The sequence below is a fragment of the Variovorax atrisoli 110B genome, assembly GCF_000382045.1.
In the GTDB taxonomy this organism is placed as follows: Bacteria; Pseudomonadota; Gammaproteobacteria; order Burkholderiales; family Burkholderiaceae_C; genus Variovorax; species Variovorax atrisoli.
Window position 1 is genome coordinate 1 of the sequence record NZ_KB907465.1, and the last position, 56,899, is coordinate 56,899.

50 protein-coding genes (1 of these 50 cut by a window edge) are annotated in these 56,899 nt (G+C 68.1%); 17 read left to right on the forward strand and 33 right to left on the reverse strand.

All coding sequences use genetic code 11. From position 1 onward, the window contains the following. The first annotated feature begins 122 nt into the window (after nt 1-122). Complete coding sequence (locus G369_RS0130240) at nt 123-1,253, forward strand: IS110 family RNA-guided transposase (RefSeq protein ID WP_020723097.1); 1,131 nt, start codon at nt 123-125, stop codon at nt 1,251-1,253. A 620-nt stretch (nt 1,254-1,873) separates the two neighbouring features. On the opposite strand, the gene G369_RS0130245 is transcribed toward G369_RS0130240, so the two are convergent. The 14 genes from G369_RS0130245 to G369_RS0130310 all read right to left on the reverse strand — a co-directional run bounded on the left by G369_RS0130245 (nt 1,874) and on the right by G369_RS0130310 (nt 20,907). Continuing rightward, complete coding sequence (locus G369_RS0130245; RefSeq protein ID WP_019657818.1) at nt 1,874-2,515, reverse strand: response regulator; 642 nt, start codon at nt 2,513-2,515, stop codon at nt 1,874-1,876. Continuing rightward, nucleotides 2,512-3,933 carry a cache domain-containing protein gene (locus G369_RS0130250; protein ID WP_019657819.1) on the reverse strand — a complete coding sequence of 474 codons (1,422 nt, stop codon included), beginning with the start codon at nt 3,931-3,933 and terminating at the stop codon, nt 2,512-2,514. Before G369_RS0130250 ends, G369_RS0130245 begins: the two co-directional genes overlap by 4 nt. A 37-nt stretch (nt 3,934-3,970) precedes the next feature. Then, a complete protein-coding gene (locus tag G369_RS0130255) occupies nt 3,971-5,218 on the reverse strand; it encodes an MFS transporter (RefSeq protein ID WP_019657820.1) in 1,248 nt (415 codons plus the stop codon). Nucleotides 5,219-5,360: 142 nt separating this feature from the next. Next, complete coding sequence (locus G369_RS36560; protein WP_080647939.1) at nt 5,361-6,734, reverse strand: HipA domain-containing protein; 1,374 nt, start codon at nt 6,732-6,734, stop codon at nt 5,361-5,363. 39 nt (nt 6,735-6,773) lie between these two features. Then, nucleotides 6,774-7,064, reverse strand: coding sequence for a hypothetical protein (locus G369_RS38795; protein WP_157773821.1), 291 nt, complete (start codon nt 7,062-7,064; stop codon nt 6,774-6,776). Between the two features lie 33 nt (nt 7,065-7,097). Further along, nucleotides 7,098-8,036 (reverse strand): DedA family protein/thiosulfate sulfurtransferase GlpE, encoded by a 939-nt coding sequence (locus G369_RS0130270; protein ID WP_019657822.1) that lies wholly within the window; start codon nt 8,034-8,036, stop codon nt 7,098-7,100. 132 nt (nt 8,037-8,168) lie between these two features. After that, nucleotides 8,169-9,566, reverse strand: coding sequence for a heavy metal sensor histidine kinase (locus tag G369_RS0130275; RefSeq protein ID WP_019657823.1), 1,398 nt, complete (start codon nt 9,564-9,566; stop codon nt 8,169-8,171). Then, a complete protein-coding gene (locus G369_RS0130280; protein ID WP_019657824.1) occupies nt 9,563-10,258 on the reverse strand; it encodes a heavy metal response regulator transcription factor in 696 nt (231 codons plus the stop codon). Before G369_RS0130280 ends, G369_RS0130275 begins: the two co-directional genes overlap by 4 nt. Before the next feature lie 53 nt (nt 10,259-10,311). Next, the gene (locus G369_RS0130285) at nt 10,312-13,485 is read right to left on the reverse strand and encodes an efflux RND transporter permease subunit (protein WP_019657825.1); all 3,174 of its coding nucleotides are present in this window, start codon (nt 13,483-13,485) and stop codon (nt 10,312-10,314) included. Further along, complete coding sequence (locus G369_RS0130290; RefSeq protein WP_019657826.1) at nt 13,482-14,720, reverse strand: efflux RND transporter periplasmic adaptor subunit; 1,239 nt, start codon at nt 14,718-14,720, stop codon at nt 13,482-13,484. The genes G369_RS0130285 and G369_RS0130290 overlap by 4 nt, the downstream gene beginning before the upstream one ends. A 4-nt stretch (nt 14,721-14,724) precedes the next feature. Continuing rightward, nucleotides 14,725-16,233, reverse strand: a complete 1,509-nt coding sequence (locus G369_RS0130295; RefSeq protein ID WP_019657827.1) for an efflux transporter outer membrane subunit — start codon at nt 16,231-16,233, stop codon at nt 14,725-14,727. 644 nt (nt 16,234-16,877) lie between these two features. Continuing rightward, nucleotides 16,878-17,888: an aldo/keto reductase gene (locus G369_RS0130300; RefSeq protein WP_019657828.1), complete on the reverse strand. Its 1,011-nt coding sequence runs from the start codon at nt 17,886-17,888 to the stop codon at nt 16,878-16,880. A 99-nt stretch (nt 17,889-17,987) separates the two neighbouring features. Next, nucleotides 17,988-19,571, reverse strand: a complete 1,584-nt coding sequence (locus tag G369_RS0130305; RefSeq protein ID WP_019657829.1) for an alkaline phosphatase D family protein — start codon at nt 19,569-19,571, stop codon at nt 17,988-17,990. 70 nt (nt 19,572-19,641) lie between these two features. After that, the gene (locus tag G369_RS0130310) at nt 19,642-20,907 is read right to left on the reverse strand and encodes a YVTN family beta-propeller repeat protein (protein ID WP_020723366.1); all 1,266 of its coding nucleotides are present in this window, start codon (nt 20,905-20,907) and stop codon (nt 19,642-19,644) included. 162 nt (nt 20,908-21,069) lie between these two features. On the opposite strand from G369_RS0130310, the gene G369_RS0130315 reads away from it, so the two are divergent. Together G369_RS0130315 and G369_RS0130320 are read left to right on the forward strand one after the other, a co-directional pair. Continuing rightward, the gene (locus tag G369_RS0130315) at nt 21,070-21,648 is read left to right on the forward strand and encodes a sigma-70 family RNA polymerase sigma factor (RefSeq protein WP_019657831.1); all 579 of its coding nucleotides are present in this window, start codon (nt 21,070-21,072) and stop codon (nt 21,646-21,648) included. Continuing rightward, nucleotides 21,635-22,327, forward strand: coding sequence for an anti-sigma factor family protein (locus tag G369_RS0130320; RefSeq protein WP_019657832.1), 693 nt, complete (start codon nt 21,635-21,637; stop codon nt 22,325-22,327). The genes G369_RS0130315 and G369_RS0130320 overlap by 14 nt, the downstream gene beginning before the upstream one ends. Nucleotides 22,328-22,336: 9 nt before the next feature. Here G369_RS0130320 and G369_RS0130325 read toward each other — a convergent pair whose 3' ends face one another. The 10 genes from G369_RS0130325 to G369_RS0130370 all read right to left on the reverse strand — a co-directional run bounded on the left by G369_RS0130325 (nt 22,337) and on the right by G369_RS0130370 (nt 32,754). Further along, nucleotides 22,337-23,587, reverse strand: a complete 1,251-nt coding sequence (locus G369_RS0130325; protein WP_019657833.1) for an MFS transporter — start codon at nt 23,585-23,587, stop codon at nt 22,337-22,339. 132 nt (nt 23,588-23,719) lie between these two features. Beyond that, nucleotides 23,720-24,412, reverse strand: a complete 693-nt coding sequence (urtE, locus tag G369_RS0130330) for an urea ABC transporter ATP-binding subunit UrtE (RefSeq protein WP_019657834.1) — start codon at nt 24,410-24,412, stop codon at nt 23,720-23,722. A gap of 13 nt (nt 24,413-24,425) precedes the next feature. Further along, the gene (urtD, locus tag G369_RS0130335) at nt 24,426-25,304 is read right to left on the reverse strand and encodes an urea ABC transporter ATP-binding protein UrtD (RefSeq protein ID WP_019657835.1); all 879 of its coding nucleotides are present in this window, start codon (nt 25,302-25,304) and stop codon (nt 24,426-24,428) included. Continuing rightward, a complete protein-coding gene (gene urtC / locus G369_RS0130340; protein ID WP_019657836.1) occupies nt 25,301-26,527 on the reverse strand; it encodes an urea ABC transporter permease subunit UrtC in 1,227 nt (408 codons plus the stop codon). The genes urtD and urtC overlap by 4 nt, the downstream gene beginning before the upstream one ends. Beyond that, a complete protein-coding gene (gene urtB / locus G369_RS0130345; RefSeq protein ID WP_019657837.1) occupies nt 26,524-28,071 on the reverse strand; it encodes an urea ABC transporter permease subunit UrtB in 1,548 nt (515 codons plus the stop codon). The genes urtC and urtB overlap by 4 nt, the downstream gene beginning before the upstream one ends. Nucleotides 28,072-28,264: 193 nt before the next feature. Then, entirely contained in the window at nt 28,265-29,533 is a 1,269-nt protein-coding gene (gene urtA, locus G369_RS0130350; RefSeq protein WP_019657838.1) for an urea ABC transporter substrate-binding protein, read from the reverse strand. Nucleotides 29,534-29,649: 116 nt separating this feature from the next. Next, nucleotides 29,650-30,330 carry a hypothetical protein gene (locus G369_RS0130355; RefSeq protein ID WP_038116322.1) on the reverse strand — a complete coding sequence of 227 codons (681 nt, stop codon included), beginning with the start codon at nt 30,328-30,330 and terminating at the stop codon, nt 29,650-29,652. Between the two features lie 121 nt (nt 30,331-30,451). Then, nucleotides 30,452-30,769, reverse strand: coding sequence for a nucleotide pyrophosphohydrolase (locus G369_RS0130360; RefSeq protein ID WP_019657840.1), 318 nt, complete (start codon nt 30,767-30,769; stop codon nt 30,452-30,454). A gap of 64 nt (nt 30,770-30,833) precedes the next feature. After that, entirely contained in the window at nt 30,834-32,294 is a 1,461-nt protein-coding gene (locus G369_RS0130365; protein ID WP_019657841.1) for an MFS transporter, read from the reverse strand. Between the two features lie 64 nt (nt 32,295-32,358). After that, nucleotides 32,359-32,754: a nuclear transport factor 2 family protein gene (locus tag G369_RS0130370; RefSeq protein WP_019657842.1), complete on the reverse strand. Its 396-nt coding sequence runs from the start codon at nt 32,752-32,754 to the stop codon at nt 32,359-32,361. Between the two features lie 126 nt (nt 32,755-32,880). On the opposite strand from G369_RS0130370, the gene G369_RS0130375 reads away from it, so the two are divergent. Further along, nucleotides 32,881-33,810 carry an AraC family transcriptional regulator gene (locus tag G369_RS0130375; protein ID WP_019657843.1) on the forward strand — a complete coding sequence of 310 codons (930 nt, stop codon included), beginning with the start codon at nt 32,881-32,883 and terminating at the stop codon, nt 33,808-33,810. A 21-nt stretch (nt 33,811-33,831) separates the two neighbouring features. Here G369_RS0130375 and G369_RS0130380 read toward each other — a convergent pair whose 3' ends face one another. Both G369_RS0130380 and ppk2 read right to left on the reverse strand, forming a co-directional pair. Then, nucleotides 33,832-34,884: an extracellular catalytic domain type 1 short-chain-length polyhydroxyalkanoate depolymerase gene (locus G369_RS0130380; RefSeq protein WP_019657844.1), complete on the reverse strand. Its 1,053-nt coding sequence runs from the start codon at nt 34,882-34,884 to the stop codon at nt 33,832-33,834. A 67-nt stretch (nt 34,885-34,951) separates the two neighbouring features. Continuing rightward, a complete protein-coding gene (gene ppk2, locus G369_RS0130385; RefSeq protein WP_019657845.1) occupies nt 34,952-35,881 on the reverse strand; it encodes a polyphosphate kinase 2 in 930 nt (309 codons plus the stop codon). A gap of 157 nt (nt 35,882-36,038) precedes the next feature. On the opposite strand from ppk2, the gene G369_RS0130390 reads away from it, so the two are divergent. The 8 genes from G369_RS0130390 to G369_RS0130425 all read left to right on the forward strand — a co-directional run bounded on the left by G369_RS0130390 (nt 36,039) and on the right by G369_RS0130425 (nt 44,105). After that, the gene (locus tag G369_RS0130390) at nt 36,039-37,670 is read left to right on the forward strand and encodes an inorganic phosphate transporter (protein WP_026346760.1); all 1,632 of its coding nucleotides are present in this window, start codon (nt 36,039-36,041) and stop codon (nt 37,668-37,670) included. 18 nt (nt 37,671-37,688) lie between these two features. Beyond that, nucleotides 37,689-38,765, forward strand: a complete 1,077-nt coding sequence (locus G369_RS0130395; protein ID WP_019657847.1) for a transporter — start codon at nt 37,689-37,691, stop codon at nt 38,763-38,765. Between the two features lie 97 nt (nt 38,766-38,862). Further along, complete coding sequence (locus G369_RS0130400; protein ID WP_019657848.1) at nt 38,863-39,720, forward strand: 3',5'-nucleoside bisphosphate phosphatase; 858 nt, start codon at nt 38,863-38,865, stop codon at nt 39,718-39,720. Further along, nucleotides 39,717-40,694 (forward strand): DMT family transporter, encoded by a 978-nt coding sequence (locus tag G369_RS0130405; protein WP_019657849.1) that lies wholly within the window; start codon nt 39,717-39,719, stop codon nt 40,692-40,694. The genes G369_RS0130400 and G369_RS0130405 overlap by 4 nt, the downstream gene beginning before the upstream one ends. Before the next feature lie 17 nt (nt 40,695-40,711). Further along, entirely contained in the window at nt 40,712-41,347 is a 636-nt protein-coding gene (locus tag G369_RS0130410; RefSeq protein WP_019657850.1) for an L-threonylcarbamoyladenylate synthase, read from the forward strand. Nucleotides 41,348-41,388: 41 nt separating this feature from the next. Next, the gene (locus G369_RS0130415) at nt 41,389-42,060 is read left to right on the forward strand and encodes a site-2 protease family protein (RefSeq protein ID WP_019657851.1); all 672 of its coding nucleotides are present in this window, start codon (nt 41,389-41,391) and stop codon (nt 42,058-42,060) included. A gap of 33 nt (nt 42,061-42,093) precedes the next feature. Then, on the forward strand, nt 42,094-43,428 hold the full coding sequence (locus G369_RS0130420) for a tryptophan--tRNA ligase (RefSeq protein WP_019657852.1): 1,335 nt from the start codon (nt 42,094-42,096) through the stop codon (nt 43,426-43,428). 74 nt (nt 43,429-43,502) lie between these two features. Next, nucleotides 43,503-44,105, forward strand: coding sequence for a LuxR C-terminal-related transcriptional regulator (locus tag G369_RS0130425; protein WP_019657853.1), 603 nt, complete (start codon nt 43,503-43,505; stop codon nt 44,103-44,105). A 160-nt stretch (nt 44,106-44,265) separates the two neighbouring features. Here G369_RS0130425 and shkS read toward each other — a convergent pair whose 3' ends face one another. Then, nucleotides 44,266-45,681 carry a surface-behavior sensor histidine kinase ShkS gene (gene shkS / locus G369_RS0130430; protein ID WP_019657854.1) on the reverse strand — a complete coding sequence of 472 codons (1,416 nt, stop codon included), beginning with the start codon at nt 45,679-45,681 and terminating at the stop codon, nt 44,266-44,268. Between the two features lie 98 nt (nt 45,682-45,779). Between shkS and G369_RS0130435 the strand changes: the two genes are divergently transcribed. Together G369_RS0130435 and G369_RS0130440 are read left to right on the forward strand one after the other, a co-directional pair. Beyond that, nucleotides 45,780-46,181: a VOC family protein gene (locus G369_RS0130435; RefSeq protein WP_019657855.1), complete on the forward strand. Its 402-nt coding sequence runs from the start codon at nt 45,780-45,782 to the stop codon at nt 46,179-46,181. Next, nucleotides 46,175-46,576, forward strand: coding sequence for a phage holin family protein (locus G369_RS0130440; protein WP_019657856.1), 402 nt, complete (start codon nt 46,175-46,177; stop codon nt 46,574-46,576). The genes G369_RS0130435 and G369_RS0130440 overlap by 7 nt, the downstream gene beginning before the upstream one ends. Before the next feature lie 24 nt (nt 46,577-46,600). Here G369_RS0130440 and G369_RS0130445 read toward each other — a convergent pair whose 3' ends face one another. After that, the gene (locus G369_RS0130445) at nt 46,601-47,917 is read right to left on the reverse strand and encodes an FAD-dependent oxidoreductase (protein ID WP_019657857.1); all 1,317 of its coding nucleotides are present in this window, start codon (nt 47,915-47,917) and stop codon (nt 46,601-46,603) included. Nucleotide 47,918: 1 nt separating this feature from the next. Further along, a complete protein-coding gene (locus G369_RS0130450) occupies nt 47,919-48,929 on the reverse strand; it encodes a Bug family tripartite tricarboxylate transporter substrate binding protein (protein ID WP_019657858.1) in 1,011 nt (336 codons plus the stop codon). A 139-nt stretch (nt 48,930-49,068) separates the two neighbouring features. Between G369_RS0130450 and G369_RS36565 the strand changes: the two genes are divergently transcribed. Both G369_RS36565 and G369_RS0130460 read left to right on the forward strand, forming a co-directional pair. After that, complete coding sequence (locus tag G369_RS36565) at nt 49,069-49,968, forward strand: LysR family transcriptional regulator (RefSeq protein ID WP_167333981.1); 900 nt, start codon at nt 49,069-49,071, stop codon at nt 49,966-49,968. Nucleotides 49,969-50,068: 100 nt separating this feature from the next. Continuing rightward, on the forward strand, nt 50,069-51,013 hold the full coding sequence (locus tag G369_RS0130460) for an alkaline phosphatase D family protein (protein WP_020723370.1): 945 nt from the start codon (nt 50,069-50,071) through the stop codon (nt 51,011-51,013). Nucleotides 51,014-51,044: 31 nt separating this feature from the next. Here G369_RS0130460 and G369_RS0130465 read toward each other — a convergent pair whose 3' ends face one another. The 4 genes from G369_RS0130465 to G369_RS0130480 are packed head-to-tail and all read right to left on the reverse strand — an operon-like array spanning nt 51,045 to nt 55,717. Further along, the gene (locus G369_RS0130465; protein WP_019657861.1) at nt 51,045-52,160 is read right to left on the reverse strand and encodes an ABC transporter substrate-binding protein; all 1,116 of its coding nucleotides are present in this window, start codon (nt 52,158-52,160) and stop codon (nt 51,045-51,047) included. A 28-nt stretch (nt 52,161-52,188) separates the two neighbouring features. Further along, a complete protein-coding gene (locus tag G369_RS0130470) occupies nt 52,189-53,277 on the reverse strand; it encodes an ABC transporter permease (RefSeq protein WP_019657862.1) in 1,089 nt (362 codons plus the stop codon). Then, nucleotides 53,274-54,788: a sugar ABC transporter ATP-binding protein gene (locus tag G369_RS0130475; protein ID WP_019657863.1), complete on the reverse strand. Its 1,515-nt coding sequence runs from the start codon at nt 54,786-54,788 to the stop codon at nt 53,274-53,276. The genes G369_RS0130470 and G369_RS0130475 overlap by 4 nt, the downstream gene beginning before the upstream one ends. After that, complete coding sequence (locus G369_RS0130480; protein WP_026346762.1) at nt 54,785-55,717, reverse strand: SMP-30/gluconolactonase/LRE family protein; 933 nt, start codon at nt 55,715-55,717, stop codon at nt 54,785-54,787. Before G369_RS0130480 ends, G369_RS0130475 begins: the two co-directional genes overlap by 4 nt. A gap of 292 nt (nt 55,718-56,009) precedes the next feature. Here G369_RS0130480 and G369_RS0130485 point away from each other — a divergent pair, with 292 nt between their 5' ends. Then, nucleotides 56,010-56,899, forward strand: partial view of a substrate-binding domain-containing protein gene (locus tag G369_RS0130485; RefSeq protein WP_019657865.1) — the 5' portion only. 121 nt of this gene lie beyond the right edge of the window; only the first 890 of its 1,011 coding nucleotides appear in the window; it begins with the start codon at nt 56,010-56,012; its stop codon lies beyond the right edge, outside the window.

The following is a 56,899-nucleotide window of genomic DNA, read 5'->3' on the forward strand; positions in this document are numbered from 1 at the left end:
TTAGACATCATGGTCGCGCTGCTTGCGAAGCGGCCGGTCTCCGCTGACGTAGGTTGCAAGCGAGCTTGCCGAGCTACATGCTGGAGACCGTGGTCACTACCAGCAAGGAAAGGAGACCGGCCATGCAAGAGATTAGCAAGATCCACGTGGGTTTGGACGTTCACAAGGACAGCATTGCCGTTGCAGTGGCTGAGCCCGGGCGAGCGGCAGCCAAGGTGATCGGCACGATCAGGCACGACGTTCCCAAGCTGCTGAAGTTGCTCGTCAAACTAGGCAACACCGAAGCCGTGCATGTGGTCTATGAGGCAGGTCCCACTGGTTGGGGCCTGCAGCGTGCCTTGACGGCCAAGGGTTACAGCTGCGAGGTCATTGCGCCGTCGAAGATGCCTCGACGTCCCGGAGACCGCATCAAGACCGACCGGCGCGACTGCGCGCAATTGGCCGAGTGCTCGCGTGCGGGACAACTGCGCGCGGTGTGGGTGCCTCGACCTGAGGACGAAGCCATTCGAGACCTGGCACGCGCCCGCGAAGATGCGCTGAACGACCGGCGCCAATTGCGCCAACAGCTCAAGGCCCTGCTGTTGCGCCACGACGTGCGCTTCCCGGGCAAGACCTCCTGGACGCAGGCGCACCATGCATGGCTCGGGAAGCTGAACTTCTCCGAGGTGGCAACGCAGGCAGCATTTATGGACTACTGGATGGCTGTGCAGGCTAGCGATGAACGCCTCAAGCGCCTGAGCTCAGCACTGCTCGAGTACGTCAAGAATTGGCGCTTTGCGCCACAGGTATCGGCGCTGCAGGCGCTGCGAGGCATCGACGTGACCTGCGCCATCGCACTGGTGGCCGAGATCGGGGACTTCAGCCGCTTCGATCATCCGCGCAAGCTCATGGGTTACCTGGGTCTGGTGCCCTCGGAACGCTCCAGCGGTGAGCGCACTGCACGAGGCAGTATCACCAAGACTGGCAACGCGCATGCGAGAAGGATGCTGAGCGAGGCGGCGTGGAGCTACCGCTTCAAGCCACGATTGGGTGAGCGTGCACGTCGGCGCCAGGAAGGCTTGAGCCAGCAGCTGTGCGCTATTGGCTGGACGGCGCAGCTACGCCTGACGCAGCGCTTCGCAAAGCTCGACGCCCGTGGAGTGCACAGGAACAAGGTGTGTGTGGCCGTGGCGCGTGAACTCACCGGCTTCGTGTGGGCAGTTGCTCAGGCGGCGGACACCCCATTGCAGGCAACACAAGGAGGCACGACATGAGCGAGATCGATTCGGTGATGCGACCCACGCACCCGGCAGGGCAACCCTCGTAATGGCTGCATAGGCTCCGAAAGGATGATCCACGACTTTTAGAGCGAGGCAGGCCCGCGACGGATCGATGAAGTGCCGGTAGCCAATCCGCGGATATGAGCATGATTCATCGTCGCTTGCGCGCTCGGGTCGCATCACCCGATCGATCTCATATGAGAAAAACTTAAATCCTCTTCGTTGACGGCAGCGACCATATGAGCCATTTGGTGTGCCCTTTCTAAGGAGTTGCACGTCACTTGGTTAGACGGCTGAGGTGTTCGCGCACCTTGGCCGTCGCCTTTTGCGCCTCACGTTCGCGTCGATGCAGGTCGCACCAACAGCCCGCCGCAAGGCAATGCGGTTTCACTCAAGAGAAGTCTTCGTGTGCTCTGCCCTCCATGCCCACTAGGTGGGTCGTTCAACCACAGGGGCATTCACTGTATAGAAGACCAGGCTGCGCAGAAGTGACTTTCTGCCCAGAACCTGCCGATTCCTTCGCTTGATCGCGAGGCGGCGGCGTCAGTCCACAAAGCGCTGACAGTCGCGGGGTCGATCAGCGAAAAAGAGGCTGCAGAAGCGGCTGCGTCAACTCAGGAATCGCGCCCGAATTCGCGCGCATGTTCCACCGCGTACTTGATGAGCTCGGCCTGCCCCTCGATGCCCAGGCGGCGCTTGATGCTCTGCCGGTGCGCCTCCACCGTGCGCACGCTCAGGCCCAGGTCGCGCGCGATCTGCTTGCTCGATTCGCCTCGGCCCAGCGCCGAAAGAATCTCGCTCTCGCGCGGGGTGAGAAGCGGCCTGGGCTCCTGCGTGCGGAAGAGTTTTTTCGAAACGGCCGGGCTCAGGAATGTGCCGCCGGCCGACACGGCCTCGATGGCCGCGACGATCTCGGCCGCGGGCGCGTCTTTCAGCACGTAGCCGCGCGCGCCCACCTGCAGGGCCTTCTGCACGTACTCGGGGTTGTCGTACATGCTGAGCATCACGATGTGCGTCGCGCTATGGCGCTGCAGCAGCACTTGCGCAAGCTCGATGCCGTTCATGTCCTTCATGCCGACGTCCATCAGCATGAGGTCGGGCCGCACGCTGTCGACCAGTTCCAGCGCCTCGGCGGCGCTGCCGGCCTCGCCGACGATCTCCAGGTTGGGCATGGAGCCGAGCCGCGCGCGCAGGCCGTCGCGCACCAGCGGGTGGTCGTCGACAAGAAAGAGCCGGATGGTCTTGGCGGTGGTCATGCTTTGGCGCCTGCTGCGGGTGCATGGGCCTGCTGTTCGTGCTCGGCCGCTGCAGCCCTTGCGCTGCGGGCGGGCACTTCGGCTTCGATGGAGGTGCGCCCGGCGTTGCTGCACATGGTGAGCCTCCCGCCGATGGCTTCCATGCGCTCGCGCATGTTGCGCAGGCCGATGCCGCGCCTCGGGTCGAGCTGCACGGCCTGGATGTCGAAGCCGGTGCCGTCGTCGCTCACTTCAAGGCGCACGCCATCTTCTTCGTCGAAGTTCAGCGCAATGTGCACGTGCTGCGCGTTGGCGTGCTTGCGCACGTTGGTCAGCGCCTCCTGCGTGAGGCGGAAGAGCGCGGTCTTCACCTCGGGCTGCAGCTCGAAGGATTCGCCGCCGATCATCATCGATGCATCGACGCCGCCGCCCTCTTCCCTGAACTCGTCGACCAGCCGCTCCAGCGCGGCGGGCAGGCCCAGGGTGTCGAGCAAGGCGGGGCGCAGCCGGTGCGAGATGCGGCGCACTTCTATCAGCGAATCGTTGAGCCGCTGCAGCGCCTTGACCAGCGCGGGGGGCGTGGGCTGCTGCTGGCGGTCGAGCGATTCGACGGCCGATTCGATCAGCAGCTTGGCCGACACCAGCGTCTGGCTGGTGCCGTCGTGCAGCTCGCGCGCGAGGTGGCCGCGCTCTTCTTCCTGCGACTGCACCACGCGGCGCGCGAGCAGCCGCAGCTTGGCTTCGGCCGTGCGGTGTTCGCTGAGGTTGAGCAGCAGGCCGGCGGCGCTGACAACGCCGAGGCACAGCGCGGCAATGCCCGCTATCCACAGCAGCGTGGCGGTGACGTTGGCGTTCACCTGCCGGTCGAGGGTGTCCATGGTCGACTGGATGTCGTCGAGGTACAGGCCGGTGCCGACCATCCAGTTCCATCGCGGCAGCGCGGTCACGTAGCCGAGCTTGGGCGCCAGTTGGGCGCTCGAGGGCTTGCGCCATTCGTACTCGACGTAGCCGCCGCCGTTCTCCTTCGCGCCCTTGATGAGTTCCTGGATGGTGTAGCGGCCGTGCGAGTCGCGCAGCTCCCAGAGGTTCTGTCCGACCAGCTCAGGCTGGCGCGAGTGCATGAGGGACTTGCCCTCCAGGTCGTACACGAAGAAGTAGCCGTCGTCGCCGTAGTTGAGCGCGGCCAGCCGGCGCAGGGCCTCGGCACGGGTGGCCTCGTCGTCCTGGCCCGACTCGTACAGCGGCAGCAGGTTGCTCACGGCCAGGTCCACGTAGCTGCGCAGCTCGCTGCGGCGCTGGGCCATGTAGCTGTTCTCGATGAGGGCACGTTCGCGCTGGGCGAGGTCGTTCTCCTGGTGGCGCACCGCAAGGGCCACCAGCACCAGCGCCACGAGCAGCGGTGCGACGGCAAGCGCAACGATCTTGGTGCGGAGGTTCATCGGGTGGCAAGGCTACCACCCTGGCCGCGCGCCCCGGCTAGCCGCCGACCGCTGCGGGGGCCGCGCTGCGCCTGAACTCCGTCGCGTAGTACAGCAGCGCCACCAGCACATAACCGCCACCCAGCAGGCACAGCCCGCTCCACCCGTGGAAGGCATACACCGCGGCCGCGATACCCGAGGCCACGGCCGCGCAGATGAAGATGAAGGTCATGAACAGGCCGTTGAGCCGGCCGCGCAACTCGGGCGCGAGCATGAAAAGGCTGCGGAAGTTGAGCACCTGGCACAGCTGCACCGCGCCGTCGAGCAGGATGCCAGCCGCGACCAGGCCGGCCAGCGAGTGGTAGTGCATGGCGACCGCGCCCAGCACGAAGGAGAACAGCGCCACCGCGATGGCGACGCCGGTGGCCGGGCGGGTCAGCCCGCGGTCGGCCAGCCGGCCGGCGATGGGCGCCATCAGCGCACCGGCGGCACCGGCCAGCGCAAAGGCCGCGATGCCGCCCTGGCCCATGCCGAATTCATGCGCCAGCGCCAGCGGCACGGCCGTCCAGAAGGCCTGGAAGCCCGAGAACATCATTCCCTGGTATAGCCCGCGCCGGCGCAGCACGGGCGTGGTCCACACGATGCCCGGCAGCGAGGCCATGGTGCGCGCATAGCCCATCGACGCATGCGGGTGGCGCTGCGGCAGCGCGCGCCACAGCACGGCGATGAGCGTGGCCATGAGCACGGCCGACACCCAGAACACCGCGCGCCAGCCCAGTGCCGAAGCCACCATGCTGGCGAAGGGCCGGGCCAGCATGATGCCGCCCAGCAGGCCGGCCATGATGTTGCCGACCACCTTGCCGCGCGTGGCCTCGGGCGCGAGGTGCGAGGCGAAGGGCAGCAGCACCTGGGCCGCGACCGCGCAGGTGCCGACCACGAAGGAAGCGGCCAGGAAGGTGACGGCCGAGTTCGACAGCGCGATGCCCACCAGCCCGATCACCGCGCCGAAGAGCGCACCGACGATGAGCCTGCGGTTCTCGACCACGTCGGCCAGCGGCACCAGCAGCAGCAGGCCCGCGCCGTAGCCGAGCTGGGTGAGCGTCATGATGAGCCCGGCCAGTCCGGCGTGCAGCTGCAGCGTGTCGGAGATGGGGCCGATGAGCGGCTGGGCGTAGTAGATGTTGGCTACGCACAGGCCGCAGGCGACGGCGAAGACCAGCGTGAGGGCCGGGCTGAGGCCCGAGGCTGCGGATTGGGCGGAATGGCCGGGGTGGGCGGCGCGTGGCGCGGAGGAAGGAGAGGACACGGAGGGATCCCGGTTGCGAGAGGTCTGCCCTCGGGTTAACCCGAGGGCCGGGCACCATAGCACGCGGGGCAGGTTTCTGCAGGCGTGGGCCTTGGGCCATGGACGCGCGTTGATCCCGTCTTGAAGCCCGGCCCTTGTGCGTTCAGCGCGGGTGGTCCATGGTGCGTGATGAATCCTCGTGCGTGAGGGGCTCGAGCGCAGGCAGCAGGGGCGTCACTATCTCAACAACCCGCCGGGCATTGCCGATGCCGATCTCGCGCATCGGGCCGGACAGCCGCGTGTCTGCGGCGGCCGACAACCAGAAGGCGTGCGAGGCACGGAACGCCTGCTCCCACACGTCGGACCTGGCTCCAAGGGATTGGAACGACGGGGTGACCAGCCTCAACTCCGGCTCGATGCCGCCGCCGACGGGCGCATACATCATCGGAAGCATGTCATAGGCCGGAGACACGTCACGGGGCTGGCCGTGCGCATCGGTCATGAGGGAAAGATTTTCGAAATGGCGATCGCCGTTGCCAATCAGCTCCGAGAAGGCTGTCAGGACGAGGACCTTGCGTACGGAGTCCGCCCCGAGAATCGCCGCCTCTTCGCATCGCTGAGCGAATGCTGGCCAGTTGTCCCGCATGCCGAACAACTCGTCGTCGATCGCGCCGGCGGAAATCATGCCCCGTCTTCCAAAGCGGCCCACTCGATCAAAACGCTCGACTTCGAGAAACCCATACCCGTCGCTTTCGAAATAGTGCGCTGACGCGGCCTCGATGCCGGCCTCTTGCAGCGCACACAAAGCCAGTTCCTCCAGGATGAGCAACTCCGACGATCTGGTCCCGACGCGGGCGAACTTCACGATGAGATGTCCGCGGGTTTCGGTTTCGCATGTGAACTTGGGTTGCTCGCCGCCCGCGCTGCTGCCAGCGCCCGTTTGGGTCGTGGAAGTCGCGAGTTCTGGATAGACCCGGGCAATGTCTGCGCTCGCGATCGGCGCGGCCTGTCGGGATGCCATGTGCGTGGCGAACGAATTGGCTCCCCACATGAGAGATCCCGGTACGTCCGAGCCCATGGAGCAAAGAAACTTCACGCGGTGATCGTCGGACCAGTCCCGCAAGGATGCAGGCACCCCCAGCTCCGCGGCAACCACCTTTGCGATCCGTGCGCCCAGGTACCCCGATGGTGCCGCGAACGCCATGGCCGGTGGCAGTCCTTCGTAAAGACGACTGTCCGGGCCATCCAGGTCAACCCAGGTACCGCCTCCACAAAGAAAACTGACCTTTCCCAATTCCGTCACCCGGCCCTCTTCGTCTACCCGAAATACCGGCTGGGGCGAAGGAACTGGGTCGCTGCGGAGAAGCGCGTAGCGTGGGGTTCGCACACCCGGTTCTCTGAAGCGGATGACTTCGCGTCCTAGTTCCTGAATAGTTCGGGAAAGGGTGGGCTGGCTCGTACCGAGAAGCGCCAGAAGATCGTTGGTTGGCCTCGGTCCCTGAGACAACGCCTGTCGAACAATGGCGATACGGTTCATCTCATTGCCTGCTTTCAGCGTGGTGTGGCGTTAAATGAATTATTGAATGAATAGTTCAGAGAATTGATGAAATTGTACCGAGATGCGCTTCTGTTCGCCCGGAAACGATGTGTCGTGTGCGTCATCGTCGGCGGGCGCCGAGGAGGCAAGCGCGCGGCAATCTCGTCTAGACGACGGTCCTTCGATCAGCGCAATGCGGTTGGCTGCCAGCGATGCGACAGCAAATCTCCGACGCGACCGGCCGACCGCAGGGCCTGGCGCCAACGTGAGCAAGACGAACTCGGCTTGCGGGTCGCCGGCCTTCGAGGTGATGCCGCTCACGTCGACCATGCGGCGCCACTTTGGGCCTTCCGCTGGAGCCGTTCAGTCGACCGTGGTCGGCCGGCCCGAGGCCACCCAGGCGTCGAGCCCGCCGGTCAGCGGCAGGGCCCGCCGCGCACCGCGCGCCAGCAGCACGCGCGCAGCCTGCGCGGCCGACACCTCGTTGGGGCAGTTGCAGTACAGCACCACGTCGCGCCCCGCCGCGTGCGACAGGTCGAGGCTGCGCTGCTGCAGCGCCTTGAGTGTGTACGACTGCGCGCCCGGAATGCGGCGCGGATCGACCTGTACGCCGGCCTTGCCGCGCACGTCGATCACCAGCGGGGGCTCTTCGCCGCTGAGCAGCTCGTGCAGCTCTTCCACCGAGATGCGGGGCATGCCCGTGAGCCGCATGAAGGCGCGGCGGCGCCAGTAGCGCACCGCCAGAATCACGAGCACCACCACACCCAGCGCGGCGGTGGCCACGCCGCCGGCCTGCGCCATGATGGCCAGAACCTCCTGGATCTGGTTGCGGAACACCCAGCCCAGCCCGAGGAAGAGCCCGGTCCACACCAGCGCCGCACCCACGTCGAAGCCGATGAAGCGCCGCACCGACATGCCCAGCGCCCCGGCCATCGGCGGAGCCACCACCGACACGCCCGGCACGAACTTGGCGGCCACCAGCGAGAGACCGCCCCAGTCGGAAATGAGCGATTCACCGCGCCGCACGCAGGAGTCGGGCGAAAGGGAGATGCGGCACAGCAGGCGCATGAAGCGGTAGCCGAAGCGCCGCCCGGCATAGAACCACGCCCCGTCGCCCAGCAGGTTGGCGATGACGGCCGCCACCACGACTCCGGCCACGGAGACATCGCCCGCCGCGAGCAGCGCGCCAGTGAGCACCAGCACCGCTGCGGCCGGCACCGGCAGGCCCAGCCGCGCGGCGAAGCTGGCGGCAAAAACCACCAGGATCGCGTTCTGCACGAGCAGGGACATCAGCTGTGCCATGGCTGCCCTTGTCTTGGCCCGGATGCGGGCGGAAATTGCGGTGGTTGCGTGCTGTTCATGCCGGCAGCGATTCTCCGGCATGGCCCAAGAACGTACCGGGCACAGGCCATTGCCTGGCGCCTTCAGCCATCGTCAGCCGGCCGTTTTCTCGGGGGAGCGCGATACGCTGAAGCCGAAGGTATTCCAACCTTCTTCGCTTGATGCACTCACCTGCCCGCCGTGCATGCTCGCCACGGCCTTCACGATGGCCAGCCCAAGCCCATGGCCGTGGTGCTCGCCGCCGTCGTTGCGGGCCTCGTCGACGCGATAGAACCGGTCGAACAGGTGCTGCAGGTGCTGCGCGTCGATGGGCTCGCCGGGGTTCGACACGGTGATCCAGGTGGCAGCGGCCTCCTCACGCAGCCTCACGGCGATCTGCGCGCCGGGCTGCGAATGCTCGATGGCGTTCTGCAGCAGGTTCGACATCGCGCGACGGAAGAGCGCGCTCTCCAGCCGGGCCTCGGCCTGCACGTCGCCCTCGATGACGACCTGGGCGCGCGTCTCGTCGAGCACGAACTCGAAGAACTCGATGGTCTTGCGCACCTCCAGCGCCACGGGCGTGAGCACCAGCCCGGTCGCCACCTCGCCGCGGTCGGCGCGCGCGAGGAAGAGCATGTCGTTGACGATGGAGCGCACCCGCTCCAGGTCTTCGAGGTTGGCCTGCAGCACCTCCTGGAACTCGACCGCGCTGCGCTGGCGCGACAGCGCCACCTGCGTGCTGCCGATGAGGTTGGCCAGCGGCGTGCGCAGCTCGTGCGCCACGTCGGCGTTGAAGGCTTCGAGCTGGCCGTAAGCCTCCTCCAGCCGGCTCAGCGCGCCGTTGAACGCTTCGGCCAGCGCCGAGAGTTCGACCGGCAGACGCTCCACCTGCAGCCGCTGCGACAGCGTCTTGGGCCGCAGCGCCTGTGCCTCCCTCGACAGCCGCTCAAGCGGCCGCAGCCCCAGCTGCGCGATCCAGTAGCCCGCCGCGGCCACCACCAGCACCGCGCACAACCCGAGCCCGACCAGCGCAGTCAAAAAGTTCTGGCGCGTGCGCGCATAGGGCTCGGTGTTGCGCCCGACGATGAGACGCACGGCCGGACGCTGCTCGAAGGGGTCGATGTGCACCGACAGGGTACGGAAGGGCCGCTCCTGCCCCGGCAGCTCGATCACGCTGGTGTGGCCGTTGGCCTGGCGCGTGAGCCCGTCGATCTCGGCCAGGCCCTTGCCGTACTGGAAGCGCGGGTCGTCGCTGAGAACCCAGAAGCGCACGCTGCCGTCCTCGGGCGTGAGCGCGTCCATGCGCGCCTGCACGCGCGGCCAGCGCTCGGGGCTGCCGATGGCCTTGATCCAGAACTGCAGGCTCTTGAGGGTGGTGTCGAGCTCCTCGTACTGATGCCGCTCCAGCTCGCGCGCCAGCACGCTGTGCAGCGCGAAGCCGGCCAGCGCGAAGGTTGCGAGCGCCACCGCCGCGAACATCAGCACCAGCCGCGCGGTGATGGAGCGCTTCACGGGGCCGCGCCCTCCCCTGCTCCCTCGCGCAGCTCCATCACGTAGCCCATGCCCCGGATGGTGTGCAGCAGCTTCGGACTGAAGGGCGCGTCGATCTTGTCGCGCAGCCGCTTGATGGCCACCTCGACCACGTTGGTGTTGCTGTCGAAGTTCATGTCCCACACCAGTTCGGCGATGGCGGTCTTCGAGAGGATCTCGCCCTGGCGGCGCGCCAGCACGGCCAGCAGCGCGAACTCCTTGGCGGTGAGGTCGATGCGGGTGCTGCCCCTGAAGGCTTTTCGCGCCAGCAGGTCGATCTGCAGGTCGGCGATGCGCAGCTGCATCGGCTCCTGCTTGCGGCCGCGGCGGTTGAGCGCCTGCAGCCGCGCCAGCAGCTCGAGAAAGGAGAAGGGCTTGACGAGGTAGTCGTCGGCCCCTTCGTGCAGGCCCTTGATGCGGTCTTCGACGCGGTCGCGCGCGGTGAGCATGATGACCGGCGTCTGCTTCACGGCACGCAGCGCGCGCAGCACCGAGAAGCCGTCCTGCCCCGGCAGCATCACGTCGAGCACGATCACGTCGTACTCGTGCGTGAGCGCGAGGTGCTGGCCGTCGATGCCGTTGTGTGCCATGTCGACGGTGCAGCCCTGCTCGGTCAGCCCCTTGGAGAGGTAGTCCGCGGTTCTCAGTTCGTCTTCGACTATCAGGATCTTCATGGCGCTTTCTGCCCTCTTGTCTTTGTCTCCACCCCCGCGATCTCAGCCGGTGTTCATCCGTGCACCTCGGCGGGCACGGGGGCCTTGCCTTGCTTCGCTGCCTTGCGGGCCTTGCGCGCTTCCTTGCGGCGCAGGTACCAGTAGTGGGCGCGGTCGAGGTACAGGTAGACCACCGGAGTCGTGAAGAGGGTGAGCGCCTGCGAGAGTATCAGCCCGCCGACCATCGCGTAGCCCAGCGGCCGGCGCAGCTCGGAGCCGGAGCCGTGGCCCAGCATCAGCGGCAGGCCCGAGAGCAGCGCGCACATGGTGGTCATCATGATCGGGCGGAAGCGCAGCAGGCAGGCCTGGTAGATGGCGTCGTGCGGCGTCATGCCCTGCTCGCGCTCGGCCTTGAGCGCGAAGTCGATCATCATGATGCCGTTCTTCTTCACGATGCCGATGAGCAGGATGATGCCGATGAGCGCGATCACGCTCAGGTCGTAGCCGCCCGCCATCAGGATGAGCAGCGCGCCCACACCGGCCGAGGGCAGCGTCGAGAGAATCGTCAGCGGGTGGATGTAGCTCTCATACAGCAGGCCCAGCACGATGTACACCGCCACCAGAGCCGCCGCGATCAGGTAGGGCTGGGTGGCCAGCGAATCCTGGAAGGCCTGCGCCGTGCCCTGGAACGAGCCGGTGAGCGACTGCGGCAGCCCCATGTCGGCCTGCGCCTTGTTGATGGCGTTCACCGCGTCGCCCAGCGCGTGGCCCGGCGCGAGGTTGAACGAGATGGTCACGGCCGGGAACTGGCCCTGGTGGCTGATCGAGAGGTAGGCAGTCTTGCTGGTGTCCACCTTCACGAAGGTCGACAGCGGCACCTGCTGGCCGGTGATGGGCGAGTTCAGGTACAGCTTGCTGAAGAGCGCCGGGTCCTGCTGCAGCGCGGGCGTGACCTCCAGCACCACGTGGTAGCTGTTGAGCTGGGTGAAGTACTGCGCCACCTGGCGCTGGCCGATGGCGTCGTACAGGGTCGCGTCGATGGTGGCCGGCGAGATGCCGAAGCTCGATGCGCGGTCGCGGTCGATGGTGAGCACGGCCGAAGCGGCGGCGTTCTGCTGGTCGGTGGCCAGGTCGGTGATCTCGGGCAGCTGCCTGAAGCGCTCCAGCAGCTTCGGCGCCCAGGTGTTGAGCTCGTCGAGGTTGGCGTCGGTCACCGTGTACTGGTACTGCGTGCGCGATGCGCGGCCGCCCACGCGGATGTCCTGCCCGGCCTGCAGGAACAGGTTCACGCCCTGCACCTTGGCCAGTTGCGGGCGCAGCCGCGCGATGATCTCGTCGGCGGTGGCGGTGCGGCCCTCGTCCTTGGGCTTCAGGCTGATGTAGAAGTTGCCGGTGTTGTAGGTGGAGGAGCTGCCGTTCATGCCGAAGCCGGTCACGTCCGGGTCCTTGCGCACCACGTCGGCCAGCTCGACCATGCGGGCGTTCATCGACGCGAAGGAAGCGTCCTGCGCCGATTCGGCGAAGCCCGAGATGAAGCCCGTGTCCTGCTGCGGGAAGAAGCCCTTGGGAATGAAAACGAACAGCACGCCCGTGGCCGCCACCGTGGCGATGAAGGTCATGAGCGTGATGAACTGGTGGTCGAGCACCACGTGCAGCCCGCGCTTGTAGGCGCCGAGCATGGCGTCGAAGCCGCGCTCGAAGAGCTGGTAGAGCCGCCCGTGCTTGCTGCCGTGCTCGTTCTTCAGGAAGCGCGAGCACAGCATGGGCGTGAGCGTGAGCGAGATCACCACGCTGACCACGATGGTGAGCGTGACCGTCACCGCGAACTCGCGGAACAGCCGCCCCACGATGCCGCCCATGAGCAGCAGCGGAATGAACACCGCCACCAGCGACACCGAGATGGAGATGATGGTGAAGCCGATCTCGCCCGCGCCCTTGTACGCGGCCTCGACCGCCGACATGCCCTCTTCCACGTAGCGGTAGATGTTCTCCAGCATCACGATGGCGTCGTCCACCACGAAGCCGACCGCGATGGTCAGCGCCATGAGCGAGAGGTTGTCGAGGCTGTAGCCCAGCAGGTACATCACCGCCACCGTGCCCAGCAGCGCGAGCGGCACCGTCACGCTGGGGATGAGCGTGGCCGGCACGTTGCGCAGGAACACGAAGATCACGGCCACCACCAGCGCGATGGTCAGCAGCAGCGTGAACTCCACATCCTTCACCGAGGCGCGGATGGTCTGGGTGCGGTCGATGATGGCGTTGACCTCCACCGTCGGCGGGATCGAGGCCTTCAGCCTGGGCAGCGCGGCATTGATGCGGTCCACCGTCTCGATGACGTTGGCGCCCGGCTGCTTGGTGATGGCCAGCACGATGGAGCGGCCGTTCTGCACGCTGCTGCCCTCAGGGGCGGCAGCGCCGGCATAAGCCCAGCCGGCGATCTTGGCGTTCTCGGGGCCGTCCACCGCCACGCCCAGGTCGCTCACGCGGATGGGCGCGCCGTTGCGGTAGGCCAGCACCACGTCGTTCCACGGCTTGGCCTTCAGCAGCTGGTCGTTCGTGTAGACGGTGAAGCTCTGGTTGGGCCCGTCGATGGTGCCCTTGGGCGCGTTGACGGTGGCCGATGCGAGCACGGTGCGCACGTCTTCCAGGCTCAGGCCCAGCGCCGCGAGCTTGGCCGGATCGACCTGCACCCGTACCGCCGGCTTCTGCACGCCGCCGATGTTGACCAGGCCCACGCCCGAGATCTGCGAGATCTGCTGCGCGAGGATGTTGTCGGCGTAGTCGTTCACCTCGGTCAGCGGCAGCGTCTTCGACTGCACCGAGAGGATGAGGATGGGCGAGTCGGCCGGGTTCACCTTGCGGAAGGTCGGCGGGCTCGGCAGGTTGGCCGGCAGCTGGCCGGTCGATGCATTGATGGCGGCCTGCACGTCGAGCGCGGCGGCGTCGATGTTGCGGTCGAGGTCGAACTGCAGCGTGATCTGCGTGGAGCCCAGGCCGCTGGTCGAGGTCATCTGCGACAGCCCCGCGATCAGCGAGAACTGCCGCTCCAGAGGCTGCGCCACGTTGGACGCCATGGTCTCCGGACTGGCGCCCGGCAGGTTGGCCGAGACCTGGATGGTCGGGAAGTCGACCTGCGGCAGCGGCGCCACCGGCAGCAGCGGAAACACCGCCGCGCCGACCAGCAGGATGGCCAGCGCCAGCAGCGTGGTGCCGATGGGGCGCTTGATGAATGCGGCGGAAATGCTCAATTGCTGCTCCCGCTGCTGCTGGCGACCTTGGCTGCGTCCTTCACCGCATCCTTCACCGCGCTCTTGGCGGCGGGTGGCGGCTCGACGATGGTGGCGCCGGGCTTGAGCTTGTACTGGCCGTCGATCACCACGCGCTGGCCGGCCTCCAGGCCCTTGTCGATCACGGCGGTGCCGTCGGCGATCTGCACCACGTGCACCGGCACGTTGGCGACCTTGTTCTCTGCATCGACGGCCCAGACGTAGGTGCTGTCCTGGCCGCGCTGCACCGCTGCAGCGGGCAGCGTGAGCGAGTCGGCCCGGCGGTCGAGCTGCAGCCGCACGTTGACGAACTGGCCCGGCCACAGCGTGTGCTGCGGGTTGGCGAAGCTGCCCTTGAGCTGCACGGTGCCGCTGGTGGTGTCGATCTGGTTGTTCAGCAATATCAGCTTGCCGGTGCCCAGCATCTGCGTGCCGCTGCGGTCGTAGGCCACCACCGAGAGCGGCTGGCTGCTCTGCTGCTGCACGCGGTTGATGTCCTGCACGGCCTCTTCGGGCAGAGTGAATTGCACGGCGATCGGGTCGATCTGGTTGATGACGACCAGGCCGTTGGCATCGGTGGCGTGCACGATGTTGCCCGGGTCCACCAGCCGCGCACCCACGCGGCCGTTCATGGGCGAGGTGATGCGCGTGAAGCTCAGCTGCACCTCGGCGTACTGAACCTGGGCCGCGTCGTTCTGCACGGCGGCTTCGAGCTGGTTGACCAGGGCTTTCTGCGTATCGACCTGCTGCTGCGTGGCGGCGTCCTGCGAGAGCAGCGTGGTGTAGCGCTTGAGGTCGGCGCGGGCGTTGGTCAGCGTGGCCTGGTCCTTCGCCCGCGTCGCCTGCGCCTGCGCGAGCTGGGCCTGCAGCGTGCGCGGGTCGAGCTGGGCGAGCAGCTGGCCGGCCTTCACGTCCTGCCCTTCGACGAAGCCGACCTTGTCGAGCTGGCCGTCGATGCGCGCCTTGACGGTCACGGTGGCCATCGAGGCGACGGTGCCGATGCCCGAGCGATAGACCTGCACGGTCTGCGGCGTGACGCGCGCGGTGGTCACCTGCACGGGCGGGCTCTTCGGCGCATCGGGCTTGGCTGCGTTGGCGGCGTGGTGGGTCAGCGCCCATGCGCCGCCGCCGAGCACGAGCACCAGGGTGGCGGTCGCGAGCCAGGTGGAGCGTCTCTGGAACAAGGAAGGCGTGGTGGTTTCTGCGTTCGTCGTCATGGCATCAATTCCCGGAAGTCTTAGGTGCGGCGTCTGCTGCGGTGGCGGCAGCGGCGGCGGCGGCATTCCAGCCGCCGCCCGTGGCCGCGATCAGCGAGACGCTGGCGGCCAACTGGCGGCCGAGCACCTGCGCGGCCGTGCGCTGGTTGGTGAGCGAGAGCGTCTGCGCAGTGACCACGCTGAGGTAGGTGGCGGTGCCTGCGCGGTACTGGCTCAGTGCCATGCGCTCGGCGAGCTGGGCGGCGCGCACGGCGTCGGCCTGCAGCGCGGATTCGTTGTCGAGCACGCGCAGGGTGGCGAGGTTGTCTTCCACCTGCTGGAAGCCCGCGAGCACGGTCTGCTTGTATTGCGCGACGGAGGCGTCGTAGGCGGCCACGGCCTGGTCGGTGTGGGCCTTGCGCAGGCCGCCGTCGAACACGGTCTGCGCCAGTGCCGCGCCCAGCGACCACACGCGGCTGGGCGTGTTGAACAGCGTGCCCAGCGTGGCCGCGCTGAAGCCGCCGCTGGCACTGAGCACGATCTGCGGGTAGTAGGCGGCCTTGGCGACGCCGATGTTGGCGTTGGCGGCCTGCACGCGGCGCTCTGCGCCGGCGATGTCGGGGCGGCGCTCCAGCAGTTCCGAAGGCAGGCCGGCGGGGGTCACCGGCAGTTGCAGGTGCAGCGCGGCGGCCGACGAAAGCGATTCGGCGGTCGGCGGGTTCGACGAGCTTTCGAGCGGCGCCAGCGAGAACGACGCAGGCGCCTGCCCGGTCAGCACCGCGATGGCGTGTTCGAGCTGGCTGCGCTGGGCTTCGAGGTCGACGGCCTGCGCCTGCGCGGTCTTGAGCTGGCTCTCGGCCAGCGCAACGTCTGAGCGCAGCACGGTGCCTGCGGCGTACTGGTGCTGCGTGAGCTCGAGCGCCTTGGCGTAGGCGGCGGTGGTGCTCGCGTAGAGGTTGCGCTGCAGGTCGATCACGCGGATCTGCAGGTAGTCCTGCGCCAGCGTGGTCTGGATGCTGAGCCGCGCGCCGGCCAGGTCGTCGGCGCTGGCCTGCACGCCGGCATTGCCGGCCTCCACCGAGCGGCGCACCGCGCCCCAGATGTCGGGCTCCCAGCTCGCGGCGAGGCCCAGGGTGTCGGTGGTGCCGAGCTTGACGGTGCCGGTGTTGTTGGTCTGCGAGCGCGTGGCGCCGGCGTTGAGGCCCACCGTGGGGAAGAAGCCAGCCCGCGCCGCGGCGGCCAGCGCCTGCGCCTGGCGGTACTGCGCCTCGGCCACGCGGATGTTCTGGTTGGCCGCGTTGGCCTGCACGATCAGCGCACTGAGCGTGCTGTCGCCGAAGGCGTCCCACCAGGGATGGTCGGCGTCGATGGTCTGCGGGGCGGCGGTCTTCCAGGGGCCGCCGGTTTCCTTGAAGGCGGCGGGTACGTCCAGCTGCGGGCGGACGTAGTCGGGGCCGACGGCGCAGCCCGCGAGGAGCAAGGCGGCCAGCGCGAGGGCCGCGCGCGGGAGGGGAGGTACGTCGGAGAAAACCATGATGAGGGCACTCTAGGTACCCCCGTCAAACCCCTCGCTGTCGACTAACTGACAGTTCTGAAAGAAATGGCCCTCCCCCCGGGGGAAATGGCTCTCCCCCAGGCTGCGCGCACTTCGTGTCGCTTTGCCAACCCCCTCCGGGGGCAACACCAGCGGCCCGGCAGAGCCGGTTCCGCGGTGTTCCTGGGCTTCCTCCCTCCCCCGCTGGGGGAGGGTTGGGGTGGGGGCACGACGGCGCTCATGGAACGCGGCGCCTGTTCAAGGGCCTGCCCCCATCCCGACCTTCCCCCAGAGGGGGAAGGAGGAAAACCTCTCACCGTGGCGCGTCGCCCTTGCACTACTCGGCGGTTATCTCTTCTCCCTCCCCCACTGGGGGGGGTTGGGGTGGGGGCACGACGGAGTTCAAGGAAGCGCGGAGCCTTTTCAAAGGCCTGCCCCCATCCCGGCCTTCCCCCAGAGGGGGAAGGGGGAAAACCTCTCTGCGTGGCGCGTCACCCTTGCACTACTCGGCGGTTATCTCTTCTCCCTCCCCCGCTGGGGGAGGGTCGGGGTGGGGGCACGACGGCGCTCAAGGAAGCGCGGAGCCTTTTCAAAGGCCTGCCCCCATCCCGGCCTTCCCCCGGAGGAGGAAGGAGACAAACCGCTCAGCGAGGGGCGTCGCCCTTGCGGTACTCGGCGGTCAGCTCGTCCAGCTTCTGCTTGAGCGCCGGGTCGAGCTTGTATTCCGCCGCCGCGATGGTCGCTTCGAGCTGGTCGGGGCGGCTTGCGCCGAGCAGCGGCGCGGTGATGAGCGGGTTCGCCATCACCCAGGCCACGGCCAGGGTGGCCAGCGGTACGCCGGCTTCGTCGGCGAGCTTGTGCAGCTGCGTGACGGTGTTGAAGCTGCGCTCGTTCCAGTAGCGGTCTTGATACATGCCGCCTGCGGTGCCGAGGGTGAAGCGGGTGTTCTCCTCGGGCTTGCTGCCGGGCTTGTACTTGCCGGTGAGCAGGCCGCCGGCCAGCGGGTTGTAGGGGATCACGCCCAGGCCCTCTTCCGCCGCGAGCGGCAGCAGCTCGCGTTCGATCTCGCGGAACAGCAGGCTGTAGCGCGGCTGAACCGACACATAGCGCGTGAGCCTCAGCAGGTCTGACTTGCCCAGCGCGCGGGCCAGACGGTAGGCCAGGAAGTTCGACACGCCGATGTAGCGCGCGCGGCCCGACTTCACGATGGTGTCGAGAGCCTCCAGGCTCTCTTCGAGCGGCGTCTCGCGGTCGTCCATGTGCAGCTGGTAGAGGTCGACGTGGTCGGTCTTCAGCCGCTTGAGCGAGGCGTCGATGGCGTCCAGCAGGTGCTTGCGCGACGCGCCCTGGTCCCAGCTGTTGGGGCCGACCTTGTTGACGGCCTTGGTCGCCAGAACGAAGCGGCGGCGGCCCGCGGGGCCCTGCTTCTCCAGCCAGTTGCCGATGATCTCCTCGGTGCGGCCTGCCGTCTCGATGGTGCCGCCGAGCGGGTAGACGTCGGCCGTGTCGAGGAAGTTGATGCCGCCTTCGGCCGCCTTGTCGAGGATCTGGTGCGATACGGCCTCGTCGGTCTGCAGGCCGAAGGTCATGGTGCCGAGGGCGAGGCGGGAGACGGTGAGGCCGGTGCGGCCGAGACGGGTGGAGGGAATGCTCATGGTGTTCGGTTCTCGCTCGGGAGGGAAGGAGATGAGATGGAAGGAAGGGAGCGGCGGCCATCATAGGCACGGCCGCGCAATCCTGCAGGCGGGCGAGGTTTAGCTGCCTTCGGCGTGCACGCCAGGCGCACCGCGCTCGACCGAGAAGCGGGCCATGGTGCCGACCGGCGAATCGGCCGTCTTCTCGTCCTCCACGGCGCGGAAATCGACCGTGGCGCCGCGCGCATCGAGCGTGGCGATCGCATAGCCGCGCCTGTCGGCCCGCCCGTAGCGCAGCTGCGGATTCTTCGAGAGCATGTTCGCCACGCTGGCAGCGCTCGGTCCTTCGGAGGTGATGGCGCCGCCGACGAACTCGGTCGCGACCAGCGGCCCCTGCTGCGCATCGCCGCGCCGCAGGTCGGCGGCCCAGAAGGCGTGCACGTCGCCGCTGGCGACCAGCGCATTGCCGCCGCGCGACTTGTGTTCGGCCAGCGCGTCGAGCAGGCGCGAGCGGGCTGCGGCATAGCCGTCCCAGCCGTCCATCCAGTAGCCGTGCTCTGGTCCGCGCTTGCGGTCGGCCTCGGCCAGCAGCGTGGGCTGGGCGAGCACGGTCCATCGCGCGGGCGGCGCGGCGAGTTCGCGGGCGAGCCAGGCCTCCTGCTGCGCGCCGAAGAGGCTGCGCTCGGGCGCGAGCCGGTCGGGGCAATCGGCCAGCGGCGAGGCACTGCGGCCGGAAAGGCAGACATGGTGCGAGCGGTACTGGCGCCCGTCGGTCAGCAGCATGTCGAGCATGCGGCCGAAGCGGTGCCGGCCGTAGATGAGCGCATCGGCCCCACGTGGACGCATGCTGGCGGGCACGGGCATGTGCTCGTACCACGCCTGATAGGCGGCTGCGCGGATCGCGAGGAACTGCGCAGGGTCGGCCGTGCGCGGCGACTCGTCGTTCGTGTAGTCGTTGGCCACCTCGTGGTCGTCCCAGGTCACGAGCCATGGGAAGGCCGCGTGAGCGGCCTGCAGCTGCGCATCGGCCTTGTAGAGCGCGTAGCGGTCGCGGAACCCGGCGAGCTGCGTCGGAATGCCGCCCTCGTGCCGGCGCACCTGGTGCGATTTGCGGGAGCTTTCGTAGATGTAGTCGCCCAGATGTACGACGAAGTCGAGCGGCTGCGCGGCCATGTCGCGGTAGGCGGCGTAGTAGCCCTGCTCGTAGTGCTGGCAGGAGGCGAAGGCGAAGCGCAGCTGTTGCAGGGCCTCGTCGTTGTCGCCTGGCGTGGTGCGCGTGCGGCCGGCGGGGCTGCGCGCGCCGCCGGCGGTGAAGCGGTACCAGTACCAGCGCGCCGGCGACAGGCCCTGCACCTCGACGTGCACCGAGTGCGCGAGCTCGGCTGTCGCGACGGCGCTGCCCTTCGCCACGATGCGCCTGAAACCCTCGTCGTCGGCCACCTCCCAGTTCACATCGACGGGCGCATCGCCCATGCCGCCGCCCTGCAGCGGATCGGGCGCGAGCCGCGTCCAGAGCACGAAGCCGTCGGCGCGCGGCACGCCAGAGGCCACGCCCAGCGTGAATGGATAGCGATCGCCCGATGTCGCGGCCGTGCCTGTCGTCGTCGCTGGCTGCGCCTTCAGCAGCAGGAACGGATGGCCCAGCGAAGCGGCCGCGAGCCCGCCGCACAGCAGGCGTCGGTGCGAGAGTCTTTCTTCCTTCATCCAGTGCAATGTCGTGCGCTTCGCTCGCTCCTGTCAATCGGGCGGCGCATGGGCGACGGCGTGAACCCGGCTACGGCCCCACCACGGTGACCCGCGCCGTCATGTACGGATGGACCGAGCAGACGTAGTCGTACACCCCCGGCTTGTCGAAGACGCGGGCGAAGGCCTTGCCGGGCAGCAGCAGGTCGATGCCGGCCGCGCCGTCCTTGAAGGCCAGGCCGTGCGGCGCGCCGTCGTCGTTCTGCCAGCTCACGCGCTGGCCGGTCTTGACGGTGATCTGCGCGGGCTCGAAGGCGAAGTTGCGGATGGTCACGTGCGCCGACCCGCCGGCGTGCGCGCCGTCCGCAGCCGCTGCAGGCGAAGCGGCAGCCGCCGTGCGCTGCAGCGCGATCTTGCGCGGCGCATTGCCCACCTGCACCGTGTGCATCGGCCCGCCCGCGAGGTCGACCACGCTGACGTCGTTGGAGCCCTCATTGCTCACCCAGAGCTTCCTGCCGTCGGCCGACAGGTCGAGCCAGTGCGGCTGCTTGCCCACGGGAATGCTGCGCACGGCCGTGTGCGCTGCGGGGTCGAACAGCATGACTTCGCCGGGCCCCTGCACCACCACCACGCCGCTGGCCATGCCCGCGAAGTGCTGCGCGATGTGCGGCGACACGCCCGTGGGAACCGGCGCGCCCCACTGGTTGTTGGCCGGATCGAGCACCTGCACGGCCGCAACGCCGGCCAGCGTGAGGTAGAGCGACTTGCCGTCATGGCTGAACTCGAGGTCGCGCGGCGGCTTGTCGAGCGGGATCTGCGTGACCACGGCGCGCGTCGCCATGTCGATGACCACCAGCGCGAAGTGCCCCGGCTCCTGCGATGCGACGTACGCCTGCCGCCCGTCGGGCCGGATGGCGATGGTGTGCGGCTTGGGCACCGGCACGGTGGCGCTCACGCCATGCGCCGTGGTGTCGACGAAGGCCACGCGGTCGTCGCCGTTGACGGCCACCAGCAACCACTTGCCGTCGGCAGTCATGGCCAGCCCCTGGGGGCCCTTGCCCACGTCGATGGCGCGGGTCACGCGGTCGCTCGCGGCATCGATCTCGCTCACGGCGGCGGCGCCGGAGCCGCTGACGAACACGCTGCGTCCATCGGGCGCAACGATGATGCCGTCGGGCCCAGCCGCCACCGGCAGCGTGGCCACGACGCGCTCGGTGCCGGTGTCGATCACGCTGACGGTGCTGTCCTTGAAGTTGCCGACATAGGCCCTGGGACCCGCGGCAAGCGCGGAGCCGGCCGAGGCCGCCAGGGCCGCGAAGATGACGAGGATGCGTGCGAAGCCGGGCATGGCGATCATGGTGAAGACCCTCATGGAAAGCGGAAGAGGAAGACGGAAGAAGCAGAATCCGAGAATCCGCAAAGGGCATGACGCATGGCATGCCCTGCCTATTCCAGCGGTGGCCGAAAAAAAGCTGGAATAAAACGCCGGACTGTCACGTCATGCAGGAAGAAGGAGCACTTGAGCCTGTCGACCGACCGCACACGCCAGTTCGAAGCCGCCGCGCTGCCGCATCTCGATGCGGCATGGAACCTTGCGCGCTGGCTGCTGCGCGACGACCAGCTGGCCGACGACGCGGTGCAGGAGGCCTACCTGCGCGCATTCCGCTTCTTCGAGGGTTTGCGCGGAGAGAGCGCACGGCCGTGGCTGCTGGGCATCGTGCGCAACGCCTGCTACGACTGGATGCGGCAGAACCGGCAGCTGGCCGACCAGCTGGAGTTCGACGAGCTGCGCGACAGCGAGGCGGTGTCGGCGCCCTTCTCCTCCTCCGCCGACGGCGATCCGGCGCGGCAGTGGGAGCAGCGCGTGCAGGGCGAGCGAGTCAACGCGGCCATCGACGCGCTGCCGCCGGTGTATCGCGAGGTGATCGTGCTGCGCGAACTGGAGGAACTGCGCTACGAGGACATCGCGCGCATCGCGGGCATACCGCTGGGCACCGTCATGTCGCGGCTGTCGCGTGCGCGCTCGATGCTGCGCGAGAGCCTGCGCGACGAACGTCCCGGCGATGCGGGAGGAAGGACACGCCATGTCAATGTCTGACGAGGAACTGGGAACGCTGATCCGGCGCCACGCCGTGCGGCACATGCCGCCCGAGGGCCTGGCCGCGCGCATCGCGAATGCGGTCCGCACGGAAGAAGCCGCCGCGCCGGCGCCGTCGCCCGCTCCCGCGCGACAAGGCCGCGGGCTGTGGCAGGGGCTGGCATGGTTCGGGACCGGTGCCGCCACGGCCTGGGGCCTGGCGCTCGTGCTGCTGGCAACGCCGATGCCGCCTGCCGACGCGCTCGCCGAAGGCGTCACGGCGAACCACGTGCGCTCGCTGATGGCCTCGCACCTGGCCGACGTGGCCTCGTCCGACCATCACACGGTCAAGCCCTGGTTCGCCGGCAAGCTCGACTTCTCACCGCCGGTGGTCGACCTCGCGGCGGAGGGCTTTGCGCTTGCTGGCGGACGGCTCGACTACCTGGACGGGCGCACCGTGGCGGCGCTGGTCTACCGCTCGGGGCCGCACGTGATCAACCTGTTCGTGTGGCCGGCGCCGGATGGAAAGAAGGCGCAGGCGCAAGGGCCGGTGGCTTCGGCCCGGCAGGGCTACCAGCTCGTGCACTGGACCCAGGGCGGCATGCAGGCCTGGGCGGTGTCGGATCTCAATGCGACGGAGCTGCAGAACTTCGCGGTGCTGCTGCGCGAGCGAACCGCGCCGGTGCCTTCGCCGAAGTAGCAGCCCTGTTCAGCAGGCGACGGCTGCCGGCCTGCGTGCGGCGGCACGGGCACTCGCCACCGCCCAGCCGAAGATGCCCAGGCCGGCCAGCGCCAGCAGCGCGCCGACCCAACCGGTGGAAGTCCAGCCCAGCCCCGCGGAAATTGCCACGCCGCCGAGCCACGCACCCAGCGCATTGGCCATGTTGAAGGCCGAGTGGTTGAGCGCGGCCGCGAGCGTCTGCGCGTCGCCGGCCACGTCCATGAGACGGATCTGCAGTGCCGGGCCGATGGCCACGGTCGAACCGATGAGGAACACGTTGACGGCGGCCGCGACCACGTTGTGGGCCGCGAAGGTGAACACCGCGAGCACCAGCGCCGCGTAGACCATCACGCCGCCGATGGTGCGCATCACCGACTTGTCGGCCAGCCGCGAGCCCACGAGGTTGCCCACCACCATGCCGAGGCCGAAGAGCGCGAGCACGATGGGCACGCCGCCCACCGGCATGCCGGCCACCTCGATCAGCGTGGGCTTGATGTAGCTGAACACCGAGAACATGCCGCCGAAGCCGATGGCGGCGATGCCCAGCGTGAACCACACCTGCTTGCGCTTGAGCGCACCGAGTTCGCGCCAGGGGCTGGCGCCTGCGCCGGGCGCCATGTCGGGGATGTCGCGGCGAAGCAGCGCGATGGCCACCAGCGCGATGAGGCCGACGAACACGAAGGCCGCGCGCCAGCCGAAGAACTGGCCCAGCCACGCCGCGATGGGCACGCCCACCAGCGTGGCGCCGGTGAGCCCCAGCATCACGAGCCCCACGGCCCGCGCGCGGCGGCCCGGCGGCGCCAGCGTGGCGGCCACCAGCGCGGCCACGCCGAAGTACGTGCCGTGCGGCAGCCCCGCGGCGAAGCGCAGCAGGTTGAGCAGCAGGTAGTTGGGAGCGGCGGCGCTGGCGAAGTTGCCGGCCGCGAACACGGCCATGAGCGCGATGAGCAGCGCGCGTCGGCGCCAGCCGGCTGCGAGCACCGCGAGAACGGGGGCGCCGATGACCACGCCGATCGCATAGGCGCTGATGACGTGGCCGGCCTGCGGGATGCTCACGCCGATGTCGCGTGCGACCTCGGGCAGCAGGCCCATGATGACGAACTCGCCGGTGCCGATGGCGAAGCCGCCGACGCCGAGCGCGAGCACCGCGCGCAGGAAATTGGCGGGTGCGCCCGAAGGCAGGGTGAAGGAAGAAATGTCGGTGGCCGCGCTGTCCTGCGCGGGTGGGGAGGCGTTCAAGGCCAGGCTCCTGGAGGGGGTGCCCGGCGGCAGCGGGCAAGGCACGATTTTAGGGTAAACCCTGAATCCGCACCGATACGCAGATGCCGAAGACATTGTACCGGCAGGGCCGCGAAGGCCTCGCCCGTGGGCTCAGATGGCCACCAGCTGCCGCACGCCCTGTGCTTCCATGTCCTTGCCGAGGCCGCGCGCGATGACCTCGCCGCGCTCCATCACGAGGTAGTCGTCCGCCAGTTCCTGGGCGAAGTCGTAGTACTGCTCGCACAGCACGATGGCCATGTCGCCCCGGTCGGCCAGCATTCGGATGACGCGGCCGATGTCCTTGATGATGCTGGGCTGGATGCCTTCGGTGGGCTCGTCGAGGATCAGCAGGCGCGGCTTGGGCGCCAGCGCCCGGGCAATCGCCAGCTGCTGCTGCTGGCCGCCAGAGAGGTCGCCGCCCCTCCTGTTCATCATCTGCTTGAGCACGGGGAACAGCTCGTACAGCTCCGCCGGGATGGGCGTGCCGCCGCTCTTGTAGGCCAGCCCCATGCGCAGGTTCTCCTCGACCGTGAGCCGAGCGAAGATCTCGCGGCCCTGCGGCACGAAGCCGATGCCGGCCCTGGCCCGCTCATAGGGCGTGGCCTTGTGGATCGGCTTGCCTTCGAGCTCGATGCTGCCGCTCTTGATGGGCACCAGGCCCATCAGCGACTTCAGCAGCGTGGTCTTGCCCACGCCGTTGCGGCCCAGCAGCACGGTGACCTTGCCCAGCTTCGCCTCGAAGCTCACGTCGCGCAGGATGTGGGAGCCGCCGTAGTACTGATGGATGTTCTTGACTGTCAGCATGGTTCGTTCTTCCTCAGCGGCCCAGGTAGACCTCAATTACGCGCTCGTCGGCCTGCACTTCGTCCAGCGTCCCCTGTGCGAGCACGGAGCCGTCGCACAGCACGGTGACGATCTCGGAGATGGTGCGGATGAAGCTCATGTCGTGCTCCACCACCATCAGCGAGTGCTTGCCCTTGAGCGTGAGGAACAGCTCGGCGGTGCGCGCGGTCTCTTCGTCGGTCATGCCGGCCACGGGCTCGTCGAGCAGCAGCAGCTTCGGGTCCTGCATCAGCAGCATGCCGATCTCCAGCCACTGCTTCTGGCCGTGGCTCAGGTTGCCGGCCAGGCGCGAGACGCTGTCGGCGAGGTGGATGGTCTCGAGCACCTCGGCCAGGCGGTCGCTCTGCGCGGAATCGAGCCTGAAGAGCATCGAAGAGCGCACGCCCTTGTCGGTCTTCAGCGCGAGTTCGAGGTTCTCGAACACCGTCAGGTGCTCGAACACCGTCGGCTTCTGGAACTTGCGGCCGATGCCCAGCTGAGCGATCTCGGCCTCGCGGTGGCGCAGCAGGTCGATGGTGCTGCCGAAGAACACGGTGCCCTCGTCGGGCCGGGTCTTGCCGGTGATGATGTCCATCATCGTCGTCTTGCCGGCGCCGTTCGGCCCGATGATGCAGCGCAGCTCGCCCGGTGCGATGTCGAGCGACAGCTTGTTGATGGCCTTGAAGCCGTCGAAGCTCACGCTGACGTCTTCCAGGTAGAGGATGCGGCCGTGCGTGACGTCGACCTCGCCCGGCGTGACGTGGCGGCCGAAGTCGGCGGCGCGGCCACCCGATTCGGTGCTGCCGCTCACGTAGTGGATGCCGCTTGCTCGCGCGGCGCGCTCTGCGCCTGCTTCCATGAGGTCGGGTGTCATGCGCGCGCTCCCTTCGCATCCACCGGCAGCGAGGCCAGCGCATCGGGCTCGACGCCCTGCTCCGCCGCGACGGCGCGGCGTGCCTCCTGCACCGGTTCGGGCTGCGGCTTCTCTTCTTCCTTCTTCTCCCTGGAAAGCCACTTGCGAACCAGCCCCACGATGCCGTTCGGCAGGAACAGCGTGACAGCAATGAACAACGCCCCCAGGAAGTACAGCCAGTATTCCGGATAGGCCACCGTGAGCCAGCTCTTCGCGCCGTTGACGATGAAGGCGCCGATGATCGGCCCGATCAGCGTGGCGCGGCCGCCCACCGCCGCCCAGATGGCGATCTCGATGGAGTTGGCAGCGCTCATCTCGCCCGGGTTGATGATGCCGACCTGCGGCACGTACAGCGCGCCGGCCACGCCGCACATGACGGCCGAGATCACCCAGATCGTGAGCTTGTAGGGCAGCGGGTTGTAGCCCGAGAACATCACGCGCGTCTCGGCGTCGCGGATGGCCTGCAGCACGCGGCCGAACTTGCTGCCGATGAGCCACTTCGCAAACAGGAAGAAGCCCAGCAGCGTTGCGCCCGTGAGCGCGAAGAGCGTCATGCGCATCTCCTGCGTGGCGATCGGGATGCCCAGGATGCGCTTGAAGTCGGTGAAGCCGTTGTTGCCGCCGAAGCCCGTCTCGTTGCGAAAGAAGAGCAGCATGGCCGCGAAGGTCATCGCCTGCGTGATGATCGAGAAGTACACGCCCTTGATGCGCGAGCGGAAAGCGAAGAAGCCGAACACGAACGCGATCAGCCCAGGCACCGCGACGATCAGCACCAGCGTGGCGATGAAGCTGTCGCTGAAGGTCCAGTGCCAGGGCAGCGTCTTCCAGTCGAGGAACACCATGAAGTCGGGCAGGTCGCTCTTGTAGTTGCCGTCGCGGCCGATCTGGCGCATGAGGTACATGCCCATCATGTAGCCGCCCAGCGCGAAGAACAGGCCGTGGCCCAGCGAGAGGATGCCGGTGTAGCCCCAGATCAGGTCCATGGCCAGCGCGCAGATCGCGTAGCACATGATCTTGCCGACCAGCGCCACCGCGTAGTCGCTCATGTGCAGCGGGCTGTCGGGCGGCACCCACATGTTGAGCACCGGCGCCACGGCGCACACCACGATGAGCGCGACGAAGAAGGCCGTCCAGCCCTTGCCGCTCAGCAGCGGCCCCTTGGTTGGAAGTACGACCTTGCTCATGCCTCTGCGCTCCGGCCTTTCATTGCGAAGATGCCCTGCGGCCGCTTCTGGATGAAGATGATGATGAAGACAAGCACCGCGATCTTCGCGAGCACCGCGCCCGCCCAGCCCTCGATGAACTTGTTGAGAATGCCCAGCCCCAGCGCCGCGTACACGGTGCCTGCCAGCTGGCCGACGCCGCCCATCACGACCACCATGAAGCTGTCGACGATGTAGCTCTGGCCCAGGTCGGGGCCGACGTTGCCGATCTGGCTCAGCGCGCAGCCCGCCAGGCCGGCGATGCCCGAGCCGAGCGCGAAGGCGTAGGTGTCGATGCGCGCGGTGTTCACGCCCATGCACGATGCGATCGGACGGTTCTGCGTGACGCCGCGAACGAACAGGCCCAGGCGCGTCTTGCCGATGAGCCAGCCCATCGCCAGCAACACCAGGGCGGCGAAGATGATGATGCAGATGCGGTTCCACGGCAGCGTGACGTTGCTCAGCATGGTGAAGCCGCCGCTCATCCAGCCGGGGTTCTCGACGCCGACGTTCTGCGCGCCGAACAGCGAGCGCACCAGTTGCTGCAGCATCAGGCTGATGCCCCAGGTGGCAAGCAGCGTCTCGAGCGGGCGGCCGTACAGGAAGCGGATCACGCCGCGCTCCAGCACCGCGCCCACGAGTGCCGATGCGAGGAAAGACACCGGAATGGCGGCCACCAGGTACCAGCCGAACGCCGCCTCCGGCATGTACTTCTGGAAGATGCCCTGCATCACGTAGGTGGCGTAGGCGCCGATCATCATCAGCTCGCCGTGCGCCATGTTGATCACGCCCATCAGCCCGTAGGTGATGGCCAGGCCCAGTGCGGCCAGCAGCAGCACCGAGCCCAGGCTGATGCCGCTGAACACGGCGTTGATGCGGTCGCCCCAGACCAGCGCGCCGTCGATGCTCGCGATGGACGCGACGATGGCGGCCTTGACGTCGGCCTCGGTCTCGTCGGACAGGCGCTGGTTGAGCAGCAGCTTGGTGTCGGGGTTGCGGTTGTTGCCCAGCTCCTTGGCCGCGGCGAGGCGCTTGGCCTTGTCGGCGCTGCCGAGCATGCTGGCGGCGCGCACCAGCTCGAGCTGTGACTTGATCTTCGGGTTGGTCTCGGCGGCCAGCGCCTTCTCGACCATGGGCAGGCGCGACTCGTCGGGCTCCTTGAAGAGCGCCTGCGCGGCCTCGGCGCGCACCGCGTCGTCCTTGCTCGTGAGCTTGAGCGCGGCCTGCGCGGCATCGAGCGCGCCGCGCATGAGGTTGTTGTTGACGACGTCCTCGGCGGTGTCGGGCACCTTCAGCTCGGCGCCGGTCACAGGGTCGTAGCCCTTGTCGTCCTTCATCACGAAGACCTTGTCTTCGGTGTACTTGACCGCGTCGTCGGACATGGCCTGGATGAAGGCAGCGGTCTTCTCGTCGGCCGTGAGCACGGCCTTGTTGAGCGCGGCGATGCGGGCTTCGGAATCGCCGGAGGCGATGGCCCGGGCTTCGTCGGCGGTCAGCGCGTGGGCGGCCGATGCCATCAGCAGCATGGCGGCCAGTGCGCATTGAAGGGTTCGTCGAAGCATCATGAGATTCGTGTTGCCCCCTCTCCCCTGGGGGAGAGGGTTGGGGTGAGGGCTTGCGGCCTTCAAACAAATGCGGCGGCCGGATCGACCGCCGTTGCCCTCACCCCTACCCTCTCCCCGGGGGGAGAGGGAGCAAGGCAAGGGGCTTGCCGATGAATTACATCGACTTGCCAGCGGGGTAGTCCGGCTTCTTGTCGTTGCCTTCGATGTACGGGCTCCACGGCTTGGCCTTGACCGGGCCCGGCGTCTTCCACACCACGTTGAACTGGCCGTCGGCCTTGATCTCGCCGATGAACACGCTCTTGTGCAGGTGGTGGTTCTTCTCGTCCATCTTCGAGACGATGCCCGAGGGAGCGGTGAAGGTCTGGCCGGCCATGGCGGCGATCACCTTGTCGGTGTCCGTGCTCTTGGCCTTCTCGACCGCCTGCTTCCACATGTGGATGCCAATCCAGGTGGCTTCCATCGGGTCGTTGGTGAGCGGCTTGTCCTTGTGGCCGGCGATGTTCTTGGCCTTGGCGTACTCGCTCCACTGCTTGATGAAGGCGGTGTTGGTCGGGTTCTTGATCGACATGAAGTAGTTCCATGCGGCCAGGTGGCCCACCAGCGGCTTGGTGTCGACGCCGCGCAGTTCTTCCTCGCCCACCGAGAAGGCAACCACCGGCACGTCCTTGGCCTTCAGGCCGGCGTTGCCCAGTTCCTTGTAGAAGGGCACGTTGGAGTCGCCGTTGATGGTCGACACCACCGCGGTCTTGCCGCCGGCCGAGAACTTCTTGATGTCGGCGACGATGGTCTGGTAGTCGCTGTGGCCGAAGGGGGTGTACTTCTCGTCGATGTCCGATTCCTTCACGCCCTTGCTCTTGAGGTAGGCGCGCAGGATCTTGTTGGTGGTGCGGGGATAGACGTAGTCGGTGCCCAGCAGCACCCAGCGCTTGGCGCCGCCGCCTTCCTTGCTCATCAGGTAGTCGACGGCCGGAATGGCCTGCTGGTTGGGCGCCGCGCCCGTGTAGAACACGTTCTTCGAGAGCTCTTCACCCTCGTACTGCACGGGGTAGAACAGCAGGCCGTTCATTTCCTCGACCACCGGCAGCACCGACTTGCGCGACACCGAGGTCCAGCAGCCGAAGATGACCGAAACCTTGTCCTGGCCGAGCAGCTGCTTGGTCTTCTCGGCGAACAGCGGCCAGTTGGAGGCCGGGTCGACCACCACGGGCTCGAGCTGCTTGCCCAGCACGCCGCCCTTCTTGTTGATGTCGTCGATCGCCATCAGCACCGTGTCCTTCAACACGGTTTCCGAGATGGCCATCGTGCCCGACAGCGAGTGCAGCACGCCGACCTTGATGGTGTCGGCTGCGAATGCGGGCGCAGCAGAAATGCTGGCCAGCGCGACGGCGGCGGTGAGCGCCTTGAGGGTGAAACGACGTTGCATGTTGACTCCTGCTCCGGGGTGGTTGAACCTTTTCGACAGCCTTGGCTGGCGTGGGAGGGAGTCTGCGGAATGCACCACAAAGGGGAAATACGCCGGGTGGCGTACACGGAAGGTATTCAGGCCGGCGGGCGGCTGCCGGAAGCCGGCCTCCCCTTCGCCGGCTCGGCGGCGCGAGTGCACATTTCCTCAAGAAAGCCCGGCTCCAGCCGGTCGCGATTGGACTCGGCCTTTCGCGCCCAGGCACAGGCATTGATGAAATCGTTCTTCAGGTAGTACGTGAAGGCCAAGTTGGAACTCGCGTTGCGCGCCGCCGGCGAGATCTGGAGCGCCTTTTTCAGCTGGACCTGGCTGGCATCGAGCCGCTTCTGCGTCATGAGAAAGTGGCCGTAGTCTACGAAGACCGCGGCATCGACCGTCGACTTCGAGGCAGCCAACCGGAACATGTCCTCTACCTCGGACGATGGAGCGTCGCGAAGCGCCAGCACCAGTGCGAAGCCGTGATAGACGTTGCCGTTGTCCGGGTCCAGCAACCACGCCTGGTTGAAGCGCGCCATGGCCGTCGCCATGTCTCTCCTGCCCCAGGCGGTCCAGCCCTGCCTCAGCATCTGTTTCGCGCCCTCCGCTCGAGAGAGGCCCTGCGTCTCGATCGATGCGACGAAGTCGACGTCGGCGTTCTTCATCTCTTCTGTCTTCGCGCGGCCGCCGTACATCGGCAGCTGGTTCATCGGAAGCGGATCGGCAAAGGCTGCGATGGCGGAGAGCAGCAGCAAAGTCACCAGAGCGCGGAGTCGTTTCATTCGGAGTTCCCTGAAAGTCCTTGATGGAAGAACGTTGAGGCTAGGGAACGCCCCCTCGGCGCGGGCCGATGAATCAGGAAAGCATCGTTGCTCGATACCCGAGGAACATCCAGACGAGACGCTATAGCGGGACGGGATACTTCTTCGCGTTGAGAAGCATCTTGCTTCGCGCCGCTTCGACCACGTCGATGCCGAGCTTGTCGGCGAGTTGCAGCAGGTAGAGGAAGACGTCGGCGATCTCGGTGCCGATCTCGGCGCGCTTGTCGGCTGGAAGATCGCGGCTCTGGGCCTCCGTGAGCCACTGAAAGTGTTCGAGCAGTTCGGCCGCCTCGACGGAAAGCGCGGAGGCGAGGTTCTTGGGAGAGTGGAACTGCTCCCAGTCGCGGGCCTGTGCGAAGTCGCGAAGGGCCTGTGTCAGTTGCTGCAGGTCGGTGGCCATGTCTGTCCTGTCTTGCGAACAGGAGAGTTTGGCACGGCCGCCTGCAGCGCTCGGCGCTTCGATTTCAGGCCTGCCGACTGCCGCGCCGGTGCAATACAGCCACCAGCAACGCCGACCCCGTCAGGTAAAGCAGCGCCACCCCGAAGGCACTGGAGTACGCCCCCGCATCCGGCGCATGCCCGAGCCGCCCGTAGAAGAGGATGCCGATCAGCGCCACGCCCAGCGCGTTGCTCGCCTGCTGCACCATCGATATCACGCCCGAGGCCACGCCCGCATGCTGAGGCGGCAGGCCGGCCAGCACGGTGGAGACCAGGGGCGCCATGACCATGCCGAGCCCCGCGCCCTGCACCAGCAGCAACGGCACCATCCACGCGACGACGTGCGAGTGTCCGGGCCATCCGGCCACGTTGACGAACTGCAGTGCGTGTCCTGCGGCGAGCACAAGGGCACCGAGCGCGATGGGCGGCTTGCCGCCGAAGCGGCGTGCGAGGCGCGCTCCCGCCATCGACGTCGCGAAGAAACCGGCCGCCAGCGACGTGAAGACGACGCCCGAGCTGAGCGGATCGAGTGCGAGGCCCTGCTGTAGATACAGCGCCAGCACGAAGTAGAGCGAGGCGTTGCCCACGTAGAAGGCCAGCGTCGTGAGCAGGCCCATGCCGAAGCGGGCATCGGCGAGCAGCACCGGAGCCACGAGCGGCGTGCCGCCGCGCGCGGCGAGCCGGCGCTGCTGGTACGCAAAGGCTGCGAGCAGCGGCAGCGCCGCCGCGAGGCACAGCCAGCTCCACAGCGGCCAGCCCTGCTCGCGGCCTTCCACCAGCGGCAGCACCACTGCCGCCGAGCCCGCGGCCACGAGCAGCATGCCGATGAGGTCGAGGCGGCTGTTGCCGTTGTTCGCCAGCGGCGGAATGACGCGCGGTGCGAGCATCAGCGCCAGCAGGCCGATCGGCACGTTGATGAGAAAGCAGCTGCGCCAGCCCAGGCCCGCCAGATCGGCATGGATCAGCAGGCCGCCGACCAGCTGCCCGAGCGTGGCTCCCAGCCCCAGGGTGAGTCCATAGGCCGCGAAGGCACGCGCCCGGTCTTCGCCGGTGTAGGCCAGGCCGATCATCGCCAGCACCTGCGGCTGCAGCAGCGCGCCGGCCAGCCCCTGCAGCACGCGTGCCGCCACCAGAAGTTCGGCGTTCGGCGCCAGGCCGCAGGCGGCCGAAGCGAGCGTGAACAGCAGCAGGCCCAGCATGAACATGCGGCGTCGCCCGAACAGGTCGCCGAGCCGGCCGCCGGTGATCAGCCCTGCGGCAGTGGCGAGGCCGTAGCCGGCCACCACCAGCTGCAGGGTTCCCGCGCTCGCCTGCAGTTCGCGCTGCATCGAGGGCAGCGCGACGTTGACGATGAAGAAGTCCAGCACCACCAGGAAGGTGCCGCTGAGCATGACCCACAGGCCGAGCCGGCCGGGCCTTGTCGCGTGCGGACTCTGGCTGCCGGTGGAAGAGAGCGATGCTGCCGAAGCGATGTTTGACTGCGTCATGATGGATTCGAGTGTTGGAAGGAACAGGCACGGCGGCAATGACCTCGGAGGTCATCGGCCGGGCTCAGGCGGCCGGCGTCGGCAGGATGAACTGGTAGTCCGTGGCGATGCGGCCGTCTTCGGCGAGCATCAGGAACTCCAGCCCGAGCGCGGCCACCGGGCCGCCCGCTGCCGGGACCATGTGCCAATGGAACATCACCGCGTTGTGCAGGAACTGGGCGTCGCCCGCGCGGACGAAGCGAAAGCCGGCGTCACGCACGTTCTTCTCATGCGAGCCGGTGACGCGCTGCTGCAGCTCCTCGTGGCCCCTGGCCTGCAGCGTGCGCACGTAGTGCTCGCCGTCGGGCACCCAGAGGCTGGCGATGGCGGCGCGTCGCGCCTCGGCGTCGGGTTCGTTCCAGACGGCGACATAGCCGTCGGCGAGTTCGGTGAAATCGTTGAAAGCGGTTCTGGTGTTCATGGCCTGCTCCTGCTGCCGGTTGCATTGGGGAAGAGTGAGACCGCAGTTTCTGGCGCCCTCACTGGACAGTGAATGCTCAAGGGGCCGAGAATCTTGTCCATTCGTCCACCGCACGAGGAGCCTTTGATGGACCCGCTCGATGACATCTTTGCCGCCATGAGGGTGCAGAGCGCCCTGTATGCCCGCCTCGAGGCCGGCGCGCCCTGGGGCGTGAGCCTGGCGGGCGGCGAGAGCGCGCGCTTCGGGCTCGTGGTGCGCGGCGGCTGCCTGCTGGAGGTCGATGGCATGGCGCAGCCGGTGGCGCTGGCGGCGGGCGACTGCTATGTGCTGGCGCATGGCACGCCTTACGTCCTGCGCGACCATCCGAACACGCCGACCGTGAGCTGCGCCTCCGTCGTGCGCGACCGCATCGGCGGGCTGGTGGAGCTCGGCGGCACGGGCACGGCGGCCTCGGTGATCTGCGGCTGGTTCCACTTCGACCAGCGCGCCGCGCGGCCGTTGCTCGACCTGCTGCCGGTGCTTCTTCACGTGAAGATGGAGCAGGCCCGCGCCCTCGCGCTGCAAGGCACGCTGCAGCTGCTGGCCATGGAGACCGGCGAGCCGGGCCTGGGGTCCAGCCTGCTCGTGAGCCGGCTGGCCGACATCGTGTTCGTTCAGGCGGTGCGCGCGCACGTCGCGGCCAGCGCCGAATCGCAGACGGGCTGGCTTGCTGCGCTGGCCGATGCGCGCATCGGCCCCGCACTGCGCGCGATGCACAAGGAGATCGCGCGCGACTGGACGGTGGAGGCGCTCGCCGCCGTCGCGAACCTCTCGCGCTCGGCCTTCGCGCAGCGTTTTCGCGAGCGGGTGGGACAGGCGCCGCTGGAGTACCTCACGCAATGGCGCATGTTCAAGGCCGGCAACATGCTGGGGCAAGGCAACGCTGGCCTGGGAGCGATCGCCGCTGCGGTGGGCTACGAGTCGGAGGCGGCCTTCAGCAAGGCCTTCAAGCGCAGCAAGGGGATGGCGCCCAGTGCGTGGCGGGCCGCGACGCGCGAAGGAGCGGTGGCCGCATAGCCGCCCTGCCCCTCGCTTTCTTCAACCCTTCTTCGCGCCTCCAGCTGCCTTGAACTGCGCAGCCGCAAAAGCCCAGGTCATGCGCGTCGCATCGGGCCCCTCGGGGTCGCTGAACAGCAGCTTTGGCGCGCCGCCGCTCCACGAATGGCCGAGCCCCGCGATCTCGCATAGCGTGACCAGCGTGCACCCCTTGCGCCTGAAGTCGGTCACCCGCATCGGGCGGCGCTTGCCGCGCTGCACCTCGCGCGTCAACCCGGGCCGCGCACCCACGGCGGTCGCCCACACCGCGGCGCTGCTGACGGCGTTGCTCGGCGCGACCACCGCATCGGCGTCGCCGTGCAGCACCAGCATCGGAGGCAGGGTGGTGAAGACGGCCGCCGCGCCCATCGCCTTGCCGACGGCCGTTGTCGGCATGGGCGGCACGTGCTCGCCGCGCATCGCGCCCAGCGCCGTGGCGGACGACTTCGCCGCGCCGGGTGCCACGCCCGAATGCATCACGACGGCGCGGAAGCGGTTCGGATAGCGCGTCGCGAGCAGCGCCGCCATGCTCGCACCGGCGGAGAGGCCGGCCAGCGCCATGCGGTCACGGTCGACGGGGTAGAGCATGCAGGCCTGATCGATGGCGGCCATCAGCGTGGCGGCCTCGGCGTCGGCCTTGCCGGAGCGGCGCTCGTACCAGTTCCAGCAGCCCTGGGGATGGGCGATCCGGTCCTGTTCAGGGTAGAGCACCAGGAAGCGCTGGCGCACGGCCAGCGCGTTCATGCGGGTGCTCGCGGCGAAGTCGCGCCCGGTCTGGCCGCAGCCGTGCAGCATGACCATGAGGGGCAGGCGCTCGCCCGGCTGCAGCTCCAGGCCTGCCGGGCGGAACAGGTGATAGCCGCGCGCACCGCCCGGGCCCATCGCGACGCCGGCGAGCCAGTCGCCCTTGCCCGGCGGCGGCTTGAGCCGCTTGGCGGTGGCCCGCTGGACCTGCCCCGCGATGCGCTTGCTGTTGCTCAGGGTGGCCTTGGTGAGCGCACGCAGGTTGCGCTCATAGGCGCGGGCAAAGACTGAAGCTGTGGAACGACGGGCCATGGCGCGCAGTGTGACCGCAAAGCGCCGGCCGGCCTACCCTGGGCCGGCTTCGGAAACCGGGCTTTCCTCAGTAGATCTCGGGAACGATCATGTTCGCCGGCACGGGCTGGCGCAGATAGTCGGCATGGCGCACGCGCTCGGGCAGCTCGACCGGCGGATGCGGCACTTCCTGGTAGGGCAGCTGCCCCAGCAGGTGGCTGATGCAGTTCAGGCGCGCCTTCTTCTTGTCGACCGCCTGCACCACCCACCACGGCGCCTCGGGGATGTGGGTGCGCTCCAGCATGATTTCCTTCGCCTTGGTGTATTCCTCCCAGCGGCGACGGCTTTCGAGGTCCATGGGGCTCAGCTTCCACTGCTTGAGCGGATCGTGGATGCGGCCGAGGAAGCGCATGTGCTGCTCGTCGTCCGTGATGGAGAACCAGTACTTGATGAGCTTGATGCCCGAGCGCACGAGCATCTTCTCGAACTCGGGCACGGTGCGGAAGAACTCCTCGTACTCGTCGTCGGTGCAGAAGCCCATCACGCGCTCGACGCCGGCGCGGTTGTACCAGCTGCGGTCGAACAGCACCATCTCGCCGGCGGCCGGCAGGTGCGCCACGTAGCGCTGGAAGTACCACTGGGTGCGTTCGCGGTCGTTGGGTGCCGGCAGCGCGGCCACGCGGGCCACGCGCGGGTTCAGCCGCTGGGTGATGCGCTTGATGACGCCGCCCTTGCCCGCCGCGTCGCGGCCTTCGAACAGGATGACGACCTTCTGCTTGCTGTGCTGCACCCAGTCCTGCAGCTTGACCAGCTCGCCCTGCAGGCGGAACAGCTCCTTGAAGTAGGCCTGGCGCGCGGCCTTGTCGGCGGAGGATGCCGCGCTCACCGAGGCGGGGTCGAGGCCGTCGATGTTGCGGTCCTCGATCTCCAGCTCGAGCTCCTCGTCATAGCTGTCGATCAGGTCGCGGGCGATGCGTTGCATCAGGTCTTCGTGGTCGGGAAGTGCGCTCGTCAGCATGATGGGGCGGCAGGAGAGAAAAGTTTGAAAAGGGAAGCGGAAAAAGCATGCTGCTCGCCCTCCATGACGGCCACGTGACGGATTTGACGCCGTTGACATGTAGTTGTCACACGCGGCGAACACCATCTGGAGCCATTCCAACACCCCAGAATCCCCCATGAACACGCTCGCTGCCCCGCATGCAGAGGTGCCGTCCGCGTCCGCCTCGCAGCGGCCGAAGCTCGACGCCAAGCCCGGTCCGCTCACGCTGATCACCTTCGTGGGACTGCTGGCCGCCGGCCTGCTCTTCACCGCATGGAGCCTGGTCGGCGACGTCACCGCCTCGGGGGCGCCCGTCACCACCTGGGTGCCCTACATACTTCTCGGCGTGGCGCTGCTGATCGCACTGGGCTTCGAGTTCGTCAACGGCTTCCACGACACGGCCAATGCGGTCGCGACCGTGATCTACACCCACTCGCTGCCGCCCAACTTCGCAGTGGTGTGGTCGGGAGTCTTCAACTTCCTGGGCGTGATGGTGTCCAGCGGCGCGGTAGCCTTCGGCATCATCGCGCTGCTGCCGGTGGAGCTGATCCTGCAGGTGGGCTCCGGCGCAGGCTTCGCGATGGTTTTCGCGCTGCTGATCGCCGCCATCATCTGGAACCTGGGCACCTGGTGGCTGGGGCTGCCGGCCTCCTCGTCGCACACGCTGATCGGCTCGATCATCGGCGTGGGCGTGGCCAACGCGCTGATGCACGGGCGCGACGGCACCAGCGGCGTCGACTGGGCTCAGGCCACCAAGGTGGGCTATTCGCTGCTGCTGTCGCCGATGGTCGGCTTCGGCTGCGCCGCCCTGCTGCTGCTGGCGCTGCGCGCCTTCGTGAAGAACCGCGCGCTCTATGAAGAGCCCAAGGGCAGCGAGCCGCCGCCGTGGTGGATCCGCGGCCTGCTGATCCTCACCTGCACGGGCGTGTCGTTCGCGCATGGCTCCAACGACGGCCAGAAGGGCATGGGGCTGATCATGCTGATCCTGGTGGGCACGGTGCCGATGGCCTACGCGCTGAACCGCGCGATGCCCGCCGACGAGAACGTCAAGTTCGTGGCCGTCGCCGAGATGGCGCAGAACGCGCTGAACCGCAGCGCGCCGACTTCGCTGCCAGCCATGGCACCAGCGGCTGCGCGCGACACGCTCTCGACCTACGTGCGCACCCGCGAGTTCACCCCGGCCGTGGTGCCGGCCCTTGCCGCGACGGCCGGCAGCATCGGCACGCAGGTGCGCCAGCACGGCTCGCTGGCCGGCGTTCCGGCGGAGGCCGTCGCCAACGTGCGCAACGACATGTACCTGGCCTCCGAGGCCATCCGTCACCTCGACAAGAGCGGCGCTGCCAGGTTCGACGACGAGACGAAGCTGCGCGTGAACACCTTCCGCCAGGAGCTCGACAGCGCGACGCGCTTCATCCCGCTGTGGGTCAAGGTGGCGGTGGCCATCGCGCTGGGCCTGGGCACCATGATCGGCTGGAAGCGGATCGTGGTCACGGTGGGCGAGAAGATCGGCAAGACGCACCTGAGCTACGCCCAGGGCGCCTCGGCCGAGGTGGTGGCCATGGTCACCATCGGCGCGGCCGACATGTACGGGCTGCCGGTATCGACCACGCACGTGCTGTCTTCGGGCGTGGCCGGCACGATGACGGCCAGCGGCTCGGGCCTGCAGCTGTCGACGCTGCGCAACCTCGCGCTGGCCTGGGTGCTGACGCTGCCGGTGGCGATGCTGCTGTCGGGCTCGCTCTACTGGCTCTTCACCCGCCTCTTCTGAACTCGCGCACCCAGCATCTTGTCGGCATTCCATGATCTCGCAGCCCAGTCGTACGGGGGCGACGAAGCCGGGCTGATCTGCGGCTACCTCTTCGACGCCCGTGCGGCCGAGCCCGCACGGGCCATCGACTCGGCGCAGGCCGCGGCCTGGCTGGCCGAACGGCGCGACGTCGAAAACCATGAAGCCCTGGCAGGCTGCGAAGGCGAGGACGCGCAGGAAAACCCGCCCTACGTCTGGCTGCACTTCAACCTGAGCCACGCGCACGCCGAGCGCTGGCTGGTGCGGCACGCGAGCCTCTCGGACACCTTCTACGAGACGCTGCACGAGGGCCTGCCCTCCACACGCATCGAGCGCGACGACGATTCGCTGATCGCCGTCATCAACGACGTGCACTTCGAATTCAGCTTCGAGCCCTCCGACATCTCCACGCTGTGGATCAGCGTCGGCCCGCGCCTGGTCGTCACGGCCCGCACCAAGCCGCTGCGTTCGGTCGATGCGCTGCGCACCGCGGTGAAGGCGGGCGACGCGCCGCGTTCCAGCACGGAACTGCTCGAGCACCTGCTGCGCGCGCAGGCGGACGTGCTGGTGAAGATCGTGCGCGGCGTCACCTCCCGCATCGACCGCATCGAGGACGAACTGCTCGCCGGCCGCCTCGACCACAAGCGCGCGCGCCTGGGCGTGCTGCGCCGGCTGCTGGTGCGGCTGCAGCGGCTGCTGGCACCGGAGCCGGCGGCGCTGTTCCGGCTGCTGCAGGGGCCGCCGGGATGGATGTCGGAGCCCGACTCGCAGGCGCTGCGCGGGTCGACCGAGGAGTTCTCGGTCGTGCTGCGCGACATGCAGGCGCTGCAGGAACGCATCAAGCTGCTGCAGGAAGAGATCGCCGCCAACGTCAACGAGGACAACAACCGCAGCCTGTTCGTGCTGACGATCGTCACGGTGCTGGCGCTGCCGATCAACATCCTGGCCGGCCTGTTCGGCATGAACGTGGGCGGCATTCCGCTGGCGGACCACAAGCACGGTTTCTGGATCGTGGTGGCGATCGTGGCCACATTCACCGCGGTGGCAGCCTGGGCGGCTTTCCGCAAGCAGCGCTGAGGCGCATGCAATGGCGCATTAATGCTATTTATTTAATAGCATCTTCCACAGTATCCATGCGCCCGCATCGCCGTTCCAGACCCCATAGAATGCGGGGGTGTCCTCCATTCTCAATGCCGATCTCCACTGCCACTCCGTGGTCTCCGACGGCACGCTGACGCCCGAAGAACTGGCAGCGCGCGCCGCCGCCAACGGAGTGGAACTCTGGGCGCTCACCGACCACGACGAGATCGGCGGCCAGCACCGCGCCGCCGCGGCGGCACGTGCCAACGGCATGCGCTACCTCACCGGCACCGAGATTTCCGTGACCTTCGCTGGCGAGACGGTGCACATCGTCGGCCTGGGCTTCGACCCTGACGACGCCGCCATTTCGCAGGGCCTCTACGACACGCGCGGCGGCCGCGGCAAGCGGGCGCAGGAAATGTCCGAGGGGCTGGCCAAGGTCGGCATCCACGGCGCCTATGAAGGCGCGCTCAAGTTCGTTGGCAATCCCGAACTCATCTCGCGCACGCACTTCGCGCGCTTCCTCGTCGAGCAGGGCCACTGCCGCGACACGCCCGAGGTGTTCCGCAAGTTCCTCACCGAGGGCAAGCCGGGCTACGTGCCGCACCGCTGGGCCACGCTGAAGGACGCCGTGCACTGGATCACCGCCGCCAAGGGCCTGGCGGTGATTGCGCACCCCGGTCGCTACAAGTTCACCGCCAACGAGGAATACGCGCTGTTCCTCGAATTCAAGGCGCATGGCGGCAAGGCGATCGAGGTCGTCACCGGCAGCCACACGCCGGCCGAGTTCGTCGAATACGCCGACAAGGCGCTCGAGTTCGACTTCGCCGCCTCGCGCGGCAGCGATTTCCACAGCCCCGACGAGAGCCACTGCGATCTCGGCAAGCTGCCGCCACTGCCCGGCGCACTCACTCCCGTGTGGGAACTGCTCGGCGATCGCATCCAGCAGTGAGCCCAAGCCCCGGGACCAGCACCGACAGCGCAGCGACCGTTGCGCTGGCCGCCGCACGCGTGGCGCAGCAGCGAAGCCGCGCCAAGGAATCCGAACGCATCCTCGCCGGCATCGGCCTCGTGATACTGGCCGTGGCCTGCTTCGCGACGCTCGACACCGCCACCAAGTACTCCACGCTGGGCGTGCCGATCCTCATGGGCGTGTGGTTCCGCTATGCGTTCCAGGCAGTGGCGACCACGCTGGTGCTGTTGCCGCTGCGCGGCACGGCGCTGCTGCACACGAAGCATCCCCGCTACCAGGCGTTGCGCGGGGCGCTGCTGCTGGCATCGAGCATCTTCGCCTTCCTGAGCCTGCGCTACATGCCGCTGGCGGAGTTCACCTCGATCGTGCTGATCGCGCCGCTGGTCATCACTCTGCTGGCGGCCACCACGCTCAAGGAGCACGTGTCGCCGCTGCGCTGGGCGCTGGTGGCGGGCGGCTTCATCGGCACGCTGGTCATCCTGCGCCCGGGCGGCAGCGCGTTCAGCTGGGCCATCTTCCTGCCGCTGGGGCTGGTGCTGAGCAACGCCTGGTTCCAGGTGCTCACGAGCAAGCTTGCGCAGACCGAGAACCCGCTGACCATGCACTTCTACACCGGCTGGGTGGGCACGCTGATCGTCTCGCTCGCGGTGCCCTTCGTGTGGACCTCGCTGCCTTCGTGGGAGTGGTGGGCGCTGCTGTGCCTCATGGGCTTCATGGGCACGGTGGGGCACTTCATGCTGATCCTGGCCTACCAGCGCGCGCCGGCTTCCACGCTCACGCCCTACCTGTACGCGCAGATCGCGTTCGCCATGCTCGGCGGCTGGGTCGTCTTCTCCCATGTGCCGGACCGCTTCTCGCTCGTCGGCATGGCGATGATCGCGGTCTGCGGCGCGGCCGGCGCGTGGCTCACGGTGCGCGAGCGCCGGGTGCCCATCGAGCCTGCCGAATCCTGAACGGAGAACTCTTCACCATGGCCCAGTATTTCGAAGTCCATCCAGAGAACCCGCAGCAGCGTCTGCTGAAGCAGGCCGTCACGCTGCTGGAGCGCGGCGAGATCGTGGCCGTGCCCACCGACTCCAGCTACGCGCTGGCCTGCCACCTCGACGACAAGGACGCGGTCGACCAGCTGCGCCGCATCCGCCAGGTCGACGAGAAGCACCACCTCACGCTGCTGTGCCGCGACCTGAGCGAGCTGGCCAACTACGCGCGCGTCGACAACAAGCAGTACCGCCTGCTCAAGGCGGCCACGCCCGGCCCCTACACCTTCCTGCTCGAAGCCACCAAGGAAGTGCCGCGGCGCGTGAGCCATCCGCAGCGCAAGACCATCGGCCTGCGCGTGCCCGACCACAAGGTGCTGCTGGAGCTGCTGTCGCTGCACGGCGCGCCGCTGCTGGCCACCACGCTGATCGCCCCCGGCGAGACCGAGGCGCTGAACGACGCGCAGACCATCCGCGAGCGCTTCGAGAAGCAGATCGCCGCGGTCATCGACGCCGGCGCATGCCCATCGCAGCCGACCACGGTGGTCGACCTGACGCCCATGGGCACCGGCGACGACCCCGTCGTGGTGCGTCAGGGACGCGGCGCGCTGGCCGTGCTGGGCCTCTGAAATCGGGGCTGAGAACCACTCCTGTCTGACACAATCGCCCAGTGGATATCTCCAACCTCATACAGACAGTACTGATCTACGCGCTGCCCGTGATCTTCGCGATCACCGTGCACGAAGCGGCGCACGGCTACGTGGCTCGCCACTTCGGCGACAACACGGCCGAGGTCATGGGGCGCGTCACGCTCAATCCCGTCAAGCACATCGATCCCATCGGGACCATCCTGATGCCGCTGATGCTGTACTTCGCGACCTCGGGCGCCTTCCTCTTCGGCTATGCCAAACCGGTGCCGGTCAACTTCGGGCGGCTGCGCCATCCAAAGCGCGACATGATCTGGGTGGCTCTGGCAGGCCCTGTTTCCAACTTCGTCCAGGCGATCCTGTGGGCGCTGCTGCTGGTGGCGATGGTCGGGGCAGGCGTCACTGAAACCTTTTTCATCAAGATGGCGCAAGGCGGCATCCTGGTCAACCTCGTGATGTGGGCCTTCAACCTGTTCCCGCTGCCGCCGCTCGACGGCGGGCGCGTGCTGGCCGGGCTGCTTCCGAGCGGCCAGGCGCAGATGTTCCTCGCGCGCATCGAGCCATACGGCTTTTTCATCGTGATGGGCCTCGTCCTCGCGGGCATCGTCAGCACATACTGGCTGCAGCCGCTGATGGACGTGGGCTACTTCGTCATCAACCTGCTGATCACTCCGCTCAAGGCACTCCTGCTCTAGATCGCTTCAAGAAATTCTTCGTCTGTCCGTCCCATGGCTTCGTCTTCCAAAGCTCCCCTGCGCGTCCTGACCGGCATCACGCCTTCGGGCACGCCGCACCTCGGCAACTATGTCGGCTCGATCCGCCACTCGGTGCGGCAAAGCGTCGCGCCCGGCGTGCAGAGCTTCTTCTTCCTGGCCGACTACCACGCGCTCATCAAGGTACAGGATCCGGCGCTGATCCAGCGCTCCACCCTCGAGATCGCCGCCAGCTGGCTGGCCTGCGGGCTCGACCCCGAGCGCGTCACCTTCTATCGCCAGTCGGACATCGTCGAGATTCCCGAGCTGACCTGGTTCCTCACCTGCGTGACCGGCAAGGGCGTGCTCAACCGCGCGCACGCCTACAAGGCGCAGCTCGACAAGAACGTCGCCAAGGGCGAGGACCCAGACGCCGACGTGACCGCCGGCCTCTTCATGTACCCGGTGCTCATGGGTGCCGACATCCTGATGTTCAACGCCCACAAGGTGCCCGTGGGCCGCGACCAGGTGCAGCACATCGAGATGGCGCGCGACATGGCGCAGCGCTTCAACCACCTCTACGGCGATCACTTCACGCTGCCCGAGGCCGAGATCGACGACGCGGTCGCCACCCTGCCCGGCCTCGACGGCCGCAAGATGAGCAAGAGCTACGGCAACACGATCCCGCTGTTCGCGCCGCGCGCGCAGCTGCACAAGCAGATCTCCAGCATCGTGACCGATTCGCGCGCGCCCGGCGAACCCAAGGACACCGAGGGCTCCGCACTCTTCCAGATTTACCAGGCCTTCGCGAGCGCCGAGGAAACCGAGACGCTGCGCAAGGCATATGCGGACGGCATCGGCTGGGGCGACGCCAAGCAGATGCTGTTCGAGCGCATCGACCTCGAGGTGGCGCCGCTGCGCGAGCGCTACGAGGCGCTCATGAACGACCCGGCCCAGATCGAGCGCACGCTGTTGCTGGGCGCCGAGAAGGCTCAGGCGCTTTCGAAGCCCTTCATGACCAGCCTCCGCCACGCGGTCGGCCTGCGCAACCTCGCGGCAGGCAAGGACAAGGTGCAAGCGAAGACGGCCAAGGTCGCCAAGCCCAGCTTCAAGCAGTACCGCGAGAAGGCGGACGGGCTTTTCTATTTCAAGCTGTTGGATGCGCGCGGCGAAACCCTGCTGCAAAGCCGTGGATTCGCCTCGCCGCAGGAGGCGGGCCGTACCATCGCAATCCTGCAGGCGCAGCGCGGCGAAGCATTGGCCGAGCTGGCCGGCCAGATGGAGCCCATCGGTACGGAAAAAATACGCGCCGTCGAAGAGGCGCTGGAGGCACTGACGGAAACGACGCCCGGCACAACCAGCGGGAGTTGATCCGGCAACGCCCATCGGCTTATCGGCCGGTGAGCACGACGAGAGAAGACGGTGCGATCACAAAGGAAGAAAACATGAGCATTTATGTCATCGACGACCACCCCCTGATGCGCGACGCGATCGTGATGGTCTTGCGGCGCTTGCGCCCGGCCGAGAACATCGTCGAGCTCGAACGCCTCGACAAGCTCGCAAGCTCCGTGCAGCAGCGTGGCGCGCCCACGCTCTTCTGCCTGGACCTGAAGCTGCCGGACACCAACGGCGTCTCGGGCGTGATCGCGGTCAAGCAGGTCTATCCGAACGTGCCCATTGCCGTGTACTCGGCGGCGCCGTCCGCCGACATGGAAGACGCCTGCATCGAGGCTGGGGCCGACACCTACATCGAGAAGTCGGCCAGCTCCAACGAGCTGGCAGCCGCCCTGCGCGGCCTGCTGATGGCCGGCTCGGAGGACGAGGCCGACGAGCTGCCCGCCGCCAACAGCGGCAAGCTCTCCAAGCGCCAGACGCAGCTGATCGCCATGCTCGACAAGGGCATGAGCAACCGCGACATCGCGACCGACCTGGAGATCAGCGAACACACGGTGAAGGTCCACTTGTGGCGCCTGTTCCGCAGGCTGGGCGTGAAGAGCCGGACGCAGGCGCTGCATTACGCGCGGACGAACGGGTTGTTGTCCGGTTGAATTGGGCTAACCCCCAGGCTTCGCGCACTTCGTGTCGCTGCGCCAACCCCCTTGCAGGGGGCAACACCTGAGGACCGGCGCAGCCGGATCCTTGGTGTTCCCGAATTGAAAAAACCGCGCCCTGGCGCGGTTTTTTCATGGGAATGGGGCTGGTGCGGTCTTAGCCGCCAGACGCCGTCACCCTCGCCTGCGCCACCGCCTCGTCGGCATCGTGCAGCGCGACGCGGAACACGCTGCCGCTGCCCAGGCGCGAGCGCACGCTGACCGGGTGACCCAGCACGTGCGAGAGGCGCGCGACGATGGCCAGGCCGAGGCCGAAGCCGTCGGAGGTGCCGGCGTGGTCGGCCACCTTGTAGAACTCCAGGAACACGTCGCGCAGGTGCTCGGGGGCGATGCCGATGCCGGTGTCCCACACTTCCACGCGCAGGCCGTCGCGGGTCTGGCGGGCGGCGAGCAGCACGCCGCCTTCGGTCGTGTACTTGATCGCGTTGGCCAGCAGGTTGCCGATCATGCGGCGCACGCGGATCGGGTCGGTGAGGAACGAGCCCTCGCACATGCGCACGCGGAAATCCAGCCCGCGGCTCTCGGCCACGGGGCGGTACTGCAGTTCGAGGTCGTGCAGCAGTTCGGGCACGTCGACCCGCTCGACGTGCAGGCGCACCTGGCCCGAGTCGATGCGCGCCAGGTCGAACATGGAGTCGAAGAGCGCATTCACCGCATGCGTGGCCCGCACGATCTTCGGTGCGAGCTCCAGCACCAGTTCGGGCTCGTTGCGCAGCCAGTCGGCGTACAACGAAAGTGCCAGCACTGGCTGGCGCATGTCGTGCGCGGCGCTGGCCAGGAAGCGGTTCTTCATGGCCACGGCCGACACCGCCGCCTGGCGTTGCTGGGTCAGCGACTTGATGAGGATGTGGTTGTGGAACAGCAGTTCCAGGCTGTTGCGCGCCGTCTCGTAGATGTGCCGCCCGGCCCGCAGCAGCAGGAACCAGTGGAGGATCGGCAGGATGGGCATCAGGTAGCCGTACTGGAACTGCGGATGATGCAGCGTGATGGACACCAGCCGCAGCAGCACCGCCGCCAGCATCGTGATGAACAGCGTGTTGACGTAGCGCTTGAGCAGCGGCGGATGCAGCGCGAGCCCGTTGAGAGGAAAGGTGCCCACGCCGGCCACGATGAGCCAGCTCATGAACTGGTTGACCTGCGGCGTGCGCTCGAAGAAGAGCAGCACCGACAGGCCCCACACCACCGCGCTGGTGCTCCAGACGAAGCCGTAGCGCTCGGTGAACTGCTGCTGTGCGGCGGCGCTGCGCCCTGCATAGCGCACCGCATAGACCCGCGCACCCCACGCGCGGCAGGCTGTGGCGATGACGCCGGCCAAGAGCCAGAGGAGCAGCTCCCAGCGCGGCACATAGCCCCAGTTGAGGCCGACCATCGCCGGCATCAGTGCCGCCGAAACCAGGTAGGAGCCGCGCGCGGAGCGCATCAGGCTGCGGATGAGTTCGCCGCGTACCCACGATTCGGCCTCGTCGGCCGAAGCGGGTGCGGGGGTCATGCTGGCGATCGACGCATTGGCCATAAGCCGACGATCTTAACGGTGCCCCTGGCAATGTTTCATCGGGTAACAGTCGATCGTTGCATCCACAATGACGGCGATAACCCGGAAGAATTAATCGCATGTTGTCCCACGTCTACATCGGTGTGAACGACTTCGAGCGCACCTTCTCCTTCTATTCGGCGCTGATGCGCGAACTCGGGCTGAAGCTGAGGTTCAGGGACGACGCCAGGCCCTGGGCCGGCTGGCAGAGCCCTGACGCGCCGCGCCCCCTGTTCCTGGTGGGCACGCCCTACGACGAGCGAGAGGCCTCGCCCGGCAACGGCCAGATGGTGGCCCTGCTGGCCGCGGATCGCGCTGCGGTGGACCGCGCCCATGCCATGGCGCTGGCGCAGGGCGGCGCCTGCGAAGGCCCGCCCGGCCTCAGGCCGCACTACCACGCGGACTACTATGGAGCCTATTTCCGCGACCCCGAAGGCAACAAGCTCTGCGTCTGCTGCCACACACCACCGAATCCATGCTGAACAACCTGACTCCCTTCCTCGTCCACTGGGCCATCACCGCCGTCTCTCTGTGGGTGGCGAGCCATCTCTTTCGCGGACTCAAGTTCGACAGCACCGGTGCGCTGGTGGTCTCGGCGCTGCTGCTGGGCCTGGCCAACGCCATCGTCAAGCCGCTGCTGATCGTGCTGACGCTGCCGCTGACGCTGGTGACCTTCGGGCTGTTCCTGCTGGTCATCAACGCACTGATGATCCTGCTGGTGGCTGCGCTGGTGAAGGGCTTCAGGGTGTCGGGCTTCTGGACCGCGCTCTTCGCGAGCATCTTCATCTCGCTGCTGAGCGTGGTCATCGGCTCCTTCGTGACCGGCAGCGACCCTGCCGAGAAGGTGCAGATGCCGCAGACCGGCAACTGGCTCTGACCAGCCGGGGCCTGCTCGCAGGCCCTAGGCGAGCACGGCGCCGCCGCGCAGCAGCGCCTCGCGCAGGGCAGGCACCGCGACGGAACGCACCTGCGCGCCCATGCCCTCGCCGGCAGAGCGCGCCGCCATGGCCGCCGCTATGCCCGCGGCATGCCCCACCGCCATCGATATCGTCATGACCCGGATCGCCGCCAGCGCCTCGTGGCTGGCCGAGATGCCCCGCCCCACGCCCAGCGCGTTGTCGAGCGTGGTCGGGATCAGGCTGCGGTACGGGATCTGGTAGGCGTGGTCGTCGCCCATCGGCACGTAGTGCAGCGAGCCGCCCTTGGCCGGATGGATGTCGATCGGATAGGCGCCCGCCGCGACCGCGTCGGCGAACTGGACAGGCTGCAGCAGTTCGGCGGCGGTGAGCACATGGTCGCCTTCCACTCGGCGCGTCTCGCGCACGCCCACCTGCGTGGCGAAGGCGCGCAGCCGGCCGTTGCCGCAGCCGGGCACATGGGCCGCGATGAACCCGGCCGCCTTCCACGCCTGGCGCCGGCCTTCGATCTCCGCGCCGCCGAGCGCCATCGGGTCGGTGGCGTCGATCGCCAGGCGGCTGATGTTGAACCAGGCATCGTCCGAATGAGGAACGCGGCTCGAATGCAGCGCGGCCCGCGCGAGCCCGCCCTGCGCGTAGCCCCTTGCGGCCAGTTCGGCGAACTCGGCCTTCGAGAGTGCGCCGAACCGCTCGAAGTCGATGGGGCCGAAGCGGAACATCATCGTCGCCGGCTGCAGCGCCTCGCCGCCGCCGAGTTCGAGGAAGCGCGCGCCCGCCTGCTTCAGCGCGTCCATGTCGCCCGATGCATCGACGAGCACGCCCGGCCGCAAGGACAGCACGCCGCCCTTGGTCAGCACGCGCAGGCCGGTGATGCGCCGGCCTTCGCACTGCACGTCGAGCAGGCTGGCATGCAGCAAGGGCCGCACGCCGGCCTCGGCCACCATGTCGTCGAGCACCAGCTTGAGCACCTCGGGCTCGTACTCGACGCGGTCCATGTGATGGCCGGTGGACATCACGAAGCGGTCGTGCTCGCGGGCGCCGCCGTAGGCGCGCAACCGCCGGACCACCTCGTCGGCCAGCCCCGCCACCACCGTGCGGCCGTTGCCGGTCTGCCAGCTGTTGAACTGCGCGACCGCGCCGGCCGTGGCGTTGCCGCCGAGGAAGCCGTAGCGCTCGACCAGCACGACCGAGGCGCCCTGCCGCGCCGCAGCCACTGCGGCCATGGAGCCCGCGACGCCGCCGCCGCACACCACCACGTCGGCCTCGACCGCGTGGCTTGTTCCGATGTTCTCGCTGCCCATGCTAGTTCTCGACCTGGATGCCACGGCTCTTCACCACCTGTCCCCAGCGGGCGCCTTCGGCCTTGAGGTATTGCGCGGTGGCCTCGCGGCCACGGATGAAGGTCTCGAGGCTCAGCGCGTCGAAGCGCTTCTTCACCACTTCCGATTGCTGCGCCGAGGCCAGCAGCTTCTCGAGCCGCGCCAGTCCTTCGGCCGGAATGCTGCCCTTGGGCGCCACCAGCGTGGCCCAGCCCTCGACCTCCAGGCTCTGCAGCTTCAGGCTGCGCAGCGTGGGCACATCGTTCAGTTCGGCCACCGGCTGCGCCGACGACACGGCCAGCGCGCGCAGCCGGCCCGAGCGGATGTGCACGATCACGCTCGGCAGATTCAGGAAGCCCATCGACACCAGCCCCGAGATCAGGTCGGGCATCAGCGCGCTCTCGCCTTTGTAGGGCACGCTGACCAGCGAGGTGCCGGTCTCCTGCGCGAAGAGTTCCGCCGTCAGGTGCGCCAGCGTGCCGGTGCCGCTGTTGCCCGCGCTGAGCTTGCCCGGCTGCGCCTTGGCCAGCGCGACGAGTTCGGCCAGCGTCTTCGCCTTCGAGTCGGCCGGCACCACCAGCACCAGCGGCTGCTGCGAAACCATGCCGATGGCATCGAAGTCGCGCGCCACGTCGTAGCTCAGCCTGGGGTTGAGCGAGGGGTTGATCACCATGCTGTTGCTGCCCATCAGCAGCGTGTGGCCGTCCCGGCTCTGCAGCGCCGCCATCACGCCGATGGCGCTGCCCGCGCCGGGCTTGTTCTCCACGATCACCGGCTGCCCGAGCTGCGGCGCCAGCACCTCGGCCAGCACGCGCGCCGAGCCGTCGGCACCGCCGCCGGGTGCGAAGGGCACGATGATGCGCACCGGCTTCGTGGGCCAGGCGTCGGCGGCATGCACGCTACGGCCGAGGGCCAGGGAGAGCGTCGCTGCCGAAAGTGCGGAGATCGCATGCCTGCGGGTGATGCCGCGCGCGGCGGCTGTGGCTTTGGCCATGTCCTGTTTGCCTCTTGATCTGGTTGTTCTGGAAAAGAAGGTCCGATGCTAGGAAGCGGCCGTGCTCCCGGCAAATACCAACACGTGGCAACGCCATAACATCGCGTTATCGAATCACGCCGATGGGATGGGCGATGTCATGAACCTCCGACAGATCGAAGTCTTCCGCGCCGTCATGCTGGCCGGCTCCGTCACCGATGCCGCACGCTCGCTGCACGTCTCGCAGCCGGGCATCAGCCGCATGCTCTCGCACATCGAACTGCAGCTGGGGCTGCGCCTCTTCGAGCGGCGCAAGGGCAGGCTGCTGGCCACGCCGGAAGCGCAGGCGCTCTTCGCCGAAGTCGAGCAGGTGTATCGCGGCGTGGCCCGCATCGACGACTGCGCTCAGGCCTTGAAGGACGGCAAGATGCTCACGCTGCGCGTGCTGTGCAGCCCCAGCACGGGCCTGGACATGGTGCCGCGCGCGCTCACCGCACTGGGCGAGGAGTTTCCGTCGGCGCGCATCTACTTCGAGGTGCTGCTCGCGAGGGAGATGGTGAAGCGCCTCGCCGCGCACGAGGCCGACGTGGCGATCTCCACGCTGGCCATCGACGATCCGCTGCTCAGCTCCCGCCCCATCGGCCAGTGGACGCTGGCCGGCGTGTTCCCGCGCGGCCATGCGCTGGAGGCGCGGCGCACGCTGTCACCGGCAGACATCCTGAAGGAACGCATGATCTCCTTCAGCCCCGACACGCCGCAGGGCCGCATCATTGCCGACTGGTGCTTGCGGCACCGGCTGCAGCCCGATGCCCGCATCGAGGTGCGCGCCGGCCAGAGCGCATGCGCCCTGGCCGCGGCAAGCGCGGGCGTGGCCATCGTGGACGACCTCACCGCGCGCGGCTGCATGACCGACAGGCTCAGCTTCCGGCCGATCCGCAACGCGCCTTCCTTCGACATCTTCGCGGTGACCAACGAGAACTTCGCGGCTTCGCAGCTGGCGAACCGCTTCGTCGCCCACGCCCAGTCGGCGCTGCGCCAGCTCAAGAAAGAGCGCGCCTGAGGGCGCGGCGCCATCCCATATTCTGCGGAGGGACAGCGCGCGGCCGCTGCCTATGATCCGCCTCACCCCGGCGCCCAGACCGGCGGAAGAGGAGCCCCCCATGAAGATCGCCTTCACGTCGTGCATGAACTTCAAGCCCGGCCCCGACGGCTACCAGCACGTCTGGGACCGCATCGCGCAGGAGCAGCCCGACTACCTGTTCCTGCTGGGCGACCAGATCTACATGGACTACTTTCCCAGACTGGGCGAGCCATCGAAGTGGGACGCGGCGAAGTTCGCCGACGTGATGCAGGGCAAGTACGAAGCGCAGTGGAACGTCGCGAACTTCAAGGCCCTGCGCGACGCGCTGCGCCAGAAGCAGGACAACGGCGGCGGCGTGTACGGCACCTGGGACGACCACGACTTCGCCTGGAACAACGCCCACGGCTCGGACGTCAGCGCAGCGGTGAAGCAGCAGACCCGGCGGCTCTTCACGCAGTACATGCAGATCGGGCAGCTGAACAACCCGGCGCACCTCGACCCGGCCGTCGACGGCATCTACTACTCCATTCCGCTGATTCACGAGCAGCAGCGTATCGGCAAGGCCATCTTCCTCGACACCCGCTGGTACAGCACCGCCCCCGGCGACGCCAAGCCCCTGCTCGGCCAGAAGCAGCTCGACTACCTGAAGCAGGAGCTGGCCGGCGAGCAGGGCTACGTGCTGATCTGCGCCGGCACCCCGATCCGCGCGACCGGCAACGGCTGGATGCGCTACCGCGACGACTACGCCAGGTTCCGCGCGATCATCCAGGGTCGCAAGTCGATCTTCCTGACCGGCGACATCCACGAGAACGCCTTCCTGCCGCCGGCCGGCGAGACGAAGATGTTCGAGGTGGTGTCCTCGGGCGCCTTCGTCACCAAGTACTACCTCACGGGCGAGCGCGAGAACTTCGGCATCCTCGAATACACGCCTGCGAGCACCGACATCAAGCTGTTCGACAAGCGCGGGCTGGAGATGCACAACGTCATCGACAACGCGACCTTCATGCACCGGGAGATCCGCTGAAGGCCCTCATGGCCTCCCCGCGGCCCCCGCCCTACTTGCCCCAGATCGCCTTGTACTGGTTGCGGTAGCCGTTGTCCGGGTCGAACACGTTCCTCGGGCCGCCGTCCTTGCCGACGTTGCCCACGGTCACCAGGTGCACCTTGGGCACGTAGCCCGACCACTTCTCCTTGGCGAAGGCGCGGTTGAGTTCGTCGACGATCTGCCAGCCCTGCATGTTCAGCGGCTCGGGCACGGTGCCGGCCTGGAAGCGCTGCGTGCGGATGCGCTGGTAGGCCGCCTCCGAGCCGTCGCCGGCCGACACCGCCTTGGGCGCGCCGTCGCCCTTCTTGCCGGCCGCCGTGAGCGAGGGGCCCATGAAGTCGAAGTACAGGTCGTTGATGGCCAGCGAGTGCGTCCACTTGTCGCCGAAGCGCTGCAGCAGCGCGGTGGTGAGCTGCGGCATGCGGGTGGAGCTCTCGGCGATGGGGCTGTCCTCGAAGCTCAGCACGGTGCAGCCGCCGCACTTCTTGATGACGGCTTCCATCGCGCGCGCCTTGTAGAGCGCGATGGCGTACTGCGAGTCGGTGAAGATCACCACGCCGGCCTTGCCGTTGGAATCGGCCACCACCCACGAGGCGGCGACGTCGGCCACGTCGTCGGTCACGGTGGTCACGTTGGCGAAGAGGCCCGCCTTCTCGTTCGGGCCGGGCTGCTCGCCCGAGTGCCAGCCGACCAGCGGAATGCCCGACTTGGCCGCGCCCGCGAACGCGGCCTTCTGCTCGGTGGTGTCGAAGCCGCCGACCACGATGCCCGCGGGCTTGACGGCCAGCGCCTGGTTGAGCGCGGCCGTGCGCCCGCTCACCGTGCCCTGCCCGTCGATCACGCGCACCGTCCAGCCGATGGCGCGGGCAGCCTCTTCCACGCCCTTGCTGACGCCGACGATGCCGCCGTTCTTCATGTCGCCCGCGACGAAGACGATGGTCTTGCCGGCCGCGGCCTTCGGGCCGGCGGTGGGACCGTCCCACTTCTCCTTGGTCATGGTCGCGACCTCGACCTTCTTCTTCGCGGCATCGAGAAAGTCGTCGGCCATGGCCTTCGGCGCCAGTGCGGCTGCGCACAGCGCCAGCACCGCGGCAGCGACGGTGCGCGCGGGAACACTCTTCTTCATGCTTGTCTCCAGTCGTCGTAGTGGGCCGTCATTCCGACGGCGTTGAGGTAACCGGTTGCGCTTGATCGAGCTGCCGCTCGGCGATGCGCCGCTTGATCGAGCGGTTGCGCCGCTGCTGCGCCCAGCCCGCGATGCCGATGGACACCAGCAGCGTCAGGCCGTTGAAGAGCGGCTCCACGTAGAAGGCACCGCCGAACTGCTGGATGCCCGAGATGCCGATGGCGAGGATGGCCACGCCCACCAGCGTGCCCCACACGTTCACGCGGCCGGGCCGGATGGTGGTGGAGCCGAGGAACGCGCCCACCAGCGCCGGCAGCAGGAACTCGAGCCCCACGCTCGCCTGCCCGATCTGCAGGCGCGAGGCCAGCAGCACGCCCGCGAAGCCCGACAGCAGCCCCGAGGCGACGAAGGCGCCCATCACGTGCCTGCGCACCGAGATGCCGTTGAGCTGCGCCGCCTTCGGGTTGGCGCCGATCACGTACAGCGCGCGGCCCAGCGGCGTGAACTCGGTCACCACCCACAGCGTGAGGCTCACCGCGAGCACGTAGAACGCGCCCACCGGCAGCCCCAGCAGGCTGCCGCCCGCGATGCCCACGAAGCCATCGGGCAGCTCGCCCACCACCTGCCGCCCACCGCTGTGCCACATGGCCATGGCGTAGATCACCGTGCCCGTGCCCAGCGTGGCGATGAAGGAGTCGATCTGCGCGAGCTCGACCAGCAGCCCGTTGAGCACGCCGAACAGCGCCGCGCACAGCAGCACCACCAGCACCGCCGCCGGCCACGGCAGGCCCAGCTGCGTCTGCAGGCTGATCGCGAGGATGTGCCACAGCACGATGCCGTAGCCCACGGTGAGGTCGATCTTGCCGGTGATCATCGGGATCGTTGCGGCCAGCGCCAGCAGTGCGATCACCGACTTGTCGGCCAGGATCGCGCGCAGGTTGAAAAGCGTAGGAAAGGTCTCGGGCAGCAGCACCGAGAACAGCAGCGCGAGCGCCACCGTGAGCACGACGAGGCCGTAGACCGGCATCGCGCGCCCGAGGCTCTGCGCGAGCGAGACGGCCTCGCCGTCGAGGGACTTGTCGGGCTCCAGCGCCGTGGACTTGATCGAGCTGCTCATGCGGGAACTTCCTCGCGCGTCGCCGCGCCTGCTGCCAATGCCAGGAGTCTTTCGACGGTGATCGCCTCGCCCGTGAGCTCGGCCGCGATCAGCCCGTCGCGGAAGACGAGCACGCGCGTGCACACGGTCGCGATCTCCTCGAAGTCGGTGGAGACGACGACCAGCGCCGTGCCAGCCTCGGCGCGCTCGCGCAGCACGCCGTAGATCTGCCGCTTGGCGCCCACGTCGACGCCCGCGGTCGGCTCCTCGAGCACCACCAGCGGCTTGTCGAGGTGGAACCAGCGCGCCAGCACCACCTTCTGCTGGTTGCCGCCCGAGAGCTGCTGCACTTCGGCCGAGGGCGCGGGCGGGTTGATGTCGAAGCGGCGGATGAGCGCGAGCGCGCCCTCGTTCTCGCGGCGCGGCCGGTCGAAGGCCAGGCCGTGGTCGCCATGCAGCGTCGAATTGGGAAAGAGGTTCTCCAGCACGCTCATCGAGCCGGCCAGGTTCTCCTCGAGGCGCTCGCCGGCCACGTAGGCCACGCCCGCGCGGATCGCATCGGCCGGGCAACTGAAGCCGCAGCCCCTGCCCAGCAGCTGCATGCGCCCGGCCGACAGCGGCTCGCGCCCGAAGATCGCGCGGCTGATGGCCTCGTGTCCCGCGCCGCGCAGGCCCACGAGCCCGAGCACCTCGCCGCGGTGCACGGACAGGCTCAGCGGGCCGGCGTTGCCGCTGGCGGCGCCCTCGAGCTCGAGCACGGGTTCGCTGCGCGCAGGCACCCTCGCCTTCTGCACCGAGGCCGAGAGCGCCTTGCCCACGATCAGCCCCACTAGTTCGCCCTCGCTGGTCTGCGCCGTGGTCTTCACCGCGACCAGCCTGCCGTCGCGCATCACGGCCGCGCGGTCCGAAATGGCCATCACCTCGTCGAGCCGGTGCGACACGTACATCATCGCCATGCCCTGCCGGCGCAGCTCGCGCAGCACGGCGAACATGCGTTCCACGTCGCTCATCGGCAGGCTCGCCGAGGGCTCGTCGAGCACCAGCAGCCGCGCCTTCACTTCGAGCGCACGGCCGATGGCGAGCAGCGATTTCTCGGCGCGCGTGAGCGAGAACACGCGGCGTCCGGGGTCGATGTCGCAGCCCACGCGCGCCATCACGCGGCGCGCCGTCTCGTTCGCCGACTTCCAGTCGATGAGGCCGAAGCGGCGCGGGTAGCCGGTGCCCAGGCCCACGTTCTCGGCCACGGTCATCCACTCGACGAGGCCCAGGTCCTGGTGGATGAAGGCCACCGGCTGCTCGCGCCGGTCGCCGCGCCGCCACTCGGACTGCGGCCGGCCGTCGAAAAGAATCTCTCCGTCGTCCACCGCGTGGATGCCCGCGAGCAGCTTGATGAGCGTGGACTTGCCCGCGCCGTTCTCGCCCAGCAGCGCGAGGATCTCTCCGGAACGCACGTCCAGCGTGACCTTGTCGACCGCCTGCGTGCCGCCGAAGCGCTTGCTCACGGCCCGGAACTGCAGCAGCGGCGTGTTCATGCGCGCACCGCCCCGCTCGTGTTCAGCCGGATGCGGTAGAGCGAGGCCGAGGCACACACGAACAACTCGTCGCCGTCGGACCCGCCGAAGGTGAGGTTGCCCACCTTCTCCGGCACCGCGATGCGCGCAAGGCGCGTGCCGTCGGGGTGGTAGACCTGCACGCTGTCGGCGCTGCTGGTGTAGACGAAGCCGTGCACGTCGACGCGGAAGCCGTCGGCCAGCCCCGGGTTCACCACCGCGAACACACGCGGGTTCGCGAGGTCCTGCCCGCCGATCACGTCGAACGCGACGATGTGGTGGTGCCCCGAGCCGTCGGTGCGCAGCGCGGCCGAGGTATCGCTCACATAGAGGATGCGCTCGTCGGGCGAGAAGGCCAGGCCGTTGGGCTCCTCCACGAAGTCGCTCACCGAGCGCAGCGCGCCGCTTGCGGGGTCGAGGCGGAACACGTGGTTGCGGCCCAGTTCGCTCTGCGCCTTGTGCCCCTCGCGGTCGGAGACGATGCCGTAGGGCGGATCGGTGAACCAGATGCTGCCGTCGCGCTTCACGACGATGTCGTTGGGCGAGTTGAGGCGGCGGCCCTGGTAGCGGTCGACCACAACTTCGTCGGGCAGCGGCTGCAGGCCTTCGCCGGAACCCGCGAAGCGCGTGCGCACGATGGCACGCAGCCCGTGCGAGCAATGCAGCAGCGCCCCGTCGGCCTCGCGCGTGTGGCCGTTGGTGAACTCCACGCCCTCGCGCCACACGCTCATGCCGTCTTCGGCGCGCCAGCGCAGCATGCGGTTGTTGGGAATGTCGCTCCACAGCACCGAGCCGTCCTCGCGCATCCACACCGGCCCTTCGCTCCAGACGGCGCCGGTACACAGGCGTTCGAGCGGGCCTGCGCCCTGGGCGACGGGAGCGAAACGGGAGTCGAAGACTTCGATGGTCATGGCCACGGCGCTGGTTTCCCTGAACTTGGGCTCGCAGTGTGGCATCAAAAAGATACCGGTAACTCAGGCTTTACCCGTATGCGGCGAGGTCACCATTTCATTCTTCTTTCAACGCCATTGGCGGTATTCTTCGCTCGTCGATGCCGGCTTCGATATGGTTATCGGTATCTCACGCCGTCCGCTCCTCGTCGCATATCCTCGAACCCGCCTTTCCCGCCTTCCGAGAGAGAAAGAAAGAAGCGCCTTGCCACCGACCAAAGCCCCCGCCCCAGCCCTCACCCGCCCCGCGACGATGGCCGACGTGGCCGCGCGCGTCGGCGTCTCGAAGATGACCGTGTCGCGCGCGCTCAACCGCAGCGCGAGCAGCGACCGCGTGACCTCCGAGGCGCTGCGCCAGCGCATCCTGCAGGCCTGCGAGGAGATGGGCTACGTCATCGACCAGACGGCGCGCACCTTCTCCAGCAAGCGGTCGGGCTTCGTCGCGGTGCTGATCCCCTCGCTCAACAACTCCAACTTCTCGGAGACCGCGCAGGGCATCACCGCCGCCGTGGAGGCGCGCGGGCTGCAGGTGCTGCTGGGCTACACCGACTACCGCGTGGAGACCGAGGAGCGCCTGCTGCGCGCCATGCTCGCGCGCCGGCCCGAGGGCGTGATCCTCACCGGCGGCTCGCACACGCCGGCCGCGCGCGCCATGCTGCAGGCAGCGGGCGTGCCGGTGGTCGAGACCTGGGACCTGCCGGCCGCGCCCATCGGGCACACCGTGGGCTTCTCGAACGCCGAGGCCGCCGCCGCGATGGTGCGCCACCTGCACGCCAAGGGCTACCGGCGCATCGCCTTCATCGGCGGCACCTCGAACCGCGACACGCGCGGCGCCGACCGCCAGCGCGGCTATGCCGATGCGATCCGCGAACTGGGCCTGCCCGACGGCCGCGTCATCAGCTTCGGCCAGCCGCCGATCTCGATGGCGCAGGGCGGCGAGGCCGTGGCGCAACTGATCCGCCAGTGGCCGGACGTGGATGCGGTGATCTGTGTCTCCGACCTCTCGGCCTTCGGCGCGCTGATGGAATGCCAGCGTCGCGGCTGGGAAGTGCCCGGGCGCATCGCGATCGCCGGCTTCGGCGACTTCGAGGTCGCACGCGCCTGCCATCCGCGCATCACCACGGTCGCGGTGGATTGCGTGGG

Bases quoted from the DNA above. Each gene is read 5' to 3' on its own strand.
- G369_RS0130460 (WP_020723370.1), top strand. From the start codon at position 50,069: ATGAAGATCGCCTTCACGTCGTGCATGAACTTCAAGCCCGGCCCCGAC.
- G369_RS0130475 (WP_019657863.1), bottom strand. From the start codon at position 54,788: ATGAACACGCCGCTGCTGCAGTTCCGGGCCGTGAGCAAGCGCTTCGGC.
- G369_RS0130370 (WP_019657842.1), bottom strand. From the start codon at position 32,754: ATGAACACCAGAACCGCTTTCAACGATTTCACCGAACTCGCCGACGGC.
- G369_RS0130445 (WP_019657857.1), bottom strand. From the start codon at position 47,917: ATGGGCAGCGAGAACATCGGAACAAGCCACGCGGTCGAGGCCGACGTG.
- G369_RS0130310 (WP_020723366.1), bottom strand. From the start codon at position 20,907: ATGATCGCCATGCCCGGCTTCGCACGCATCCTCGTCATCTTCGCGGCC.
- G369_RS0130390 (WP_026346760.1), top strand. From the start codon at position 36,039: ATGAACACGCTCGCTGCCCCGCATGCAGAGGTGCCGTCCGCGTCCGCC.
- G369_RS0130380 (WP_019657844.1), bottom strand. From the start codon at position 34,884: ATGGCCCGTCGTTCCACAGCTTCAGTCTTTGCCCGCGCCTATGAGCGC.
- G369_RS0130425 (WP_019657853.1), top strand. From the start codon at position 43,503: ATGAGCATTTATGTCATCGACGACCACCCCCTGATGCGCGACGCGATC.
- G369_RS0130365 (WP_019657841.1), bottom strand. From the start codon at position 32,294: ATGACGCAGTCAAACATCGCTTCGGCAGCATCGCTCTCTTCCACCGGC.
- G369_RS0130240 (WP_020723097.1), top strand. From the start codon at position 123: ATGCAAGAGATTAGCAAGATCCACGTGGGTTTGGACGTTCACAAGGAC.
- G369_RS0130410 (WP_019657850.1), top strand. From the start codon at position 40,712: ATGGCCCAGTATTTCGAAGTCCATCCAGAGAACCCGCAGCAGCGTCTG.
- G369_RS36560 (WP_080647939.1), bottom strand. From the start codon at position 6,734: ATGAACCGTATCGCCATTGTTCGACAGGCGTTGTCTCAGGGACCGAGG.
- G369_RS0130420 (WP_019657852.1), top strand. From the start codon at position 42,094: ATGGCTTCGTCTTCCAAAGCTCCCCTGCGCGTCCTGACCGGCATCACG.
- G369_RS0130375 (WP_019657843.1), top strand. From the start codon at position 32,881: ATGGACCCGCTCGATGACATCTTTGCCGCCATGAGGGTGCAGAGCGCC.
- urtC (WP_019657836.1), bottom strand. From the start codon at position 26,527: ATGAGCAAGGTCGTACTTCCAACCAAGGGGCCGCTGCTGAGCGGCAAG.
- G369_RS0130245 (WP_019657818.1), bottom strand. From the start codon at position 2,515: ATGACCACCGCCAAGACCATCCGGCTCTTTCTTGTCGACGACCACCCG.
- G369_RS0130440 (WP_019657856.1), top strand. From the start codon at position 46,175: ATGCTGAACAACCTGACTCCCTTCCTCGTCCACTGGGCCATCACCGCC.
- urtB (WP_019657837.1), bottom strand. From the start codon at position 28,071: ATGCTGCTGATGGCATCGGCCGCCCACGCGCTGACCGCCGACGAAGCC.
- G369_RS0130300 (WP_019657828.1), bottom strand. From the start codon at position 17,888: ATGAGCATTCCCTCCACCCGTCTCGGCCGCACCGGCCTCACCGTCTCC.
- G369_RS0130280 (WP_019657824.1), bottom strand. From the start codon at position 10,258: ATGAAGATCCTGATAGTCGAAGACGAACTGAGAACCGCGGACTACCTC.
- ppk2 (WP_019657845.1), bottom strand. From the start codon at position 35,881: ATGCTGACGAGCGCACTTCCCGACCACGAAGACCTGATGCAACGCATC.
- G369_RS0130360 (WP_019657840.1), bottom strand. From the start codon at position 30,769: ATGGCCACCGACCTGCAGCAACTGACACAGGCCCTTCGCGACTTCGCA.
- G369_RS0130290 (WP_019657826.1), bottom strand. From the start codon at position 14,720: ATGACGACGAACGCAGAAACCACCACGCCTTCCTTGTTCCAGAGACGC.
- urtA (WP_019657838.1), bottom strand. From the start codon at position 29,533: ATGCAACGTCGTTTCACCCTCAAGGCGCTCACCGCCGCCGTCGCGCTG.
- G369_RS0130295 (WP_019657827.1), bottom strand. From the start codon at position 16,233: ATGGTTTTCTCCGACGTACCTCCCCTCCCGCGCGCGGCCCTCGCGCTG.
- G369_RS0130320 (WP_019657832.1), top strand. From the start codon at position 21,635: ATGTCAATGTCTGACGAGGAACTGGGAACGCTGATCCGGCGCCACGCC.
- G369_RS0130435 (WP_019657855.1), top strand. From the start codon at position 45,780: ATGTTGTCCCACGTCTACATCGGTGTGAACGACTTCGAGCGCACCTTC.
- G369_RS0130465 (WP_019657861.1), bottom strand. From the start codon at position 52,160: ATGAAGAAGAGTGTTCCCGCGCGCACCGTCGCTGCCGCGGTGCTGGCG.
- G369_RS0130305 (WP_019657829.1), bottom strand. From the start codon at position 19,571: ATGAAGGAAGAAAGACTCTCGCACCGACGCCTGCTGTGCGGCGGGCTC.
- G369_RS0130355 (WP_038116322.1), bottom strand. From the start codon at position 30,330: ATGAAACGACTCCGCGCTCTGGTGACTTTGCTGCTGCTCTCCGCCATC.
- G369_RS0130270 (WP_019657822.1), bottom strand. From the start codon at position 8,036: ATGGCACAGCTGATGTCCCTGCTCGTGCAGAACGCGATCCTGGTGGTT.
- urtE (WP_019657834.1), bottom strand. From the start codon at position 24,412: ATGCTGACAGTCAAGAACATCCATCAGTACTACGGCGGCTCCCACATC.
- shkS (WP_019657854.1), bottom strand. From the start codon at position 45,681: ATGGCCAATGCGTCGATCGCCAGCATGACCCCCGCACCCGCTTCGGCC.
- G369_RS0130250 (WP_019657819.1), bottom strand. From the start codon at position 3,933: ATGAACCTCCGCACCAAGATCGTTGCGCTTGCCGTCGCACCGCTGCTC.
- G369_RS0130470 (WP_019657862.1), bottom strand. From the start codon at position 53,277: ATGAGCAGCTCGATCAAGTCCACGGCGCTGGAGCCCGACAAGTCCCTC.
- G369_RS0130450 (WP_019657858.1), bottom strand. From the start codon at position 48,929: ATGGCCAAAGCCACAGCCGCCGCGCGCGGCATCACCCGCAGGCATGCG.
- G369_RS38795 (WP_157773821.1), bottom strand. From the start codon at position 7,064: ATGGTCGACGTGAGCGGCATCACCTCGAAGGCCGGCGACCCGCAAGCC.
- G369_RS36565 (WP_167333981.1), top strand. From the start codon at position 49,069: ATGAACCTCCGACAGATCGAAGTCTTCCGCGCCGTCATGCTGGCCGGC.
- urtD (WP_019657835.1), bottom strand. From the start codon at position 25,304: ATGACACCCGACCTCATGGAAGCAGGCGCAGAGCGCGCCGCGCGAGCA.
- G369_RS0130480 (WP_026346762.1), bottom strand. From the start codon at position 55,717: ATGACCATCGAAGTCTTCGACTCCCGTTTCGCTCCCGTCGCCCAGGGC.